Here is a 56,343-nt window from a genome sequence, read left to right on the forward strand (position 1 = left end):
AGCGACACACCGTCGAGAGCGGTCACGGCGTTCTCGGCCGCCCCGTAGACCTTGGTGACGTCAGCCAGGCACAGAGCCTCCGCGCTCCTCGCCGGCCCGGTCCTGCTCTTACGACGAAACATGGTCGTTCCTCCCCCTGGGACACTTTCTGTGCCGCGTGTATGAAGTTACGCACGATCCGGAGGCTGCGCATTGGGCGTACGACCCTGGTCTGGGGTGTCGCTGGGTACACCCCTACCGTGAATACCAACGGCCGTCCGGGGTCGGGGGTCAGGCGACCGGCGGCCTTCGCGCCCCGTCATGATCTGTAGGCAAGTTGACCGGCGGCCGTGAGCGGTGCCGCGAGGGAGTGTGAGTGCTGTGTCCGGCTGGTTGTTCCCCCTTGGGTTCGCCGTCGTCGGCGCCGTGGTCTTCGGCATCGGGTTCGTCGGTCTCTGGCGGTCCCTCGCCCTGTGGCGCGACGGAGTCCGGGCGTCGGGCCAGGTCCTCCGGCTGGAGACGACGTACAACGGGCAGGGCCACCGGATCCACCGCCCGGTGGTCGGCTGGGTCACCGGCGAGGGCCGGCACATGGAGGTGGAGTCGACGTACGGACGGTCCTGGGTGGGCAGGTTCCGGCCCGGATCGCCGGTGCGGATCCGCTACGACCCGCGGCGCCCCGAGCGGATGCGGATCGAGGGCTACGGACAGGGCGTGCAGGTCGTCTTCATGCTGGTCGGCACGGCGTTCATGGCGGGCGGGATCTCCGTGGCGGTTCAGATGGCGTCGCTCTGACGCCAAGCGCCGTCCGCCGCCGCCGACTTCACGAACTCACGGAAGTCGCGGGGTGCCCGGCCGAGCGCGCGCCGTACGCCGTCGGAGACATGGCTGTCCAGCCCCCGCCGCAGCGGGGACAGCGACTCCGCGTAGTCCGCGGCGGACAGCCCCTGGGTCCTCAGCTCGGTGACGAACTCCTCGGGGGACAGCGGCACATAGCGGATCTCCCGCCCCGCCGCTCCGGAGATCTCGGTGAGCGCCTCCGCGATCGTCAGCGCGCGGGGACCCGACAACTCGTACGTCCGCCCGCCGTGGCCGTCCTCGGTGAGCGCGGCCACGGCGACGGCTGCGATGTCCTCGGCGTCGACGAAGGAGGCCGCGCCGTCGCCCGCCGCCAGCCGGAGTTCACCGGTGAGGACCGCGTCCAGGAAGAATCCCTCGCTGAAGTTCTGCGCGAACCACGCGGGCCTCACGATCGTCCACCTGACCCCGGTACCGGTCCCGCTCCCGGTGCCCAGCGCGCGTACCGCGGCCTCGCCGTCGACATGTGTCGGACCCGCCGCGCCGGCCTCCCCGGCGTACCCCGGCACATCCACGCCGCGCCCCGACAGCAGCACGATCCTCTCCACGCCTTTCGCCACGGCGCGCCCGACGAAGGGCCGCGTCAGCGACTGCCCGTCGAACGGCACGACGTACATCGCCGTCACACCGGCCAGGGCCCCGTCCCATGTCGTCCGGTCCGTCCAGTCGAAGCGCGGCTCGCCGCCGCGTGACGCCACCCGCACGGCGACGCCGCGCTCACGCAGCCGGGCCACCACCCGGCTGCCGGTCGTACCCGTGCCGCCCACCACCAGAATCAGCTCGTCTCTCATGGGCTCAGTCAACCCGCCCCGGCCGAGACGATCCATGGCTGACATGCTCAATTCGATGTCTCAGCGTCTACGCTGACGGACATGGATGTGCTGACGGACCTGCTGGACGGGGTACGGGCGCGCGGCGCCCTGTTCAGCCGTACGGTCATGACCTCGCCGTGGTCTCTGCGGTTCGCCTCCGGCGCGCCGCTCACGCTCGCCACCGTGCTGCGCGGCGAGGCGTGGCTCGTCCCCGCCGAGGGCGACGCGGTGCGCGTACGGTCCGGCGACATCGCGCTCGTCCGGGGCTCCGCGCCGTACACGGTCGCGGACGACCCCGGCACCCCGCCGCGCGCCGTGATCGGCCGGGCCGCCTACTGCGGTACGAGCGATCCGACCGCCGTCCCCGAGGCCGCGACCGTGCTGCTCAGCGGCGCGTACGAGAACGAGGGCGGCGTCAGCGAACGGCTGCTCCGCGCGCTCCCGCCCGTCCTGGTCATCCCGGACGCCGACTGCCACTCGCCGCTGCTCACGCTCGTGGCCGCCGAGACCGCCCGCGACATCCCCGGCCAACAGGCCGTCCTGGACCGGTTGTTGGACCTGCTGCTGATCTCCACACTGCGGGGCTGGTTCGACCGGCCGGAGACGCCGGCGCCGCCCTGGTACCAGGCGGCGGACGACCCGGTGGTCGGCCACGCGCTGCGGCTGCTGCACGACCGTACGGCCGACCCGTGGACGGTGGCGAAGCTGGCGGCCGAGTCGGGAGTCTCGCGCGCCGCGCTGGCCCGCCGCTTCACCGCGCGGGTCGGTGAGCCACCGATGACGTACCTCACCGGGTGGCGCATCTCCGTGGCCGCCGATCTGCTGCGCGGGACGGGCGACACGGTCGGCGCCATCGCCCGGAAGGTCGGCTACGCCAACACCTTCGCGCTGAGCGTCGCCTTCAAGCGGCTGCGGCACATGACGCCGAGCGAGTACCGCGCCGGGTCTGCTTCTGGGGCCCAGGAGGCGTCGGTGGCGCGGCAGTAGCATGGAAGATTCATCAACGCCGATCAACGCCAATCCACGCTGATCAGGGTTGATCGGCACCGACGCCGTACCAGGAAAGGCAGGTGGCCGACCGTGCGCGTGCTCTGGCTGTACGCCCATCCCGACCCACGCTCGCTGAACGGCGCGCTGCGTGACGAGGGGATCGCCGTCCTGCGTGAACACGGGCACGAGGTGGTCGAGTCGGACCTGTACGCCATGGAGTGGAACCCGGTCGTGGGCCACGGCGACTTCCACCACGACCCCGACGAGCGGCTCGACGTCCTCACCGAGTCCCAGTACGCCCTGGAGAACGGCACGCTGAGCGAGGACATCCGCACGGAGCAGGAGAAGCTTCTGTGGGCCGACACCCTCGTGGTGCAGTTCCCGCTCTGGTGGTTCGGACCACCGGCGATCCTCAAGGGCTGGTTCGACCGGTTGTTCATCCAGGGCTTCGCCCAGGGCGTGCTCGACCCCGAGACCGGCCGGGCACAGCGTTACGGCAGCGGCGGACTGGTCGGCCGGCGTGCACTGGTGCTGACGACGGTCGGCGCCAACGCGGCGACAACCGGGCCACGCGGCATCCACGGCGACATCAACGAGGTACTTTTCCCACTGCTGCACGGCACGTTGTGGTATCCGGGCATGACCGTGGTGCCGCCGCTCGTCGTCAACGGAGCGGTCAAGCTGTCCGAGGCGGAGTACAAGGCGGCGGTGGGCCTGCTGCGGCAGCGGCTGCTGACGATTCCGCAGACCCAGCCGATCCCGTACCGGAGCCAGAACGGCGGCGACTACGACGCCCATCTGGTGCTACGTCCCGACCGGGCGCCGGGCGAGGAAGGCATCCACATCCACTACGTCGCGGGTGGCATCGACGAGCGGTGCGAGCGCACCGGCGGCGACGACGAGGCCGACAGATAGCGGCGTGGGCGGCAGCGGCGTGGGTGGCACCGCCGCCACGGCGGTGCCACCCCGTACCGGCGTCCCAAGAGCCGCGTCAGCAGCTGAGGTTGCCGCCCGTCTCCACACCGAGGATTCCGGCGAATTGGGTGTACTTGTCGATACGGCTCTGCACCTGGGCGGGGTTTCCGCCGTTGCACTCGATACTGCCGTTGATGCTGCGGATCGTCTCACCGAATCCGGCGCCGTTCACCATCGCGTTGTGCGGCGTCATGGTGCCGGGACCGCTCTGGGTGTTCCAGTACCAGAGGCCGGTCTTCCACGCGACGGCGGAATCGTTCTGCACAAGATCGGGGTTGTTGAGCAGGTCGATACCCAACGCGTCCCCCGCCGCCTTGTAGTTGAAGTTCCAGCTCAGCTGGATCGGCCCGCGCCCGTAGTACTTGTCGGTGCCCGCCGGGCAGCCGTAAGGCTGCGAAGCGTCGCAGTAGTGCGGGTAGTTGGCGGTGTTCTGCTCGACCACATGGACAAGTCCACCGGTCTCGTGACTGACGTTGGCCAGGAATGCCGCGGCCTCCTGCTTACGTACGGTGTCACTGCCCGTCCCGGTGAATCCCGGATACGCGCTCAGGGCGGCGTTCAGCCCACCGTAGGTGTAGAAGGGATTCTTGTTCGGGAACATCTGGTTGAACTGCGACTCGCTGACGATGAAGTCGGCGGCGTCCTTCCCGGCGGCGGACGAGAAGGGGGCGAGCGAGGTCAGGGAGAGGGCGGCGGCCGACGCTGTCGCGGCGAGCAGACCGATAAGGCGCTTACGCAAGGGATTCACTCCTTGGAAGGGCCTCGGAGCATGCCGCGGCCCAGGGATGTGGGGGGTGTGGGGGGTGGGGTCGAGCGGCGCCAGTGAGCCCCTTCTCGCAGATCAGGGGCTCACCGGCGCGCGGATCGGGCACCGTCCGGCGCAGGGAGGGGCACCGGTAAAACGTGGTCGGGCGGTCAGTGCTTCTTCGGCGGAGGGATCGTGGTTACCGGCCCCGCGGGAGAATTCGTCAGCCGCCGATGTTCACGTCGATGCACGCGTAGAACGCGTTCGTGGTGTCCGCGATGTTCCAGACCGCGAGAATCTTCTGCTTGCCGGACAGACCGCCGAAGTTGACGTCGTGGCTGACCGTGGCTCCGGGCTGCGCTCCGCCGTCGTTGAATTCCGCGACCTTCTGACCGCCGACGAAGTACTGCCAGGTGCTGGTGGCGTGCCGCGCGGTGATCTTCCAGTTGAAGGTCTGGCTGGAGCCGATCGGGGTCACCGCCCAGCCCTTGTTGTCGTCGTCCAGTTCACCGAAGCGGGAATTCCCACCGCTGCAACTGGTCAGTCCCTTGGGGCCTTCGACGCTCTGGGGCTCGTACTTGATGTCACCGCAGCTGACGGTTCCGGCGGCGCACTGGGCCTGCCTGCTCGGCGGGTCGGAGATATAACCGTGGGCGCTCGCGGAACCCGCGGGAAGGCTGATCGCGACGATCGGCGCGATCACCGCACCGAGGGCGACGGCCATCTTCCTTTTCGACTGCATGTGTTACTCCTTCACATCAGGTCTTCCCGGTCCGTAACGGTCCGTGGGGGGACGTGAATACGGCTCGGGCGGGCCTCTCAGGTGTGGGGCCAAGAGGCGCGAAGGGCGGTGGCGGACGGCCTTGGACGAAGGCTCATTTGGGGGGCTTTCGGCAAAGGTCTTGACCACTTGGACTAGACCATACAGGCCGTCGCGTTCACGTCAAGAGTCCTGTGTGAACGATCAGTTGGACGGGTGGCGCGCGACCCGGCCCCGCCCGACGGGCAGTTGAAGGGGTGCCGCGACACGACCGTCCCCCGCTCGTGGTCGGTGACGGACCGCGAACGGGGGACGGGGTGTGAGGCGCGGATTCTCAGCTGTCGTTGGCGGCGTCCACCGTCGGCGCGGGCCGCCGCGGTGACCGCTGAATCGCCTTCTCCGCGGCCCTCCGCATCGCATTCTGACGGGTCATCAGGGTGAGTCCGGCCAGCGACAGGGCGACCGCGGCGCACCCCATCGCGACGAGACTCGCCCAGTCGAAGTGCGCGCCCAGACCGCTCTGGAGCAGATCGAGGGCGCCGAGGCCCGACAGGGTGTGAGCCGCGATGATCCCGACGGCCGTGGCCGCGCTCACGGCCCAGATCCGAGCCGTGTCGGCCATCGCGAGCCACGCGCCGACCACCAGGCAGAGCACGGTGACGACGAGGGAGGCGACGTCCGCGTACCCGCCGGAGCGCAGGTCGGCGAAGTCCATCGGCAGATGGATCACACCGCAGGCGAGCAGCGCTACGGCGGCGGGTCGGCGCAGCGGCGACCGGAGGGGGGAACGCAGGGCGAACGAGGGCGTACGGTCCCCCGACCTGGCACCGGTCCGGACGCCGGCGGGCGGAGCGAGGCTCGGCACCACGGGCGGCGGACCCGCCGGGGCGCTCGTCCACGGCGCGACATGCGGGTCCGGCTCCCGCGCGTGCTGCTCGCGCACGTCCCGCTCTCGCCGGTCCTGCTCGTCCGGCGAGTCGAACAGTGTCGGCGTCTGCGGCGCCCGCGCCGGCTCAGGGCGCTTCCCGTCGTTGCGGTGGGCGGTCGTGAAGGGAGGCTCGTTCTCATGGGTGCCGAGATACGACAACAACTGCGCCACTTCCTCGATCGGCCGGCCGACAGCTGCGGCGCGCAGCGTCGTATCCGCCTCGTCGATCTCGTGCGGCGGCTCGTTCAGCATGGCGACGAGTTGCATGACCTCGTCCATGGGACGGGCCACCGCGGCGACCCGCAGGGCCTCGTCGCCGGGGTTGGGCACTTCACCGGTCCGCTTGAGCAGCATGACCAGCGCGGCCACTTCCTCCAGCGGTCGGTACGTGGCGGCCGTCCGGAGCAGCGTGCGTATGGGCTCCTCGCCGGACTCCGTGACCGGGTCCCATGTCCCCGCGCGCCACTCGGCGTCCGGGTGCCGCTCTTCGTACGGGTGGTCGTGGTTGGTGGAGGTGATGGGGTCGAGCGGCATGGCGCGGCTCCCTTGGGGTCGAACTTCACGGTGTGTGATCAGCACGCACGCGTTGCTACAACAAACCCACACCTGCCTGAGTTGCGCCATCCGGGACCTGGATAGCTGCGGCATAAGGGGGGCGCCGGGCCGCACGCACGGCACCCTCAACCCCGCACGGTGACGTTCTCTGTCGCCGGGCGTCCGATCTCGTCCCGACCCTTGACATCGCCGGAGCCAAACCGCTTCAGTACTGCCATTGCGTTCGAGCTAAACCGGTTTAGACAATCGATGTCGACGTGGCCTCCGATGCGGCTGACGACGTCGTTACCGACGTGAGGGAGACTCCATGGGCCGGCGTCCGACCATCGCCGACGTCGCCAAGCGGGCCGGGGTGTCCCGCAGTTCCGTCTCTTTCGCCCTGAACGACCGGCCCGGACTCGCCGGGGAGACGAGGCGCCGCATCCTGGCGGCCGCGGAGGAACTGGGGTGGCGGCCCAGCCGGCAGGCCCAGGCGCTGTCCCGCGGCGTGGCCGGGGCGCTCGGGCTCGTACTGGCCAGGGACACCGACGCGATCGGCGCCGACCCGTTCTTCCCCGCCTTCATCGCGGGCATCGAATCCGTGCTCGCCCGGCGCGGAGACGCCCTCGTCCTGCATGTCACCGAGCCCGCCGACGAGGACGCCACCTACCGCCGCCTCGTCGCCGACCGCCGGGTCGACGGTGTCCTTCTCACCGACCTGCGGGTCGACGACCCCCGCCCGGCGCTGACCGGCGAACTCGGCCTGCCCGCCGTCGTGGTGGGCGACCCCGGCGGGGCGGGGGGACTGTGCGCCGTCGGTCTCGACGACCGGCCCGCCTTCGCCGCCGCCGTACGGGAACTGGCCGCCCTCGGCCACCGGCGTATCGCGCACGTCGCCGGACCGCAGGAATTTCGCCATGCCCGCCGCCGCCGCGAGTCGTGGGAGCTGGCCATGCGGGAGGCGGGTCTGCCCGAAGGACCGGTCCTGCCCGGCGGTTTCACCGCCGCGGGCGGCGCCAGGGCCACCCGCGAACTGCTCGCGCTCGCCCCGGACCGCCGCCCCACCGCCGTGGTCTACGCGAACGACCTGTCGGCGACCGCCGGACTCGCTGTCGCGCAGCAGTTCGGTCTCACCGTCCCCGGTGATCTGTCGGTTGTCGGCTACGACGACACACCGCTCGCCGAGTACACCCATCCCCCGCTCGCCTCCGCACGCGCCGACGCCCTCGGCTGGGGCGCCGCCGCGGTCCGCGCGCTGGACGAGGTCATCGCCAACGGGCGCGCCGACAATGTCGCGCTGCCCCCGGCGGAGCTGGTACGTCGCGGCTCCATGGGCCCCGCGCCGAGCGCCGACGCCCGGAGCGCCGACGCCCCGGACGTCCCGAGAGCGACCACCGAGACCACCGAGACCACCGTACGGAGCGAGTAGCCATGCCGAGCACGCCGAGCACGCCAGGCACGCGCCGAACATCCCGTACGAAGACGGCGGCCGTCCTCCTCGCGTTCGCCCTCACCGGCACCGCAGCCGCCTGCTCCCGCTCCGGTCCCGACAGCGCCGCCGCCGCCGACGCGCGCGGGCCCATCACCGTGTGGCTGTCCAACAACGCCCAGGAGGTCGCCTGGGGCGAGAAGATGATCGCGAGCTGGAACAAGACCCACCCCGACCAGCACGTCAGCTCCCAGCAGATACCGGCGGGCAAGACCTCCGAAGAAGCCCTGAGCGCGTCGATCATCGCGGGCAACAGCGCCTGTCTGGTCTTCAACACCTCGCCCGCGTCCGTACCGCAGTTCCAGAAGCAGGCCGGGCTCGTCCCGCTGGACGGCTTCCCCGACGGCGCGCGGTACATCGAGTCCCGCACCGGCGACCGCGCCCAGCAGTACCGCTTCGAGGACGGCTCCTACTACCAGCTGCCCTGGAAGAGCAATCCGGTGATGATCCTCTACAACAAGGACATCTTCCGGAAGGCCGGACTCGACCCCGAGAACCCGAAGCTCGCGACGTACGACGAGTTCCTGTACAGCTCACGGAAGATCGTCAGCAGCGGCGCCGCCGACGCGGCGATCTGGCCCGCGCCGACCTCCGAGTTCTTCCAGTCCTGGTTCGACTTCTATCCGGCGTTCATCGCGGAGAGCGGCGGCACGGCGCTCGTCGAGGACGGCGAGCCGCAGTTCGACAGCCCTGCGGGCCGGCGGGTGTTCGACTTCTGGCGGACCGTCTACCGGGAGAAACTCGCCCCGAACGAGACCTTCCCCGGCGACGCGCTCGGCGGCGGCAAGAGCGCCATGTCGACCGTCGGACCGTGGGCCGTCGCGGCGTACAAGGACAGCATCGACTGGGGTGTCGTCCCCGTACCCACCTCCGACGGCCGCCCCGCCTCGAAGATCTCCACCTTCAGCGACCAGAAGTCGATCGCGATGTTCAGCGCCTGCGAGAACCGCGCCACCGCCTGGGACCTGATGAAGTTCGCGACGTCGCGCGAGCAGGACGGTGCCTTCCTCGCCGACACCGGCCAGATGCCGATGCGCCCCGACCTCCTGCGTACGTACGCCGACTGGTTCGCCGAGAACCCCGACTACCGGGAGTTCGCCGACCAGGCCGACCGGACCGTCGAGGTACCCGCCGTCGCCGGCTCCATCGACGTCTGGCAGACACTGCGCGACGGCTGGACCCGCTCGGTCGTCTTCGGCCGCGAACCCACCGGCGAGGAGCTGCCCAGGCTCTCGCGGGACATCACATCCCTCCTCGACGAGTACTGAGGACTGAGGCCCGTATGAGCACCACCGGCACTCCCGCCCCGAAGAGGTTGGCCCTCCCACCCCGACGGCGCCTTCGCCCGCCCCGTGTCGGCGCACTCTTCGCCACGCCGTACGTCCTGTTCGTCACCGCGGTCTTCGCCGTGCCTCTCGGCTACACGGTCTGGATCTCCTTCCACCGCTTCTACTTCACGGCGCCCGGCACCGACATCGACACCCCCTGGGTCGGACTGCGCAACTACCAGGACGTGTTCAGCGATCCGGTCGTCCAGCGCTCCTTCCTCAACATCGCGATCTTCCTTGTGATCAACGTGCCGCTGACGGTGGTGCTCGCGCTGGTCCTGGCGAGCGCGCTCAACGCGAAGCTGCCCTTCCGGTCGTTCTTCCGGGCCGCGTACTACCTGCCCTACGTCACGGCGAGCGTGGCGCTCGTCGCCGTATGGCAGTACCTGTTCGGCACCGACGGACTCCTCAACACCGTCCTCGGCGACCTCGCCCCCGACCCGTCCTGGCTGGTCAACTCCAGCCTCGCGATGCCGGTGATCGCCGTCTTCGTCACCTGGAAACAGCTCGGCTTCTTCGTGATGCTGTATCTCGCCGCGCTCCAGAGCGTCCCCAGGGAGCTGTACGAGTCGGCGTCCATCGACGGCGCGGGCCGCGTCCGGTCCTTCATGGCCGTGACCGTGCCGGGCGTACGCCATGCCACCACCCTCGTCACGGTGTTCGCCGTCATCACCGGCGCCAACCTCTTCAGCGAGCCCTATCTGCTCACCGGTGGCGGCGGCCCCGACCACGCCTCGTCGTCGCCCGTGCTCGTCATGTACCAGAAGGGCATCGAGCAGGCCCACCCCGACTTCGCGGCGGCGCTGGGCGTGGTGCTCGTCGTCTTCGTGGTCGTACTCGCCCTGGTCGCCCGCAAGTTCACCGAGAAGGGAGCCGAGTGATGAGCGCCGACACGGCCACCCCCGCCACCGCATCCGTCCCCGCCGGGCTTTCAGGGGACCCGCGCCCCCGACGGGGCGTCGTACGCCGCGTCATGGCCGACGGTGGCCGTCCGCTGCGGCTCGCCGTGCTCACCCTCGGCGCGATCGCCTTCCTCTTCCCCTTCTACTACATGGTCGTCGGTTCGCTGGGAAAGGTCACCAGCGGCGAACTCGACGGCGCGCTCCCACGCCCCGGCCACACCACCACCGGTAATTACGAGAGCATCAACGGCGCGATCTCGCTCGGCCGTTCACTCGTCAACTCCGGCGTCTTCACCATGGGCGTCCTGCTGTGCACGATGGTCTTCGGCGTACTCACCGGCTACGCACTCGCCAGGCTCCAATTCCGCGGCCGGGGCACACTCTTCGCCGTACTCCTCCTCATCCAGACCGTTCCCTTCCAACTGCTGATGCTGCCTCTGTACGTCCTGGTCGTACGCGACTACGGACTCGGCGACAGCTACCTCGGCATGATCCTGCCGTTCGCGATCAACTCCACGGCCGTCTTCCTCTTCCGCCAGTTCTTCCTCCAGGTTCCCGCCACGTTCTTCGAGGCGGCCCGTATCGACGGAGCGAGCGAGCTGCGCATCCTGTGGCAGATCGCCGTCCCGATGGTCAGACCCGCGCTGCTCAGCGGCGCCCTGCTGACCTTCATCGGACCGTGGAACGAATTCCTCTGGCCGTTCCTGGTCACGAAGGACGCGGACATGCAGCCGCTCGCCGTGTCCCTCGCCGGATTCATGAGCAACCTCCAGGGCACGGTCGCCAACCCGACCGGCGCCCTCATGGCGGGCGCCTGTGTCCTCGCCGTACCCGCCGTGGTCCTCTTCCTGCTCTTCCAGCGCCACTTCACCCAGACCGACATCGACTCCGGAACAAAGGGCTGACCCACCGTGCACCACAGCGCCACTTCCCCCCGCACCCCCAGCGCCACGATCCCCTTCCGCCTCGTGCGACAGGGTGTGGTGATGTCACCCCTCCCCGGCGAGCCGAACGAGGCGGAGGGCGTGCTCAACCCCGCCTCCGGCCGGACCCCCGACGGCACACTGCATCTGCTGCCCCGCCTGGTGTCCGCGGGCAACGTCTCGCGCGTCGGCCTCGCCGAGGTCGTCCTCAGCGACGGCGTCCCGACCGGCGTCGAACGGCGTGGCGTCGTCCTCGCCCCGGACGCCGGCTGGGAACGCGGCAAGAACAACGCGGGCGTCGAGGACCCGCGCGTCACCTGGATACCGGCCCTCGGCCTGCACGTCATGTCGTACGTGGCCTACGGCCCGCTCGGCCCGAAGCCCGCGCTCGCCGTCTCCGACGACCTCACCACCTGGCGGCGGCTCGGCCCCGTCCAGTTCGGCTACCAGCCCGACCTCGACACCGACCTGAACCTCTTCCCCAACAAGGACGTCGTGCACTTCCCGGAGCCCGTCCCCGGGCCGGACGGCGAACCGGCGTACGCGATGCTGCACCGCCCGATGTGGGACCTCGGCTGGTTCCGCCCCGGCGAGGGTGTCCATCTGCCGTCCGGAATCACCGACGAGCGGCCCGGCATCTGGATCAGTTACGTGCCCGCCACGGAGGTGGCACGCGACATCACCGCCCTGACCCGGCCGCGTGACCACCGGCTGGTCGCTCTGTCCGCACACCCCTGGGAGAGCCTGAAGATCGGCGCCGGTCCCGCGCCGATCCGCGTCGACGAGGGGTGGCTCCTCATCCATCACGGAGTCTCCGGTGCCATCGAGGACCCCTTCGTGCAGAACCAGAAGGTCAGTTACGCGGCCGGTGCGATGATCCTCGACCCCGCCGATCCGGCCGTGGTCCTCGCCCGCTCGGCAGAACCACTGATGGCGCCCGAGACGGAGGAGGAGCGCTCGGGCACCGTACCGAACGTCGTCTTCCCCACCGCGATCGAGGAGATCGACGGCGTACGCCACGTCTTCTACGGGATGGCCGACGCGCACATCGGGGTGGCCCGGCTGGAGCGCGTCGGATGACCGAAGGGGGTGCGGGTGGACCCTGGTGGCGTGACGCGGTCTGTTACGAGATCCACCCGCGCTCCTTCGCGGACTCCGACGGCGACGGTACCGGCGATCTGCCGGGAGCCACCGCGCGGCTGCCGTACCTGCGCGACCTCGGCGTGGACGCCGTATGGCTCACGCCCTTCTACCCCTCCCCGCTCGCCGACGCGGGCTACGACATCGCCGACCACACCGCCGTCGCACCCGACCTCGGCACCCTCGGCGACTTCGACGCTTTCGCCGCGCGGGCACACGAGTGCGGGCTGAAGGTGCTCGTCGACCTGGTCCCCAACCACACCTCCGACGCGCACCCCTGGTTCCGCGAGGCGCTTGGCGCGCCGGCGGGAAGCGCGGCCAGGGACCGGTATCTGTTCCGTCCAGGCCGTGGCGTACGGGGCGAGGAACCGCCCAACGACTGGCGCTCCGCGTTCGGCGGCCCGGCATGGAAGCGCACGGACGACGGCGAGTGGTATCTGCATCTCCACGCGCCCGAGCAGCCCGATCTGAACTGGTACCACCCGGGCGTGGCGGCCGACTTCGAGAGGATCCTGCGGTTCTGGCTGGACCACGGCGTGGACGGCTTCCGCGTGGACGTCGCCCACGCCCTGTTCAAGGACCCGGCCCTGCCGGACGCGGGCCCCGGCCAGCACGAGGATCCGACGCGCAACCATCTGATGCCGTACTACGACCGCGAGGAACTGCACCCCCTCTACCGCAGCTGGCACCGGCTGCTCGCCGCCCATCCCGCCGGACCGCCCGGTGCCGCGCCGCCCGAGGAGCGGCTGCTCGTCGCCGAGGCGGCGGTCTTCGACCCCGCCCGGCTCGCGCGCTACGTACGCCCCGGCGAGATGGGGCAGAGCTTCAACTTCGCCTTCCTGGAGTGCCCGTGGGAACCGGCGGCGATGCGGGCCGTCGTCGAGGAGTCCGTCGCAGCCATGACGGCGGTGGGCGCTCCGGTGACCTGGGTGCTCTCCAGCCATGACGCGGTCCGCCCCGTCACGCGGTACGGCGGCGGGCCGGCCGGCGTTCGGCGGGCGCGGGCCGCCGCGCTGCTCATGCTGGCCCTGCCCGGTACGGCGTACGTCTACCAGGGGGAGGAACTGGGCCTGCCCCAGGTGGAGTTGGCCGACGACCGGCTGCGCGACCCGGTGTGGGGCAGGTCGGGAGGGACCGAGCGGGGGAGAGACGGCTGCCGGGTCCCGCTGCCCTGGACCGGCGGGCATCCGCCGTACGGGTTCTCCTCGGCCGCCCCGGCCGACTGCTGGTTCCCACAGCCCCACGGGTGGGCCGGGCTCACGGCGGATGCCGAACGCGACGATCCCGGCTCGATGCTGGAGCTCTACCGGGCGGCCCTGCGGCTGCGGCGGTCCGGCTCCACGCGGGCGGTGGCGGACGGCGGCGCGCTGCGGCTGCTGTCGCCGCCGGGTGCGTCGCATCTGGCGTTCGACCGGGGGGACGGGCTGCTGTGTGCTGTCAACTTCGGCCCGGACCCGGTACCGCTTCCCGAGGCCAGGACACAAGTGGTCCTGGCGAGCGGGCCGTTGACGGACGAGGGGCGGCTGCCGGCGGACACCGCCGTATGGCTGCGGCGGTAGGTGGCCTTGGGCCTCGGTGGGCTCAGTGGGCTCAGTACGCGGAGACCGAGGCGAACAGGGCTTCCGCCTCCGCGACCGAACCCGCCAGTTCCCCGGGGTCGGTGCTCAGCTCCGCCGTGATCATGTCGACATCCCGCAGGCCCGCCCGCCGCAGCAGCGTCTTCTCGTTGGTCACCCACTCGCCGCGCGCCGCCAGCACAGCGTGCGCGGTCTGCGTCGCGGCGATGGCGAGATTCCCGACGACCTCGGTGAGACGGCCGTACGGGACATGGTTGGCCTTCGTGTATCCGAGTGTCATACGCGCGTTGTCGAGCCAGCGCCCGGGCGCCGTCTCGCGCAGCGCCGCCGGATAGCCGGGCTGCGGGAGTTCGCCCCGCAGCACCCGGTTGATGCCCAGCTCGGCGACGACCAGATAGCTGGGGATGCCGGCGAGATGGAACATCAGCGGCTCCAGGTGGAAGCGGCCCTGCTCCGCCTCGGCCAGTTCGTGCTCGACCACCGCGAGATCGCGGTAGTGCACGTCGACGCTGCGACCCTCGACCGTCAGCCACGCACCGCCGTTGAAGACACCACCTCCCCAGCCGCCGATCTCGGAGACCTCGCCGGGCCAGCCGACGGCCCGCAGATCCGCCGGGTCGAAGTCCCCTTCGTCGCCGCCCTCGTAGTAGACGGCGAGGTCCCAGTCGCTGTCGGGGCGTTCGGTGCCCTGGGCGCGCGAGCCGCCGAGCGTCACGGCCATGACGGCGGGCAGCGCGGCGAGCACGTCGGCGGTGCGGTCGAGGAATTCACGGTTGCCGGCGCCTGAGGTGTCACTGACTGCGTTCATGGGGCGAGGAACCTCTCCGAGGTGCGTGAGGAAGGAGTGATCGGTCCGGACACCCCACCGTTCCACACGCAGCCCATGGGCGTGGCCACCAGCTCCCGGCGGCCGTCGCGAACAGGCCCAGGGGTTGGAGAGCCAGGCCCGCCCGCGTCCGTAAGTGTGTTTCCGCGCGTGCTGGACAGCGTGGAACAGAGCACGGGGGAGCGATCCGTCGATGATCGAGGTCCGGCCCCCGGCTCTCGGCGGAGGCCCGACCCGGGGAAGGACGGCCATGAGCGACTCGACCGGCGCCGCGCAGGGGCCGCAGGGGGCAGAGGGGAACGCCGCCTACGGCAGGAAACCCTTCAAGCGTTCCAGGAGCCACTTCGCCGACCGTGTCACCGCCGACGGCCGGGACGGCTGGCCGGTCGAGGCGGGCCGCTACCGCCTCGTGGTGAGCCGCGCCTGCCCGTGGGCGAGCCGCGCCGTCGTGTCCCGGCGGCTGCTCGGTCTGGAGGACGCGCTCTCACTCGCGATCGCCGACCCGATCCAGGACGACCGCAGCTGGCGCTTCACCCTCGACCCCGGCGGCCGGGATCCCGTCCTGGGCATCCGCTTCCTCGGCGAGGCGTACGACGCACGCGAGACGGGCTACCCCGGTGGCGTCAGCGTGCCGGCGATCGTGGACGTGCCGAGCGGGAAGCTCGTCACCAACGACTTCCAGCGGATCACGCTCGACCTCGCGACCGAGTGGACGGCGCTGCATCGCCCCGGAGCGCCCGACCTGTACCCGGAACCGCTGCGCGCGGAGATCGACGAGGTGATGGAGGGCATCTACCGGGACGTCAACAACGGTGTGTACCGGGCCGGTTTCGCGACGGAACAGAACGAGTACGAGCGCGCGTACCGCGATGTGTTCCGCCGGCTCGATCTGGTGGCGGAGCGGCTGGCCGGTCAGCGGTATCTGGTCGGGGACACCATCACCGAGGCCGACATCCGGCTGTTCACCACGCTGGTGCGCTTCGACGCCGTGTACCACGGGCACTTCAAGTGCAACCGCGCGAAGCTGACGGAGGACCCGGTCCTCCGGGCGTACGCGATGGACCTCTTCCAGACGCCCGGATTCGGTGACACGGTCGACTTCGACCACATCAAGCGGCACTACTACCAGGTGCACACCGGCGTGAACCCCACGGGCATCGTCCCCCTGGGGCCCGATCTCGCCGACTGGCTGGCACCTCACCACCGCGAACGGCTGGGCGGCCGTCCCTTCGGGGACGGCACCCCGCCGGGCCCGGTCCCGGCGGCCGAGGAGGTCCCGTCGGCGGGCCGCCCCTGACTCGCACGCCGCCGGCCCGGCGCGCCTCCCCTCGCAGGCGCGCCGGGCCGGGACGTGCCGCAGCCCCGGTCAGGCGGGCGGCTGCTCGTCCTCCTGAGCCGCGACGAAGGCGGCCAGTGCCTCGGCGACGTACGCCTCGGCCGCCGGCTTGCCGATACCGAGCCCGCTGAGCACCCCCTTGCCGTCCTCCAGCTCCAGCAGGGCGAGCAGGATGTGCTCGGTCCCGACGTAGTTGTGTCCCAGGCGCAGGGCCTCGCGGAAGGTGAGTTCCAGGGCCTTCTTCGCGCCGGCGTCGTACGGGATCAGTTCGGGCACGCCCGGCACGGCCGGCGGCAGGATCGCCTCGGCCGCCTCGCGCAGTGCCTCCGCGGTCACGCCCTGCGCGAAGACGGCCCGCGCGCCGATGCCCTTGGGCTCGCTCAGCAGCCCGAGAGTGAGATGTTCCGGCCGCGTCTGGTCGTTGCCTGCGGCACGGGCCTCCTCCTGGGCTGCCATCACCACCAGCCTGGCCCGGTCGGTGAAGCGGCTGAAGCCCTGACTGGCGTCGAGATCCGCCCCCTCACCCTTGGTGACGAACCGCTTCTGCGCGGCCTGCCGGGTGACCCCCATGCTGCGGCCGATATCGGTCCAGGAGGCGCCGGAGCGGCGTGCCTGATCCACGAAGTGACCGATCAAGTGATCGGCCACATCGCCAAGATGATCCGCGGCGATGACCGCGTCGGAAAGCTGGTCGAGAGCGTCGGTGTGAACCTTCTTGATGGCGTCGATCAGATCGTCGAGCCGGATGGGATGAGTCATGTGTCAACCTTAGGTTGACATGCTGTGGGTGTCAACTGACGGTTGACACCCACTGTCGAGGCGTGGTGGGTCGCCGGTCAGGCGCCTCCGCCGTCCGGATCGCCGGCGAGTGCGCGTGCGGCGGCCACCTCGTTCGCGTCCCAGCCCCAGTGCCCGGCGCCCGGCTCCCGAGCCTGTTCGTCGATCCAGCGGTTGTGCGCCTCCCAGGCCGCCTGTTTGCTGGTGCCCAGGGCCGCGCCGATCTGTGACCACGAGGCGCCGGACCGGCGGGCGGAGCGTACGGAGAGCTGTCGCCCGTATCCCGCCTTGCGGGCGATCACCTCGCCGAGTGCGAGCAGTTCCAGCGACTCGCCGCGCGTGAGCGCGTCCGCGTCCGGGAGTTCGGGGTCGTCCTCGTCGGCGGGGGACGCCAGGGCGTCGCGGGTGCGCAGCGCGTCGTAGCGCGCGACGGCGCCGGGCAGCGTGTACCGGTGTTCCAGCTCGTCAGGTGTGGACATGACTCCATCCTGTTCGTCAGGTGGGCTTGACGTCAAGCCCACCTGACGAACCTATCGCTCAGCCCTCGTCGAGGACCGTCAGATCGAGCCGGGCCAGCCGCTCCGGGTCGTTGAGGACGGCGATGGCGGAGATCCTGCCCTTCGTGACCGTGAACGCCATGACCGAGATCGGCCGGCCCTCCGCCGTCGCGACAGCCCCCGCCGCACCGTTGACGAGTGCGGGCCGCGCCACCTCCGCGAACTGGGCCGCGTAGATCGCCCCGCCCGCGACGGCCGCCGCACCACGCACCAGCCCGCCCGGACGCAGCGTGCCGCCGTCCGCACGCAGCACGATGTCCGGGTCGAGGAGCGCGACGAGCGCGTCGAAGTCGCCGCCCCGAGCCGCCGCCAGGAACGCGTCCACCACCTCGCGCTGCTTGGCGACATCCGGGTCCGGGGCCGGAGCCGCCCCCTGCACCCGCCGCCGGGCCCGGCTGGCGAGCTGGCGTGCGGCGGCCGGAGTGCGACCGACGACGGGGGCGATCTCCTCGAAGGGCACGGCGAACAGATCGTGCAGGACGAACGCCAGGCGCTCGGGGGGAGTCAGCGATTCGAGTACCACGAGCAGCGCGAGGCCGACCGAGTCCGCGAGCAGCGCCTCGTGCTCCGGATCCACGCCGTCCGCACTGCTGATGATCGGGTCGGGCAGCCGTACGCGCTCCTCCAGCGGTTCCTCACGCCGTGAGGTGCGCGAGCGCAGCATGTCCAGGCAGACCCGGCCCACGACCGTCGTCAGCCAGCCGCCCAGATTCTCGACCTCGCTCGTGTCGGAGCGGTGGAGCTTGAACCATGCCTCCTGCACCGCGTCGTCCGCCTCGCTCAGCGAACCGAGCATCCGGTAGGCCACCGCCCGCAGATGGGTGCGGTGCGCCTCGAACCGCCGCGCCAGGAACTCGTTGTCGTCCATCGCCGTACCTTTCGACCCGTGCCGTCAGTGCGTGCCTTCACTGGGATGACGGACGGGAGCCCGCCGATGTGACCGAAGCCGAGTGAGCCACGGATGCGGGCCATACGTCAGGGAGGCCGCCCCGGCGAGCCAGTCGCGCCGGTCGGCGGCCAGGGGCGGCAGCAGATCAGTCCTTCGGGTCCGGCGGCAGCCCCATCGCATCGGCGAGCGCGTCGATCTCCGACGTGAGCAGGGTGCTTCCACGGTGGCCCATGCCCGCGAACTGGCCCTGGACCTCCAGGCTGACCACCCCGTGCATGCGCGACCAGACCGTGACCGCACCGGCGAGAGCCGGGCCGGGATCGGCATCGGGGGCGTACTCCCGCACCCACTCGGCCACCGCCGGTGTGGTCTCGGCCCAGGCCGCCAGCTCGGACTCCAGAGCCACGGCCGCCGACCGGGGCGACCCCTGCGCGAGCACCCCCAGGAATGGGCCGAGGACGGCCCGCGCGCTGTCGACCGTCTCGCTGGGGGCCTGATAACCGGGCGACGGCGCGCCCGCCAGTAGCTGATACAGATGCGGGAACTCGACCGCCCACTTCCGGTACGTGGCGGCCAGCGCGTGCAGCCGTTCACGCGCGGGCCGGTCGGGGGGGGGGGGGGGCCCCCCCCCCCCCCCGCCCGCGCCATACCCCGAGCCATCGACGGACACGTAGGTGAGGCGGGCGGCCCCGCTGCCCCACGAAATGTAGATCGCCCGACCGGGGGCCCCCCCCCCCCCCCCTTTTTCCGCCCCGGCCGGCGCCCCCCCCCCCCCCCCGGGGGGGGGGGGGGGGGGGGGGGGGGCCCGGCGCGGGGGGGGGGGGGGGGGGGGGGGGGGGGCCCCCCCCCCCCCCCCCGCGCCGGCGACTTCCCCGTAGCCTTCGACGATCAGTTCGGTGAGCAGGGCGTCCCGGCTGCCGAAGTACTTGTAGAGCGCCGGACCGGTGACCCCCAGCTCCCTGGCGATCGCGTTGAGACTGAGCGAAGCGGGGCCCCCGGCGGCGATCTGCCGCAGCGCGGCCTGCTTGATCTCCGCGCGCACATGGTCGCGGTAGCGCTGCCGAGGAGTGTCCTTGCCGACCGGCACGGGCGCAGCCTTCCGTTGCTTATAGGCTCTAGCTTTTCATTGCAACTGTAGCTTTTGTGAATCAGTTCGGGCAATTGCGGTGACAAGGCGGGTGACACCGGCCATCGCCAGGGCGACAGCCATGAGCACCGCGCTCACCCACACCGGTGACCGGAAGCCGAAGCCCGCGTCGATGGTGAGCCCGCCGAGCCACGGACCGGCCGCGGCGCCGATGTTGAAGGCGGCCGTCGCGAAGGAACCCGCCAAGGTCGGTGCGCCGGGAGCCAGTTGGAACACCTGGGAGATCATCGCCGAACCGGTGCCGAACGCGAGCATCCCCTGCACGAAGACCAGTGCGACCACGGCCACCGGACTCACCGCGCTCAGGGCCAGTGCGGTCCAGCCGAGGATCAGGGACGCCATGCCGGCCACGACGAACGTGCCGCGCCGCGCGTCGGAGACGCGGCCGGAGAGGGTGACGCCGACGAGCGACCCCACGCCGAACAGGGCCAGCAGTGCGGGCACCCATCCGGCGCCGAGTCCGGTGACGCGGGTGGCCAGCGGTTCGAGGTAGGAGAAGGCGCAGAACGTCGCGCCCTGGACGAGCGCCATCGTCAGCAGGGTGAGCAGCACGCGCTGGGTGGTGAGGGAGCGCAACTCGTCGCGCACGGTGGGCGCGAGAGTGCCGGTCGAAGGGCTGGGGCTGGGGCTGGTAGGCGTCGCGGGCGTAGTGGGTCGCTCGTCCGGGACCGACGTCACGATCGCGACGAGCGCCGGCAGTGATACGAGAGCCACCGCCCAGAACGCGGCCCGCCACCCCAGGTGCTCACCCAGCAGCGCGCCGGCCGGCACGCCCACCACACAGGCGACGGTGACACCGCCGACCACGACCGACGTGGCGCGCGCCCGAGCCGCCGGCTCGACCATCGCGAGAGCGGCGACCAGGGCGACCGCCCAGAAGCCCGCGTTGGCCAGCGCGCCGACGATCCGGGTCGCGAGCAGTACCTCGTAGCCGGGTGTGAGGGCGCCCACGATGTGCGCGGCGACGAAGACGGACAGGAAGATCAACAGCGCCCGGCGACGCGGCCACTTACGGCTGAACAGCGCCATCAACGGCGCGCCGATCACCATCCCCACGGCGAACGCCGAGGTCAGCAGACCCGCGTCGGGGATGGACACGTGCAGGTCCTCGGCGATGCCCGAGACGAGCCCGGACAGCATGAACTCGGAGGTGCCCTGGGCGAAGACGGCGAGCCCGAGCACGTAGACAGCGAATGGCATGAAGGAACCCCAGGAGGAGCTAAGGAAGTTGACGGTCAGTGGGATTGGCGTGCGTGAGGGGGAGTGGGCCGCGCCCGTACGCACGGCCTGACAGCCCGTCAGGGAAGTACGGCGACTGCGGCGGAGATCCGCCAACCGTGAGGCGTGTCCGGTGAGTTCACGGACAGACGGATGGACGGATCAGAAGGCCCTGAAAGCGAGGGCGGCCCACAACACGGTGGACCGGCGGCAACAGCCGTACCGAGCGCTCACCCCACGACCCACAGGCCGTACGGCGTCAACTCGACAGCGGATCAGCCACCGGGGACCGGTGGCTGGAGTCTGTCGGACTCGGGGCTGCTCATGATCGGCAAACTATCAGTCGCGCCCCGCGCTCTCCACCCGTTTAACCATGTGCGGGCGACGGCGACGGGCCACTACCTTCACCGGCATGGAAGATCGACCCGTCGGCATCGAGGACCCCGCCGTGCGACACGCCCTGACCGCGTGGGGGATCGATCCCGTCAGCTGGGAGTACGCACCCGTCGGCTTCGGCGACTACCACTGGACCGCCACCGACACGCACGAGCGCCGGTGGTTCGTGACCGTGGCCGATCTGGCGCACAAGAGCTGGTACGGGGACGGGCCGGATGCCGCCCTTCGCGGTCTGCGGGACGCCATGGACACCGCCGTCGCCCTGCGTGACGCGCAGCCGCACGGCCTGGACTTCGTCGTGGCGCCGCTGCGGACCGCCGACGGCGAGACGGTACGCGCGCTGGGCACCGGCCACGCGGTCAGCGTCTTCCCGCTCGTGCAGGGCACGCCGGGCCACTTCGGCGAGACCTGCACCGCGCACGAGCGTGGCCTGGTCCTGGACCTGCTCGCCAGGCTCCACCGGACACCTCCGCCGGTCTCGGCCCGCGTACTGCCACCCGAGTTCGCCACCCGCCCCCAACTCGAAGCGGCGCTACGGGAGACGGGCAGCCCCTGGGACGGCATCGGACCGTATGCCGACCCCGCGAGGCAGTTGGTCGCGGACCACGTGGTCGCCCTGCGTGGCCGACTCGACGAATTCGACCTCCGTGCAGCGGAGTTGAGGGACAGCGACGCGCACCTCGTCGTCACACACGGCGAGCCGCACCCCGGCAATCTGCTGCGGGCGGGGGAGCGGCGGCTGCTGCTCGACTGGGACACCGTGGGCCTCGCGGTCCCCGAGCGGGATCTCTGGCTGGTCGCGGGGGGCCCGGACGACCTCGCACGGTACGAGGGGGCCACCGGGCGGCAGCCGGATCCGTCGGCCCTGGCGCTCTACCGGCTGCGCTGGGCCCTGAACGACGTCGCCGAATTCCTCGGCCTGTTCCGAGCTCCGCACGTCCGCACCCCGGACACCGACCAGGCGTGGAAGGCGCTGACCGGCACGGTGGAAGGCCTGGCGGCCGAGGCCTAGCGCCTGCCCCGAACGGCTCGAACGCTCTCCGCCCGCCCATCCGGCGCGTATGGGCCGATCCGGTGAGTGCACCGGTGTGGACGCGGCCGACCCCGTCCTGAGCGGCTATAACCGGCTCATGCTCTATCACTTCGCGGTACTGGACAACTGGCTGGCCGATCCGGATCGGCCCTACGCGCCGCCCTCCTTGGCGAGCGACGGCTCCGTCCACTGCTCACCGACCGAGGCCGCGGTCCTGAAGGCCGTTGCCCGCTTCCACCAGGAGACGGCCGGCCTCGTCCTGGTCATCGACGAGGCCAGGGTCGACGTCCCGGTCGACTGGGTGCCCCCGCCCGCCCACTCACCCATGGCCGACCAGCCCGGATTCCGGATGGCCCGGCTCCGGGGGCCCCTCAACCGTGACGCCGTGGTCCAACTGATGGACGCCGTCCGCACGGACGACGACCAGGGCTGGGAACTGGTCGCGCGGGACGGCTCAGCGACGCGGTGACGGGGGCGGGGCGCGGGCCCCGCCCCCACACCGTCGGCGGTCGAAGCTCGCTGGTCGGGCCCGAGGCGCCCTAGTATCGACCGCGATGACGCCGGTGGACCAAGAAGTCGACAACGCGCTCCGGCGTGCCGATGTCCGGCGGCTGTCCGGACTGCTGGACCCCACGGTCTGCCCGCCCGACGTCTTCGCGCGGCTCCTCCGGCACGGGGAGCCGCGCGTACGGTCGTTGGGGCTGGACCTCCTCGGCGAGCGGGCGGCTCTCGGCGAACCGGCCGAACTCGGCGGCCTGTTGCCCGCGGCGCTGTGGGCCGCAGGGGCGGAAACCGGGGACTGGTCGGCGGAGGACGCGCTCGTCCTGGCCGAGTTGTACGCGCGGCTCGGACCGCATGTGCCGAAGCCGTACGCCGTCGCCGGGCACGTTCCGGCCTGGCGTACGGCCGGACTCCCGGTACGCGTACGGATCGCCTGGCTGCGCGCGGAGATCGCCAACGACCCGACGACCGTCCGCCGGGAAACCATGGGCGAACCGCTCTACCAGGCCGTACGGGAGACGGGCATCGCGGCCGCGTCCCGACCCGGCCAACTGGTGGCGGAGCTGGCGGACAGCGGTGATCAGGTGCTGCTGGGCGAGTCGTTGAGGCTGGCCCGAGAAGGGCTGCACGCCGGAGTCCTGGCGGTCGCGTTCGTCCGCGCCCATCTGTTGCTGCTGCTCGATCTCGACGCCGGGGGCAACGCCGGAGCGGAGACCGTCGCCGCCGCGCTGGGCGAACTCGCCGAGCCCTGGGCGACGTTGGAACCCCTGCCGCCGGGCCGCCCCGCCGCCCTGCTGACCGCCGCCGAAGCGGCCCGGCGACCCGAGGTGGCCGACGCCGCGCTCACCGTTCTCGCCCGCCATGGCCACGGCGGCGCACTGCGGCAGGCCGTCGATGATCCGGACCTGCCGCCCCGGCTGCGCCGCCGCACCCTGGAAGTGCTCGGCTCGCTCGCCACACGCGACGACATCGGCGAGCTGACGGCCGTCGCCGCGCGCGACCCGCTGCTCTTCGGGGAGCCGGCCGTGGCCTGCCTGCGCGGGCTCCACCGGCGCGGACACTTCGTGACCGGTCCCGACGTGCTCGCCGTCGTGGCGCTCGCACTGGCCGACCATGCCATCGCGCCGCGCTCCGTCGCGACGATCCTGTTCACCTGTCGGAAGGACATGTTCCGGCTGCTCATCGATGCCCCGGCCGACGATCCGGCTTGGCCGCGCAGGCTGGCCCTGTTGGTAGCGCTGGCCGGACAGGGCACGGGCGACGCGGGTGAACTCCCCATCGGCGACGCCATCACCCGTGCGCTGGAGGCGACTTCGTCCCCCCGGCCGTTCCTCGACGCGCTACGGGCGCTGCGGCACACGGCCGCCGAAGAGGCCGTACTGGCACGGCTGACGACGGAGCCCGCCGCCGCTCTCGACACCTTGGAGGCCATCGGGGGGCCGCGGACCGTATCGGCGTTGCGGGACGGGCTCGGCCTCGCGGCGGCGGACGGCGAAGGCGTCATCGCGCCGTACCTGCGCGCCGTACGACACCGGGCACTTGAGCTGCTCTGGCAGCTCACCGACGACGCGGGGGAGCGACGCGCCCTCCTCGTCCGCCTCGACCCCGCCGACCTGCCCGCGCGGATCGCCGCCGATCTCGGCGGCCCGGACGAGGCCGAACTGGCCCTGCTCGGCGCCCGCGTGGACCGGAGTGAACCGGCGGCGGCGCTGTGTTCACTGGCCGCCCACGGCGGCGTCGGCACGCTCCCGGTCATCGCCGATCTGCTGTGGGACTTGGTCGCCGAACTGGCCTCGGCGGAGCGGATGTTGACCGAACGGCCCGCGAGGCCCGCGTTCGCGTGGTCGGACGGACCAGCGGTCCCCGGCGAGCCCGTCGTGCCCGGCGACGTCCTCGAAGCCGTACGGGACCTGGGCCGTCGGCTCCACGCGCGCCGCAGGATACGGCCGTCCTGCCTGCTCGACGCCGCCGATACCGACGCCGACGCGGCCGGCAACGCACTCGCCGCGACCATGGTGCTCGACCTGCTGGACCGCCCCGAGCCGACCGACGGCGAGCGAGTGATCCTCCTCGAACTCCTGACCCGGATCCCGTATCCGCACACCCGCCCGCGCGTGCACCGGCTGCTCCGCCACCGCGACCCCCACGTGCGCAAACATGTGATCGCGCTGCTCGCCCGGGACTCCGACGGCGACGACGCGCAGGCGCTGTCGGCGAGCCTCATCACGCTCCTGACGTCGAGCGACATCCAGACCGTGCGGCAGGCGCTGCTCGCCCTCGGCCACGCACGGGCGAGCTGGGCGGCGGGCGCGATCGCCGTCTGTCTCGACCACCCGAACATGAACATCAAGAAGACCGCGGCCGGAGTACTGGCCCACGCGGGCACCGCTGCCGCCGTACCCCAGCTCCTCAACTGGCTCGGCCGACAGGACAATCCAGGGCTCAGGGCCGCACTCGTCGAGGCGCTGCGCACCATCCTCGGTACCGCGTACGAGGCGACGGTGCGCGCGGCCCTCGACCGCACGGAGGAGCCACGCGCTCGCGAGCTGCTGGGCGCGTGCCTCGCGCGGCGACCGCAGGCCAGGGAGGCGGCGCTCGCCGACATCGACGCGCTGAAGACCGGCGGCTGGCAGCAGGCGATCGCGCTGCGGATCGCCGGACGCCGCGAACTGCCCCCGCGCCACTCGCTGTCCGGGCTCCGGAAGACGCTCGCGGACTGGCTCGCGCTTGCCGACTCCATGCCGGACACGATGTCCGACACCGCGGCGGGGCTGGTGCGGGTGGCGGTCGGAATCCGCTCGACCCGACTGTCCGACGACGAGAAGAGAACCTACTCGCGGCACATCCGGGTTCTGCTCATGTTCCTTACGGGCAAGGGGACTTCGGGTGACGGCGTGCGAGACGTCGTCGCTGTGCTCGTACAGCTGGCACCCACGCTGCCGACGATGGACAGGCGGGCCGTCGCCGCCGCCGTACGCGCGCTGCCCGGCACCGCACCCGCTCCGACGCTGGGACTGCTGCGGGGCTGCGGTGCCGTGCTGGTGCGTGCCGATCTGGAGCAGGCGCTCGCGGCGGCGGCCACGGTGGGCTCCGAGGGGGCTGTACTGCGCGAGGCGTTCGGACTCCAGGACGCCGCTCCCTCCACCCCCAACTCCCGTGCGGAGCTTGCCGCGTTGGCCGACGCGTACCTGGCCGGCGGCCCCGTGACCCGGTCCGCTCTCCTCGACCGGATGACGGCACTCCAGCCGCTGGACGCACCGCCCTGGACGCTCGCCGACGCGGGAGCCGCGCGGACACCGAACCGGACGGTACGCGCGGACGACCTGGACCAGCCACGTTCGGCGGCCCTGCGCACGCGTCTGCTGGCCATGCTCGACGCACCCGACCCGGACCGGCGTCGCACCGCCGCCCTCGCGCTGCTCAAGTGGCCCGATCCCGACGTCCGTTCGGCGGTCCTGCGCGCCTACCTGCGCGGCCGGGTCGATGTGCGCTTCCCGGCCGGTGCGCTCACCGCGCCGGACGAGAACGACCTGCGCGACGGTGAGATCCGGTACGACCGGCTCGCCCGGGTGGCCGTACGGCTCGACCCGGGGGCCCTGGAACCGCTCGTACCGCTGCTCCTGGAGCGGTGGCAGCAGGCTCCGGACGCCGTACGGCCCGTCCTGGACGCTGTCCCGGCCGACACGCTCGCCGCGATCCTCGGGGACCGCGTGGCGGCGGGCGCGTGGGGATTCCTCGACCTGCTCGCCGGCCGTACGCTGCTCCGCACCCCCGCGCTCACGGAGATCTGCCGCCGGCTGCGTGCCGAGGGCCGTGACCGCGTCCCCGGCAGCCTTCTCCTGGTCGACGGCCCGCTGCGTGACCCGGCCGCCGAACGTCAACACACGACCGCGCGGTCGCGGTTGACGGAGCGAGCTGGGGAGCCTGCCGGCCCGTCCCGCCAGGAGCTTCTGGACCTGGCCCGCACCGGCGGCCCCGACCGGATCCGCCGGGCACTCACCCGTCTCACCGAAGAACGGTCCGGCGCGAAGGGGCCCGTCGCCGACCCCGAACTTCGTTCGCTGATAGGTGAGTTGCTGCACCATCCCCGACCCCGTGTCCGGCTCCACGCCCACCGGACCTCCCGAGCGCTGTTCGACCGGGCGACCTACCTGCACCACACGTCCACCCTGCTGAGCGATCCGCAGCCGGACGTGGTCCGTTCGGCGGTCCGCACCCTCAGCCACGCGGGCTGGGAGCCGGCCGTCCCCGCGATCGTCGCCCTGCTCGACCACTCCCACCAGGCGGTACGCGGCGCGGCGGCGGACGGCCTGCTGCATATGGGCCGGGCGGCGGTCCCCGCGCTCCGCCACGCGGCCGACCACGCGCGGCCCGACAGACGGTCCGTCTACACGTCCGTGTTCGAGCGGATCACGGCAACCGAAGAGGAGACAGCAACATGATCGTCTGGGTGAACGGCTCCTTCGGTGCGGGCAAGACGACACTGGTCGCCGAACTGCACAGCCGCCGGCCGGACGCGCTGGTCTACGACCCCGAGCAGGTCGGCCTCGTCCTGCGCGACATCGTGGACGTCCCGACCGGCGACTTCCAGGATCTGCGCCTGTGGCGACGCCAGTTGGTCTCGCTGGCGCTGGGGCTGCTGGAGGAGTACGAGCGTCCGATCCTGGTGCCGATGACGCTGGTCGACCCCCTCTATGTGAGCGAGGTCTTCGGCGCGCTCGCGGCGGCCGAGGTCCCTGTACACCACTTCTTCCTCAAGGTCCCGGCGCCCGAACTGGAGCGCCGCGTCGAATCCCGAGGTGCCGCGCCGGGCCATCCGGACCACAACCCGGCCGCCCTCCGGTGGGTCAAGGAGAGGATCGCGCGCTGCGTGACGGCGGCGGACACCATGCCCGACGGAACGGTCCTCCTGGACGGCGAGCGGCCGACGGCGGAGTTGGCGGACGATGTGCTGAAGCAGGTCGGCGTCGCTATGTGACGCTGCCTCAGATGTGTAGTTCGGCCGGGAAGCCCGTCCAGTGCAACTGGGCGGGCAGATACCGCATGTCCCGTGAACCGCGCGGGCGCCCCGTGCCAACTCCGGGCCCGGCCTCGCCTCTCCCGCCCCGCCTCTCCCGACTCCGCTTGACATCGATGCGCAATGGGATAACACTCAAGTTATAGCTTCTAACTCAAGCAAGAGGAACATCGAAGGGCTGAGTGTCATGAACGATCCGCGACAGGCCAGTGACCGCGCGCTGATGACCGAGGTCGTCCTGCCCGGCATCGTCGAACCCGCCGGGCTTCAGGTGCGACAGCGGCCCGTGCCCGTGCCGGGGCCCGAGCAGGTCCTCCTGGTGATGGAGGCGTCCGGTGTCTCCTTCGCCGAGCAGCAGATGCGGCGCGGGAAGTACTACGACCAGCCGCCGTACCCCTTCACCCCCGGATACGACGTCGTCGGCACCGTCGCGGCGGTCGGAGCCGGTGGGGACACGGCGCTCGTCGGGCGCCGGTTCGCCGTGCTGACCAAGACCGGCGGCTGGGCCAGTCACCTGCTCGTACCGGCGGCCGAACTGGTCGAGGTGCCCGCCGGGGTCGACGCGGGCCAGGCCGAGACCCTGGTGGTGAACGGCATCACCGCGATGCGGATGCTGCACCGGATCGCCCGGGTGAAGTCGGGCCAGACCGTGCTCGTACTCGGCGCGAACGGCGGCGTCGGATCCACCCTCGTCCAGCTGGCCCGCCGCGCCGGCGCCCGTGTCATCGGGACGGCCTCGCTCCGGCACCAGGAGACAGTCCGGGAGCTGGGCGCCATCCCGATCGACTACCGCACTCCCGACCTCACCGCCGAGGTCCGGAAGATCGCCCCGGACGGCGTGGACGCGGTCTTCGACCACATCGGCGGCGAGGGGATCGTCGCGTCGTTCGGGCTCCTCGCGCCCGGCGGCACACTCGTCTCGTACGGCACGGCCTCGACCCGCGACGCCCAGGGTTCGTCCAAGCTGCCCGTACTGAAGCTCATCGCCCGGCTTCAGCTCTGGAACGCGCTGCCCAACGGCAAGAGCGCGCACTTCTTCAACATCTGGGCGGGCAAGCGGCGCGCCGACGCCTTCCAGGCGCGGCTGGACGCCGACCTCACCGAGGTGCTGACCCTGCTCGCCGACGGTGCGGTAAAACCGCAGGTCGCGGCGCGCCTGCCGCTGTCACAGGCCGCCGAGGCGATGACCCTGGCCGAGTCCGGCACGGTGACGGGAAAGGTCGTGCTGGTCCCGGACACCGCACAGGACGGGCACGCCGCGCCGAGCGGCAACCAGGAGTGACCCGCCCCGCAGCCGGTCAGGCCAGGAACGCCGTCATGGCCGCCACGAAACGTTCGGAGTCGTCGCGCCACGGGAAGTGCCCGGCGCCCGGCTGTACGACGACCTCCGCATCCGGGAACAGCCCCGCGAACTCGGCCACGACGACCGGCGGGGCTCCCGGATCGACCTCGCCCGCCAGCAGCAGCACCGGCCGCTCGAACCGGCCGAGCGCCGTGCGCGTCGCCTCCGGGTCGAAGGCACCTTCCCCGGCGAAGACGCCCGCGGCGTCGTCGTTGCGCTGCGCCTCCCCGGCGGCCTCGTACGCCTGGGCCTTTTCGTCCCAACGGCCGTAGGAGAACGGCGTGATGGCCTGCCAGGCATCCGCGTCGGCCCGGCCCTCGGTGATCGCCTCCAGCGCCGCGTACGCCGCCGGGAACCACGGCTCGTCGTGTCGCGGACGTACCGTCTCGCGCCGTACCTCGCCGGGGATCGGGATACCGACCGCCCAGACGCTCGGCGTGATGAGCGCGAGCCTGCCGACGCGTTCCGGGTGCCGGGCCACGTACAGCGCCGCCAGATTCACACCGCTGGAGTGACCGAGCAGGTCCATCCGTTCCAGGCCCAGGTGCACCCGCAGCGCGTCGACGTCGTCGACGAGCCGGTCGCACCGGTACGAGGCCGGGTCCTCCGGCACGGCGGACCCGCCGGTGCCACGGGGATCCAGCATGATCAGGCGCCGGTGCGCCGAGAGTCCGCCCAACTCGCCGAGGTAGTCGGCGGACTGCATGGGGCCGCCGGGCAGGCAGACCAGCGGAGGGCCGTCGCCGAATACGTGATAGGCGAGCTGTGTGTTGTCGGGCGCGGAGTAGGCAGGCATCGCCGAGACCTTGTCAGCGGCGCGGACGAGCGGCAACCGGGTTTTCCGGGCGGCCCGGCGCCCCGGATCTTTTACGGCTCCGACTACCGCCGGCTCCCGCCCGCCGGGGCGCGGTCACGGCGACCGTACCGCCCGGCGGTTCACCACCGCCCCGGATCCCGGTGCCGACGGCCGTCACGCCGAATCCCGCACGACCAGCGTCGTCGGCAGCACCAGCTGCCGGTGAGCCGTGGCGGGCTCGGCGATCTCCTCCAGGAGCAGCCTCGTGATCGAGCGCCCGATCGCCTCGATGGGCTGTCGCACGCTGGTCAGCGCCGGTGTCGTATGCCGGGCGATGGCCGAGTCGTCGAAGCCGATCAACGCCACGTCGTCCGGCACCCGCCGCCCCCGCTCGCGCAGTTCGGCCAGCGCCCCCGCCGCCATGACGTCCGACGCGGCGAAGACGGCGTCGATGCCGGGGGAGCGGTCGAGCAGGTCGCACATCGCCGTACGCCCGCCCTCCTCGGTGAAGTCCGCGACAGCGACGAGGCGTTCGTCCGCCGCCGCGCCCCGATCGCTCAGGGCCTCGCGCCAGCCCCGGAGCCTGCTGTTGCCGACATCCATGTCGAGTGGCCCGGTGATCGTGGCGATCGTGGTGCGACCGGCGTCGATCAGGTGCCGTACGGCCGTCGCCGCACCCCCGACGTTGTCGGAGTGCACATGGCTCAGCGACTCGTCGGGTGAGCGCCGGCCCGCCAGGACGGTCGGCATCCGCATCTCTTCGAGCAGGCCCGGCAGCGGGTCGTCGTCGTGGATCGACACCAGCAGCACACCGTCCACCCGGCGCGCCGCGGCGAAGCGGGTCAGCCGGTCCAGTTCGCGCCGGTCGCGCACCAGGATGAGCAGCAACTGCATCTCGGTGTCGGCCAGTTCCGTACTCACGCCACGGATCACGGCGGAGAAGTACGGTTCCGAGGCCAGCCGGCTCTCCGACTCGGGGATCACCAGCGCGACGCAGTCCGTCCGGCTCGTGACGAGGCTGCGCGCCGCCGGGTTGGGTATGTAGTTCAGCTGCGTAATGGCCGTCTCGACGGCGGCGCGAGCCTTCGCGCTGACGCCGGGCGCCCCGTTGACGACCCGCGAGACCGTACCGCGTCCAACCCCCGCCAGCTCGGCGACGGCTTCAAGAGTTGGCCGCTGACCTCGGTGTTTGGGGCTGCTCATCGCTTCTCCTGACTTCTGCCCCGGAAGGCGGCCCTTTTCCTGCCTGCGCAGGGCACTTGACCCGCGAGGCGCCGCTCGGCCCCTCGCGGTGCCGGACATCTCCGGGCAACGGAAACGTCTTCAACTCTTGACACGGTGCGACGTTCTCCGCAGAGTCTTCCACAACTGATTGGGAGCGCTCCCACTCCCGTCGAGCGCCCCGCAAGGAGGAAGCACATGGGCACCGCCCGTCATCGCCTCGAAGCCACGTTCTCCGCTCGCCCGTCCCGCTTTCGGAACCCCCTCCCGACGTTCGCCGCCGTCGTGGCGGCCGGTCTCTCGCTCGTCCTGGTCGCCGGCTGCGGAGGCGGCGGTGACACGGGCAAGGCGAAGACGAAGGACGGCAAGACCGTTGTCACCATGGGGATGTTCGGCGTCATGGGGTTCAAGGAGTCGGGGCTCCTCGACCGGTACATGGAGGAGAATCCCGACATCCTCATCGAGGCCGACGTGGCCGGCGACGAACAGACCTACTACACGGCGCTCCAGACGCACCTGGCGGCGGGCAGCGGCCTCAAGGACATCCAGGGCATAGAGATAGGCCGGGCCAAGGAGCTGGTCGACACCCAGTCGGGCAAGTTCGCCGACCTGTCGAAGACACCCGGCCTCGACCACTATCTGCCGTGGAAGTCGAGCCAGGTCACCACGGACGACGGCAAGCTGCTGGGACTCGGCACGGACATCGGCCCGATGGCGGTCTGCTACCGCAAAGACCTCTTCGAACAGGCAGGTCTGCCGACCGAGCGCGCCGAGGTCGAGAAGCTGTGGGCGGGCGACTGGGCCAAGTACGTCGACGTCGGGCGGGACTTCAAGAAGGGGACCAAGGACAAGAAGCTCGCCTTCATGGACAGTTCGAGCGGTCTGTTCAACGCGATGATCTACGGCGACGAGCAGCAGTTCTACGACAAGAGCGGCAAGCTCATCTACCAGGACAACCCCGTGGTCAAGGACGCCTGGACGCTGGCCGCCGACGCCGCGGAATCCGGACTGACCGCCAAGCTGCGGCAGTTCCAGCCGGGCTGGGACCCCGGACTGGCCAACGGCACGTTCGCCACGACGGTCTGTCCCGCGTGGATGCTCGCGCACATCAGCGAGAAGGCGGGGCCGGCGAACAAGGGCAAGTGGGACGTCGCCAAGGCGCCCAAGGGCGCCAACTGGGGCGGCACGTTCCTCGGGGTGATGGAGAACAGCCCCGTCAAGAAGGAGGCGTCCGACCTCGTCGCCTGGCTGACCGCGCCCGAACAGCAGGCGTACATCTTCGAGAAGCTCGGCAACTTCCCCTCCTCGAAGACCGCGCTGGACATGCCGGCCGTGGCCAACGGCAAGTCCGCGTACTTCAGCGACGCGCCGATCGGCCAGATCTTCGGCGACGCGGCGAAGGAGATCCCGGACGAGCAGGTCCTCGGGCGCAAGGACGGCACGATCAAGGACGCGTTCTCGGCCGGTCTCCAGCTGATCGAGGCGCAGGGCAAAAGCCCCGACGAGGCGTGGAAGACGACGGACGAGCGCATCGAGAAGGCCACGCGCTGACCGGCGGAGCGGTCCCGGCGGCCGGTCTCACCTGACCGGTCCGGCCGCCGGGACGCACGCGCACCGGGACGCGTCGCTCGAAGACCTGTCCCGCGAAGACCGCCCCACCAAGACCCGCCCCACGAAACCGCCCCCACCCCCATCAAGGAAGGACGCCCGCGTGGCCACCTCCACCCCGGCAGCCCGCACCGACGGGCAGTCGCGGCGCAACATCCTGCACCGGCTGGACGTGCGAGCGGTGCCGTACGCCTTCATCGCCCCGTTCTTCCTCATCTTCGGGGCCTTCGGCCTCTACCCGCTCATCTACACCTTCTGGATCGCGCTGCACCGCGTCGAGCTGTCCACCATGGACATGATGGAGTGGCGCGGGCTCGCCAACTTCACCGAACTCGTCGACGACGAGCGGTTCTGGAACGCGCTGACCAACACCTTCACCATCGGCGTCATCTCCACCGTCCCACAGCTCCTGATGGCGCTGGGCCTCGCCCATCTCCTCAACTACCGGCTTCGTGGCTCGACGTTCTTCCGGGTCGCCGTACTCACCCCGTACGCCACCTCCATCGCCGCCGCCGCGCTCGTCTTCACCATGCTCTTCGAGCGTGACTTCGGCATGATCAACTGGGGGCTGGGCTTCTTCGGGATCGAGAACGTCGACTGGGAGAACCAGAAATGGCCCGCCCAGCTCGCCATCTCCGCCATCGTCATCTGGCGCTGGACCGGCTACAACGCGCTGCTCTACCTGGCGGCGATGCAGGCGATACCCAGGGACCTGTACGAGGCCGCGGCCATCGACGGCGCCTCACGCTGGCAGCAGTTCCGCCAGGTCACCGTCCCCGGCATCAGCGCCACGATCGTCTTCACCATCGTGCTGTCCACGATCGGCGCGACCCAACTCTTCGGTGAGCCACTGATCTTCGGGCAGGGGCCGAACGGCATCAGCGGGGGCGCCGACAACCAGTACCAGACGCTGGGACTGCTCCTCTACGAAGAGGGCTGGAAGAACTACCAGATGGGCCGGGCCGCGACGGTCGCCTGGGCGATGTTCCTGATCCTGGTCCTCGTCTTCGTCCTCCAGCGTGTCGTCAAGGGCGTCACGCGGCGCCGTCCGCCACGTCCTGACCAGGGAGCAGCAGCCGCATGACCCTCGACACCGCACCCGTCCGGGCGGACGCACGCGACCGCGCGGCCCGCGCGCACGCACCCGCCGGCCGCCGCCTCGGCATCCGCCGCGCGCTGCGCCCCGGCGCCGGCCGTACGCACCACGCCGGACCGCTCGCGTACCTCCTGCTCGGCATCGCCGCGCTCGTCTCGCTCTTTCCGCTGTACTGGACGGTGGTGGCCGCCTCCACCGACAACACCCGTGTCTCACAGACCCCACCGCCCTTCCTGCCGGGCCCGAACCTGCTCAAGAACCTCGGGATCGCCTGGCAGGACGCCGCGTTGGGCAAGGCGATGCTCAACAGCCTGATCGTGGCCGGTGCCATCGCGCTGTCGACGGTCTTCTTCGCCACTCTGGCCGGCTTCGCCTTCGCCAAGCTGCGCTTCCGCGGGCGCAACCTCCTTCTGCTGCTGGTCATCGGGACGATGATGGTGCCGCCGCAGCTCGGAGTCGTACCGCTGTTCATGATGATGGCCGAGCTGGGCTGGGGGCAGACGCTTCCTTCGGTCATCTTTCCGACGCTGGTCAGCGCCGTCGGGGTGTTCTTCATGCGGCAGTACCTCAGGGAGGCGCTGCCCGACGAACTGATCGAGGCGGGGCGCCTGGACGGGGCGCACTCGCTCCGTATCTTCTGGAGCATCGTGCTGCCGATCGCCCGCCCGCCGATGGCCGTCCTCTTCATGATCACGTTCGTGCACGCGTGGAACGACTTCTTCTGGCCGTTCATCGCGCTCGACATGACCAACCCCACGGTTCCCGTCGCCCTCACCCAGCTCAGCGCGGGCTATGTGCGCGACCAGTCCGTGATCATGGCGGGCGCGCTGCTCGGCACCCTGCCGCTGCTGGCGATGTTCATCGTCTTCGGCCGCCAGATAGTCGGCGGGATCATGCAGGGCGCGGTCAAGGGCTGAACCGCACGGCCCCCTGCGCGCACGTCCGAAACGCAACTCACCCCACACGGAACCCAGTTCAACTCCTGAAAGGGACCCTCGTGGCCACCTCCCCCTCCGTACGAGTCTTTCCGCCCAACTTCCTCTGGGGCACCGCGACAGCCGCCTACCAGATCGAGGGCGCCGCACGGGAAGCCGGCCGCACCCCCTCCATCTGGGACGTCTACTCCCGCACCCCCGGCAAGGTCCGCAACGGCGACACCGGCGACATCGCCGCCGACCACTATCACCGCTGGCGCGAGGACACCGCGCTCATGGCCGACCTCGGTGTCGGCGCCTACCGCTTCTCGGTCTCCTGGCCGCGCGTACGGCCCACCGGCAGCGGCCCCGCCTCCCAGGAAGGCCTCGACTTCTACCGCCGTCTCACCGACGACCTGCTCGCCAAGGGCATCGAACCGGTCGTCACCCTCTACCACTGGGACCTCCCGCAGCATCTGGAGGAGACGGGTGGCTGGCCCGAGCGCCGTACGGCGGAGCACTTCGCCGACTACGCGGCCCTCGTCGCCGACGCGCTCGGCGACCGCGTCAAGACGTGGACCACGCTCAACGAACCCTGGTGCAGCGCGTTCCTGGGCTACGGCTCCGGGGTCCACGCACCCGGCCGTACCGACCCCGTCGACGCCCTGCGCGCCGCCCACCACCTCAACCTCGGCCACGGGCTCGCGGTCCGGGCGCTGCGCGACCGGCTTCCGGCGGACGCGCGGCTCTCCGTCACGCTCAACCTCCACCATGTACGGCCCCTGACCGACAGCGCGGCGGACACGGACGCGGCCCGCAGGATCGACGGGCTCGCCAACCGCGTCTTCACGGGGCCGATGCTGGACGGCGCGTACCCCGAGGACGTCGTGGCCGACACGTCGTCCCTCACCGACTGGTCCTTCGTCCGGGACGGCGACACGGCGCTCATCAACCAGCCGCTGGACTTCCTCGGCGTCAACTACTACTCGCCCACGCTCGTCTCCCACCACGAGGGACCGCCCGCCCACGGGTCGGACGGCCACGGCGTGAGCGACCACAGCCCCTGGCCCGCCGCCGACGAGGTCGCTTTCCACCAGACGCCCGGCCCGCGGACCGCCATGGGGTGGACGATCGACCCGAAGGGCCTGTACGAGCTGTTGATGCGGGTGCGGGAGGACCACCCGGAGCTGCCGGTGATGATCACCGAGAACGGCGCGGCGTTCGACGACTACGCCGACCCCGACGGCGAGGTCCACGACCCGGAGCGGATCGACTATCTGCGGGACCATCTCACCGCCGTACACAGGGCCATCGAGTCGGGAGCCGACGTGCGGGGCTACTTCCTGTGGTCGCTGCTCGACAACTACGAGTGGGGCCACGGCTACGGCAGGCGCTTCGGCGCGGTGTACGTCGACTACCCGACCCAGCGGCGCATCCCCAAGGCCAGCGCGCACTGGTACGCCAAACTCACGCGCAGCGGCAGCCTGGCCGCCGTGACCTCGGGGGACACGGTGAGCGGCGGCCGGTAGCGCCTTCCACGGCCGGGCCTCACGCCTGCGCAGCGGCGGATTCAGTGCTGCTCGGCTGCGGTTCTGTGGCGGGCGGCGCGGGGGCCGGGGTGCGGTAGGCGCGGAGGGGGGCGTTCATGGCGGCCACGACGGCGATCGCCAGCGTGGCGGACAGGCCGCCCGCCACCAGGGCGAAGGGAGCGGAGGTGGCTGACGCGACCAGACCGCCGCGGAAGTTGCCGAGTTCCGGGCCCGCGACGCCGATGACGTGTTCCACCGAGGAGACCCGCCCCCGGTACGCGTCCGGGGTCTCCAACTGCACCAGCGCGCTACGGGTGACCACGGACACCGTGTCGGCGGCCCCGGCCATGGCCAGACAGCCGAGCGCCAGCCACAACGGCCCGGCCAGGCCGAAGCCGGCCAGTGCCAGGCCCCAGACGCCGGCCGCGATCAGTTGGACGCGGCCGGCGCCGCGGCGGCGCGTCACCGTGCCGGACAGCAGGCCGGCCGTGATCCCGCCGACCGCGACGGCCGAGAGGAACAGCCCCAGAGTCCGTGGATCGCCGCCGAAGCGGGCCTCGTTGACCAGGGGGAAGAGCGCGATCGGCATGGCGAGCAGCGTCGCGGACAGGTCGGTGGCCATCACCCCCCAGAGCGTCGGGCGGCGCAGGACGATCGCCCAGCCACCGCGCTGCGGCTTGCGCCTGCCGCGCGCCGTGGCGGGGCCCTCGGGGCGCATGGGCGGCAGGCGGATCAGGGCGAGCGCCGAGATCGCGACGGCCACGGCCTGCGCGGCGTAGGCGGCGGGGAGGTCCCAGCCGGCGATGATCAGCCCGGCCAGCGCGGGCCCGGTCAGCATCGCGGCCTGGAAGGAGATGTTGGCCAGCGCCAGCCCGGCCGCGACCTGGTCGGCGGGCAGCAGCCGCACCGGGAACGTACGCCGGGCGGGCGCGCCGAGCGCGCCGCAGGCGGTGCCCGCGGCGACCAGCGCGAGCAGAAGCAGGACGTTCCGGTTGTCCGCGAGGGCCTGGGCGAACAGCCCTGCGGCGGCCAGCAGTTGGCCGCCGGTTGCGGCCCGTACGACCGTACGGCGGTCGAGCGTGTCCGCCAACGTGCCGCCGAGCAGCCCGAACAGCAGCGTCGCCAGCCCGGAGACGAGCCCGATGGCACCGGTGCCCACCGGGCTGCCGGTCAGCTCCCAGACCTGGGCCAGCACTGCCACCGTGGCTATCTGGCTGCCGAGTTGGGAGGCGGCGGAGCCGATCCACAGGTCCCGGAACGGCCGACTGCCGCGCAGCGGGCGGGTGTCGACGAACCGGCCGCGCCCCTTCACTTCGGCTCGACGAGATGGTCGAGGATCCGCTGCCGCATCGACCGGCGGTCGAGGGCCCGGCGTAGCTCCGCGACCACGGTGGTCAGCGCGTGGGGGATCTCGGCGTCCAACTCGGCGACCGTCGCATGGGTGGCACGCCACTCGGCCTCCAGGAACGGCACGAGCGACCGGCCGCGCTCGGTCAGATCGATCCGCCGGGTACGGGCGTCGGGCCCCGGCTCGGAGGTGACCAGGCCCTCCTTGCGCATGGCGGTCAGGGTCTGGCTGATGGCGGAGTGCGAGCGGTCCAGGGACTCCGCGAGTTCCCGGATGGTGAGCGGCCCGCTGTGCGCGAGCCGGATCAGGGGATAGGCGAACCTCGGCCGTACGCCTTCGATGCCACGGGCCACGTAGACCTGCTCGATCTCGGCGTCCACGGCGGCGAGCAGGGTGTGCAGCGGCTGCCAGGGGTCGGGCAGCGCGGTGGGGTCGGCGGAAGATGTCACAGCGCTAATATAACAGCGCAGTGATAATTCGGGACGGCGAGCGCCGGATCGAGCGGCGTCGATCCGCTGGATCGACACGGCGGTCCTGTGACCGGCGATCCCACCGCGGGATCCCCAACTCCAGCCCTGGCGGACTCAGTCGGCGAGCGCCGTGTCCCGAGCGACCGCCTCCCACGCCGCGATCTCCGCGCTCATGCTCTTGCCACCGAACAGCCCCGTACGGAACGCGCCCGGCTCCACGACAAGCACCTTGATACCGAGCGGCGCGACCTCGTCGGCAAGTGCCTCGGACATGCCCTCCAGTGCGAACTTGGTCGCGCTGTAGGCCGCGAACCCCGCGAAGGACATCTGGCCGCCCATGCTGCTGAGTTGCACGATCGCGCCCGAGTGACGGGCCCGCATATGGGGGAGTACGGCGCGGGTCAGCGCCGCCGGCCCGAAGACGTGCACTTCGAAGAGCGACCGCAACTCCGCGTCCGTCGTCTCCTCCAGGGCGCCGACACGCGTCCGGCCCGCGTTGTTGACGAGGACGTCGATCCGGCCGTGCCGGGCGGCGACGTCCGCCACCACCGTGTCGATCCGTGCCGTGTCGGTCACGTCCAGCCGGACGGCCTCGACCTGGTCGGGGTACCGGGCGACGAGTTCGTCCAGCGTCCCGATGCGACGCGCCGTCGCGACTACGGTGTCGCCGGCCGCCACCGCCGCTTCGGTGATCGCGCGGCCGAAGCGGCGGTGATCAGCCATACCCTGCTCATGTCGCTCTCCTCCTCGATGGGGCCCGTGACCACAACCCTGCTGCCGGGCTCCCTCGCACGTCCAAGACCCTCCGTGATAGCCATTGGGCATGGACGTGCACCGCTGGGATCTCTGCTACTTCGTCGCCGTGGCGGAGGAACGTCACATCACGCCCGCCGCCGAGCGCCTCTCCGTGTCGCAGCCCGCGCTCAGCAAACAGGTCCGGATGCTGGAGCGGACGCTCGGCGCGCCGCTGTTCGACCGGGACGCTTCGACGCGCGCGACGGCCGGCCGCCGGTGATCGGCGTGGAGATCGCGGGCCCCGACGAGACGTACGAGGCGCTTGTCGACGGGCTCGGCGACTGCCGGCTCGCCGGTGGGAACGCGCCGCTGGTGGCCCGTGCGGGCGTCGTCACCCGCCCGGTCGCCGGCCTGTCTCCCGCCCAACTCGCCCTGGCCTGGCGGGCGGACGACAACCGCGCCCTTGTCCGCGCGTACGTGGAGGCGGCACGCGCGACGCACCGGCGTACCCCATGACGACGAATCCGCCCGGCACCCGGTCCCGGCCGCCCCAGCCCTTCGACGCCGTGCTGTGCGACCTCGACGGCGTCATCCGCTTCTACGACATGTCCGAGGTGACGCGCCTTGAGCGGGCGGCGGGCCTTCCGGAGGGCACCACGGAGTCCGTCGGATTCGCGCCGGAGAACGATCTGCCGTTGCTGCTCGGGCGGATCACCCGCGAGGAGTGGGCGGACTCGATCGTTACGGGCCTGCTGCCGCGCGTGTCGCCGTACGAGGCCGAGGCCCTGGCACGCGCGTTCACCACGGCCGGCTTCCGCGCGGACGAGGCGGTCGTGGATCTGCTCCGGAGCGTGCGGGAGCACTGCCCGCTGGTGCTCGTCACCAACGCGCCGCGATGGCTCGACGAGGACCTGGCGGGCCTCGGGCTCTCCGACCTCGCGCACCGTGTCGTCAACAGCTCCCGCGTGGGCGTGGCGAAGCCTGACCGCCGTATCTACGAGATCGCCGTCGAGTACGCCGCCGTGCCCCCGGACCGCTGTCTGTTCGTGGACGACCGACAGGAGAACGTGGACACCGCCGTCGCGCTTGGCATGACCGGAGTGGTCCACCGCGACGCCGCCGGTCTGCGGAAGGCGCTGGGCGGGCCGAACCGCCCGCCCAGCGCCTGAGGGTGCGACGCCGCCCGTCACACGGCGCGGCGGCGGATCTTCACGGCGTTGTCCGTGCGGGTGTCCGGCTGTCCATCGGGGCGGATCTGGATCCGCTCGTGCTCCTCGCTGAGCAGCACCTCCCATTCCCCGTCGGGCAGTTCGAGCGATTCGACGACCTCGCCCGGCGTCGGGAGGTGTACCTCCGGGTGCGGCTGGGACTCCCAGTGCGGGAGTCCGGCGTGCCCGACGATCAGGAGCACCCCACCCGGCGCGACGACCGCCGCGGCGGTCCGCAGGATCTCCTCGCGCGGCATGTCGCCGGGTGAGTGCAGGAAGTGCGCCGAGACCAGGTCGAAGGTCCCGGTGGGGAAGGAGACCCCCAGGTCGTGCCGCTGCCAGTCGATACGGTCGGTGACGCCCGCGTCCGCCGCGTGGCGCCGCGCCTTGGCCAGCGCGACACCGGAGATGTCGCTGGCGGTGACCTGCCATCCCCGGCCGGCCAGCCAGATCGCGTCGGCCCCTTCGCCGCACCCCAGATCCAGCGCCCGGCCGGGCTTCAGGCCGGTGACCTCCCGGACGAGGACCGTGTTCGGGTTCCCGCTCCAGACACGGTCGCTCTCGCCGTAACGGGAGTCCCAGAACTCCTCGCTCGTACCCTCCCCGATGCCGTTGCCGGTTGAGGTCTGGCCCTGAGTCATCTCTGTTTGCCCTTCGCCGAGTTGGTCGCGCTCACCGTCATAACTTCCACCGCTTTCACTCGTATCGATCACGACCCGCCGTCCCGCCGCGCCTCGACCGCCCGCCGCGTGTCCTCGGCGATCAGATCCCCGTTGATCGCGCCGCCCGCCCGCAGCCCCGCCGCCGCCGAACCGATCACGACCTCCGTCGGCTCGGCGACGTTGCCCGCCGCCCACACACCGGGCACGGATGTGGCGCCGACCGGGTCGGTCGGGATGTGGCTGCCGATCACCTGGCCGGCCATCTCCCGGTCGACGGTGGTCAGCCCCAGATCGGCGAGGACGCCCCCGCGCGCGGTGAACCGCGGCGCGACCACCACCGCGCGGACCGGAATCACCCGGCCGCCTGCCAGCGTGACGCCGGTGAGCCGGTCATCCGTCACCTCCAGGCCGGCGACCTCCCCGTCCACCACCGCGATGCCACGCGCGGCGAGCTGTTCGTACTGCTCGTCGTCGAAGTCGGGTGCGGTGTGCCGGAACAGGGTCACGTCATCGCTCCACTGCCGCCACATCTGGGCCTGGTGCACCGCGAGCGGCCCGGTCGCCAGGATGCCGATGGGCGCGTCGCGCACCTCCCATCCGTGGCAGTACGGGCAGTGCAGCACTTCGCGCCCCCAGCGCTCGGCGACGCCCGGAACCGGCGGCAGTTCGTCGACCAGCCCGGCGGTCACGAGCAGCCTGCGCGCCGTCACCTCGGCCACGGCCGAGCCCTCTTCGAGTACGACGCGGAATCCGTCGGCGGCCGACCCCTTGACCGTCGAGACTCGGCCGGCCAGGAACTCGCCTCCGTAGCCCGCCACTTCCTCGCGCCCCACCGCCACCAGCTCGCCGGGGGCGACTCCCTCACGCCCCAGGTAGCCGTGGACGCCGGACGCCGGGGCGTTGCGCGGCTCGCCGGAGTCGATCACGAGTACCGAGCGGCGTGCGCGCGCCAGGGTCAGCGCCCCGCTCAGTCCGGCGGGTCCGCCGCCGATCACCACGACATCGAAATCTACTTTTTGTGCGTTCATGCGAAGCACCTCCATCTGCTGGAGATGGTCCGTCCACGCCCCACCGTTTGACAAAAAACCTTGCCGAGGTGGCAAATGGAACCATGGCTGACGACGACTTCTCGACCGTCCTGAACGGCGTGGGACCCCGTCTGCGGGCCCTGCGCCGCGATCGCGGCACAACACTGGCCCTGCTCAGCGAGTCGACCGGGATCTCGGTCAGCACGCTGTCCCGCCTGGAATCCGGCGGACGCAAACCGACCCTGGAACTGCTCCTGCCGCTCGCCAAGGCGTACGGCGTGCAACTCGACGAACTGGTGGACGCGCCCCCGACCGGTGACCCCCGCGTCCATCTGCGGTCCTTCACGCGCTACGGCATGACCTTTGTGCCGCTGACCCGACACCTCGGCGGGCTCCAGGCGTACAAGCAGATCATGCCGGCGGGCCCGCAGCAGACCGGTGAACTGGAGCAGCGGACGCACGAGGGCTACGAATGGCTCTACATCCTGGCCGGCCGGCTCCGGCTGCGCCTCGGCGAGCACGACCTGGTGCTGGGCGCGGGTGAGGCCGCCGAGTTCGACACCCGCACCCCGCACGGGTGGGGCAGAGCGGGCACGGAAGCGGTGGAGTTCCTCACGATCTTCGGTCGGCAGGGGGAGAAGATGCACGTACGCGCCCGCCCCACCGAGAAGTGATCAGCGCCCCGACCAGCGGCCAAGCGACTGTACGCACTGACGGGTACGGGTACGGGTACGGGCACCAGGGCGCCCGTCGACTTCGCGGCGGGCGGCCGGTCTGATCCCGGCCAAGCAGCGGGCGGTGCAACCCTCCTGACGCCGGATCAGTCCTTCGCCGGCGCGATCGACGCCAGCAGCGCGGAGACCACACGCTCCGTCGACGCCGCCATGTCCACCGACTCCGGCGACAGCAGCCACTGCACCTGGAGCCCGTCCATCACCGCGATGATCGCGTTCGCCACGTTCTCGACGTCCAAGTCCTCGCGTGCCTCGCCCAGTTCGGCCGCCTCGCGCAGTGCGTCGACCACGAACGCCCGCAGCCCGATGTAGCGGTTGCGGAAGTACTCCTGCGCGGGGTGACTGTCGGTGACGCTCTCGGCCGAGAGCACCGCGTAGAGCCGTACGATGCCCTCCCGCCCGGAGTTGCGGCGCGAGGTGTCGATCAGATGGCGCAGGAAGGCGAGACCGCGTGGGCGGTCGGGGCCCAGCTGTTCTATGTCGGTCTGGTCGCGCAGTTCGAGGACGCTGGTGAGCAGCAGTTCCTTGGAGCGGAAGTAGTGCAGGACGCCCGCCTGGGTGAGCCCCGCGCGGTCCGCGATCTCCGCCAGTGAGGCGTTGTTGTAGCCGCGCGCGGCGAACGTCTCCATGGCGATCCGCAGGATCTCCTCGCGCCGCTGCCGCGCCCCCGGACTGCGCGGCGTACGCCGCTGGGCGGGCCCGGCCGCCGCGCCGCCCTGTTCCCCCGCTCGTCTGTTGCTCACCGGGCGTAGTGTACGGCGCTCCCGATCACGTTTCCGATCAGCTTCCGATCATGCTCAGGTCGCCGCAGGCCTCGGGCGCCTGCGGCCCAACTCCCCTCTGGAACAAGTCTGGTCCAATGACTTACTAAGTACTTAGTAAGCGTGCTTTCATGTCGCCGATGCGCCCCCCGGCCACGGCGCGGGCCGCTCCGGGGCCGCGGGCGATTCGTTCGACACACGAACCGGCAGGAGCCCCCACGTATGCGAAGAACCCTGCACAGAAACGTCGTTCGCAAAGCCGTCGTCGCGCTCAGCGTGCTCACGCTGGGCGGCAGCCTCGGACTGACCTCGTCCGGTGTCGCGCAGGCCGCCGACCCCACCGCCCAGGTGTGGATCTCCACGGCCGACGGGAGCCGCAAGCTGGCCTCGGACGGTCAGATCACCTTCAACTCCACACCCCAGGCCATCGACATCAACGTCAACCCCGCCCAGCGCGAACAGCAGTTCACCGGTGCGGGCGCCTCCGTCACCGGTGCGGCCGGGCATCTGATCAACCAGCTTCCACAGGCCCAGAAGAACGCCCTGATGACCTCACTCTTCTCCGCCCAGGGCGACGGCATCGGCATCAACTACCTGCGCCAGCCGCTGGGCGGCACCGACTTCAACCAGGGCGCCGCCTACACCTACGAGGACAACCAGGGGGACTTCAACCTCGGCCGTGACCACGAGGCGATCATCCCCGTCCTCAAGCAGGCCGTGTCGATCAACCCCGCCATCCGCTTCATGGGCAGCCCCTGGACACCGCCCGCGTGGATGAAGACGAACAACAGCCTCAACGGCGGCAGTCTGCGCACCGACCGCTACCAGAACTACGCCGACTATCTGGTCAAGGCGATCCAGGGCTACCAGCAGCAGGGCCTCAAACTCACCGACCTCACTGTGCAGAACGAGCCCGAGTTCGCGACGAGTTATCCGTCGATGAGCATGACCGCCTCGGAGCAGGCGGCGTTCTTCAAGGTCCTCGACCGTACGCTCACGGCCGCGAACCTGCCGACCAACCTCCTCGCGTACGACCACAACTGGGACCACCCGAACTACCCGCTCCAGGTCTTCTCCGAGACTCCGGGCATGAACCGGGTGATCGGCGCCGCCTTCCACTGCTACGGCGGCCAGCCCACCAGCCAGTCGCAGATCCGACAGGCCGGCAAGCGCGTCTTCTTCACCGAGTGCTCGGGCACCGACAGCGACAACCCGGCCAACACCTTCGCCGATACGCTGAAATGGCACGCCGAGAACCTCGTCGTGGCCAACATGCGCAACGGCGGCGAGACCACGATCATGTGGAACCTCGCCCTGAACCAGAACGGTGGTCCCCACCAGGGCCACTGCACCACCCGCTGCAACGGTGTGGTCGAGATCAACGGCAGTACGGTCACACGCAACGCCGAGTACTACGTCCTCGGCCATCTCACCAAGTTCGTCAAGCCCGGCGCCACCCGCATCGGCTCCACCAGCCAGGGCGCGGGCGGCGTGCAGAACGTCGTCTGGCAGAACCCGGACGGCAGCAAGGCGGCGTACGTCGTGAACGGCGCGGGCGCCGCCCGGACGTTCTCCGTCACGGACGCCGGACGCTCCGCCACCTACACGATCCCGGCGGGCGCCGTCGCCACCCTCGTGTGGACCGGCACCGACACCGGCAATCCGGGCGACGGCGCCATCGACCCGGCCACCTGGTACCAGGTGGTCAACAGCGGCACCAACGCCTGCCTCGATGCGACCGGTTGGGGCACGGCGGACGGCACCGGACTCCAGCAGTGGTCCTGCTCCGCCCCCGTCGCCAACAACCAGACCTGGCAGTTCAGACCCACCAGCAACGGCTACTACCAGGTGGTCAACCGGCACGCGGGCAAGGTGTGGGACATCGACGGCGGCGCCGGTGCCACCGCCGACGGGGCCCGCGCGCATCTGTGGAGCTACACCGGCGGCACCAACCAGCAGTGGCAGCCGCAGCGGATCGGGACCACCGACCGCTACCGGTTCGCCGCCAGACACAGTGGCAAGTGCCTGACGGTCGGCGCCGGTACGGTGAACGGCGCCACGCTCACGCAGCAACTCTGCACGGAAGCGGCGAACCAGACCTTCCGATTGGCGGCGCAGCCGTAGCCGCAGGCCGACGGCACCCGATGAGAGCCGGTGAGCCCTTCTCCAGGGCTCACCGGCTCTCGTTCACAGGTCGAGCACCGCGCGCAGAGCCTGGCTGATGCGCTCCATCACCGCCGTGTCGACAGGGCCGAGCAGCTTCGCGCCGTCGAAGCGCGTGACCCTCAACTGCTGGAGGTTGACCGCGACAGCGGTGGAGGGCAGCGGGTCGTCGATCACCACGGACATCGCGGTGTCGGGGTAGCGCCCGGCGTCGTGCAGGACGACGGTGAGCACCGCGCCGTACGCCTCCTCCAGCCCGTCCAGCGAGACGATCAGGACGTTGCGCCCGTCGCCGAGCGTCCAGATCTCACCACGTTTCACAGGGCGTCGCCCTCGCCGCCCAGGTCTTCGCCGAGGCCCAGCGACGCGAGCCTGCGGGCGGAGTCGAGCACGGCCTGCCGCTGGGCGGCGCGCACGATATAGGCGTTGAGGGACAGACCGGCCGCTGCCGCCCCCGCCTTGATCGATGCGTTGATCTCGTCCGGGATACGGAGCGTCATGGCGGTCATGCGACCGACCATAGCAACCGGACAGTGGTTGCACCATGTGGTGTCACACCCCGGAGGCATCGGGCCCGGACCTACCGCGCGGGCGGCAGCGCCGCGCACAGGGCGTCCGGAGCACCGTTGAACGCGTGATCGGGCGGGGCGCCGAACCCGATCACCAGACCCTCACGGGCCGGCACCGCGCTGTCGGGACCGTTCGGCGAGGACCGCGACGAGCCGGTCGTGCCGCCGCCGGTACGTGCGCCGCATCAGACGTACATGGCTGTCGTACGCGCCGCAGACGATGAAGTCGGCGAACGTGAGCTGGTCGACGACCTACGCGGGGTCTGTCCGACGACGGCCGACTTGCCGACCCGGCAACTTCCCTTGGTACGGGCTCGGCCGTCGCCGAATGATGGGGAGCGGAAACGATCACCCCGAGGAGGACCCATGCCTGACCCCACCACGCCGTCCGTGGCAACCAGCGTCACCCCGCCGGGCGCCCGGCACCGCCTGGTGGACGTCCCCGGCGGCCGAATCCACCTGGTGGAACAGGGGACGGGCCCGCTCGTGCTCCTGGTCCACGGCTTCCCCGAGTCCTGGTACTCCTGGCGCCACCAGCTCCCGGCGCTCGCCGCCGCCGGGTATCGCGCGGTGGCCGTCGACGTACGCGGCTACGGACGCTCCTCGAAGCCGCGGGCCGTCGATGACTACCGGATGCTCGCGCACGTCGCCGACAACGTCGCCGTCGTTCAGGCCCTCGGAGCCAGGACGGCGACGATCGTCGGCCACGACTGGGGGTCGAACATCGCGGCCGACTCCGCGCTGCTGCGCCCCGACATGTTCACCGCCGCGGCGCTCCTCGGCGTCCCGTTCGCGCCGCGCGGAGGACCCCGCCCGACCGAGGTTTTCGCGCGGATCGGCGGCGACGAGGAGTTCTACGTCAGCTACTTCCAGACGCCCGGCCGCGCCGAGGCCGAGATCGAGCCCGATGTCCGCGGCTGGCTGGCCGGGTTCTACACCGGTATCTCGGGCGACACCCTGCCGCCCGAGGGCGAGGGCAGCCTCTACTTCGTACCGCCGGGCGGCAGACTCCGCGACCGGTTCCCCACCGGCCCGCTGCCCGCCTGGCTCTCGGAGGCCGATCTCGACCACTACGCGGGCGAGTTCGAGCGGACAGGACTGACCGGAGCACTCAACCGCTACCGCAACGTCGACCGGGACTGGGCGGACCTGACCCCCTGGCACGGCGCCCCGCTCACCCAGCCCTCCCTTTTCATCGGCGGTGGACTCGACGCCTCCCTCGTGTGGATGGCGGACGCCGTCAAGAACTACCCCACCACCCTTCCCGGCCTGGTCTCCTCGCACATCCTCGAAGGCTGCGGGCACTGGGTGCAGCAGGAGCGCGCCGACGAGGTCAACGGCCTGCTGACCGAGTGGCTGGACGGACTGCCGGGGCGCTGACCCCGGCGGCGGGCCGTCACACCTCCGGGTGATCCGGCCGGCACGGCCCGGATCACCCGAACGGCGGTATACCCGCGCCGCTCCGGGACCGAAGGGGGCGGGCGGCACGGGGTGCCGGAACCGGACCGCGCCGACGGGCCGTCGCGGGGCGCGCCACGACGTTACCCACGGTCCGGCAGCGGTCACCGAGGGCCTGCCCACGAACGGGGACAGGCCGGGCAAAGCGGCGAGAATGATCGGACCGAGCACGCTGATCAGTTCGATCAGGTCAAGGAGTGAAGTCAGTGGAGAACGCCGACGTCCGGCCGACCGGCCCCGCTCTGCCGACGGGCCGTGGCGACCTCAGCTACGGGGTCGTACGTGCCCTGCGTGGCCGCCCCGGTTCCGGGGCCCCCTTTCCGCCGAACGGTACGGCCGACGAGGCCACCCCCTACGGCGAGGACCTGCACCTCGCGCTCTACCTCTGCTACGAACTGCACTACCGCGGATTCTGCGGCGTCGACCCCGCCTGGGAGTGGGACCCCGCCCTCCTCGCCTTCCGCGCCGGCCTCGAACGCCGCTTCCTCGACGCCCTTCGCGCGGACACCAAGCGCCGCACCGACATCGACGAGGCGCTCGCCGACCTGCTGGTCGAATCGCCGGACGGCGCGAGCGTGTCCCACTACCTCCGGGACGAGGGCGAGCTGTGGCATCTGCGTGAGTACGCCGCCCAGCGCTCCGTGTACCACCTGAAGGAGGCCGACCCGCACGCCTGGGTCATCCCCCGGCTGCGGGGGAGGGCCAAGGCGGCCATGGCGGCGGTCGAGTTCGACGAGTTCGGCGCGGGCGACGCGGACCGGATGCACGCGCGCCTCTTCGCCGGCCTCATGACGGACCTCGGCCTGGACACCACGTACGGCAGGTACGTCGACGTGGCGTCGGGGGAGATGCTGGCGAGCGTCAATCTGATGTCGATGTTCGGCCTGCACCGTGCGCTCCGCGGCGCGCTGGTGGGGCACTTCGCCGCCGTCGAGGTGACCTCGTCACCCGTGTCCCGGCGGCTGGCGGAGGCGATGGGACGGGTGGAGGCGGGTGAGGCGGCCGTACGGTTCTACGCCGAGCACGTCGCGGACGACGCCGCCCATGAACAGCTCGTGCGCCGCGAGGTCGTCGGCGGGCTGCTGGAGGAGGAGCCCTGGCTGGAGACGGACGTGGCCTTCGGCGCCGACGCCACGGGTGTGCTGGACGCGCGGCTCGCCGAGAAGCTGCTCTCCGCCTGGGGCGACGGGCTCTCCGGCCTGCGTACGCCGTTGTGAGGCGTCCCCCCCCGGTGAAGCAAGCCTGTCCCCGGCACTCTCATCGATCGTGAGAGTGCCGGGGACAGGTTGTTCACGCGTCGTCGAGAGACCGCGCCCGCACCGGTGTGCTGAGCGCCTGCTGGCCTCCGCTGGCCAGCATCCGCACCTCGCCCCGGTCGCTGATCTCCGCGCGAACGATGCCCGTCTCGTCCTCGTAGACGGGAAATCCGCCCGCCCCGGCCCTGGCGGTACGCCGGACCGTCACCGCGTCCCGTTCGACGCCCGCCCGTGGGGCGGGGCCGGTCGGGTCCGCCAGGGGGGTCGGTTCCTCGAACACCAGCTCGTAGCGTTCCGGATAAGCCATGGGGGCCTCCTCCCGCGATGGGCACCACCCCCCATGGTCACCCAGTCACGGAAGGCGGGCGACCCCGGCGTAGACGGCGTTCTCCTCGCGCTCCGGCGCGTCCGTGTCCTTGTACCATTCCGGTCCGGTGACGAGTCCGGGCTCGACGAGGTCGAGACCGTCGAAGAACCGCGCCACCTCGTCCCGTGTGCGGAACCGCAGCTCGATACCCCCCTTGCCGTAGGTCCCGGTGATCTGGGCCTCCAGCTCCTTGTGGAAGTCGAAGGTGCCGTGCGAGAGCATCAGATAGCTGCCGGGCGCGAGCGCGTCGAGGAGGGTGCGGGTGATCTCGTACGGTCCGTCACTGTCCGGGATGAAGTGCATCAGCGCGATGAGCGAGACGGCGACGGGCCGGTCGAAGTCCAGATGCCCGCGCGCGTGCTCCAGGATCGCCTCGGGTTCGCGCACGTCCGCCTGGATGTAGTCGGTCGCGCCCTCGACCGTGCTGACCAGCAGCGCTTCGGCGTGTCGGAGCACGATGGGGTCGTTGTCCGTGTAGACGACCCGCGCCTTCGGGTTGATCTCCTGGACCACCTGGTGGAGGTTCGGCGCGGTCGGGATACCCGTGCCTATGTCGAGGAACTGGTCGACACCCTGGCCGGCGAGCCACGCGGACGCGCGGTGCATGAAGGCGCGGTTCTGCCGGGCGCTGCGCTTGCCCAGCTCCGGCAGTTGCTCCCCGACCGCCCGGTCGACCGGGTAGTTGTCCTTGCCGCCCAGCAGCCAGTCGTACACCCGTGCCGGGTGGGGCTTGCTCGTGTCGACCTGCGTCTTGGGTGAACCTGCGTTCATGGGGTGCTCCGTTGGCTCTCTGATCCGAAGAGGGGGGTGGCAGGAACGAGGAGTACGGGACCGGTGACGGCCCGGCCCGGTACCGGGTTACGGCGTCACAGCGTGTCGCGGAAGTCGGACAGTAACTGCCGCGTACGGCCCGCGGACTCCGCGTGGGCCACCATCCGGTCCATGGCCTCCATGTGCTCGGAGACCTCGCCGTCCTCGTCGAGATAGAGCGCGCCGGTCAGATACTCGATGTAGACCATGTCCCGTACCTCGGGGATGCCGAAGCGGAACAGGACGAACGGGCTGTACGTGCCGGGGTGATGGCCGGCGGTGAACTCGGCGATCTGGAGCGTCACGTTCGGCATCTCGCTCGCTTCGAGCAGCCGGTCGATCTGCGCGCGCATCACGTCCGGCGACCCGACACGCCGGCGCAGCACCGTCTCGTCCAGCACGGCCCAGAAGACGGGCGCGTCGCTGCGGGTCAGCAGCGCCTGGCGCTCCAGCCGCAGCGCGACCAGGCGCTCGACGCGGGCCGCGTCGTTCAGCTTCTCACCCAGGGCGCCGCGGGTCAGGATGTGCCGGGCGTACTCCTCGGTCTGGAGCAGCCCCGGCACGAAGTGCGGCTCGTAGCAGCGCATGGTCGTCGCGGCCTCTTCGAGGCTGACGTAGCCGCTGAACCAGTCGGGGAGCACATCGTGGAACCGCTGCCACCAGCCGGGCCTGTTGGCCTCGTCGGCCAGCCGGAGGAAGACGTCTATCTCCTCGTCCGGGACGTTGTAGGCGGGAAGAAGGATCTGCAGATACGGGACTTTGAGCCCGACCTCCGCCATCTCCATCCGGCGGACGGTGGCCGCCGTGACCCGGAGCAGCTGACCGGCCTGCTCCCGGCTGAGACCCGCCTTCTCACGCAGCGCCAACAGCTGTCTGCTGAGCACGATCTGACCGATCGTCGGAGCCGACCGTGGCTCGCTCATTCCGCACCCCCGAGCAACACCGCAGCCATGGCAGGCAGTCTGCCACAGCAACTCGCCTGCGGGACAGTCCTGTTGATCTTTTGCGCGGCAGTGGCTGTGACCCTGGCGGTCAGGCGGGCTTCAGCCCCGGATTCCCGGCTTCCGTGACGAACGACGCCGCCCTGGTGAGCGCGGAGCCCGGCTTCGTCACCGCCTTCAGCGTGTTGAACGTGACCGTCGCCCGGTCCTGGGTGAGCGTGAACGTGGTATATCCCCGGCGCCCGTTGTAGTACTTCATGTGTGGATTGGCGGAGGTGAGGTTCGACCAGTTGGACGGCTTCTCCGCACCGTCCATGCCGCTGCTCACCGAGGTCGTGGCGATTTCCGTCCCCACGACGCGGGACTTCGGGTCGTTGAAGTCGGCCTTGAGGTCGAAGCCGTAGCCGACGTGCACGTCGCCGGTCAGCACCATCAGGTTGGCGAGTCCGGCCGCGTTCGCGCCGTCCAGGACGCGCTGCCGGGAGGCCGTGTAGCCGTCCCAGGCGTCCATCGACAGTTTGAAGTCCGCTCTCGGTACGTCGCGGCGCTGGGCGAACGTCACCTGCTGGGCGAGCAGGTGCCAGGTGGCCTTCGAGCCCTTCCAGCCGTCGAGCAGCCACCGTTCCTGTGTCTGGCCGGTCATGGTGCGCTTGGGGTCCTTCGACTCCGCGCCCGGCACCTGCCAGTTGGCGCCCTGCACCTGGTTGGAGCGGTACTGGCGGGTGTCGAGGATGTCGAACTGCGCCAGCTGTCCGAAGTGCAGCCGGCGGTAGAGCTGCATGTCCGGGCCTTCGGGCTGCTGCGGGGTGCGCAGCGGCTGGTTCTCCCAGTACGCGCGGTAGGCGGCGGCGCGGCGCAGCAGGAACTCCTCCGGCGGGACGTCGTTCTCGGGCGTCTCGTCCGCGTAGTTGTTCTCGGTCTCGTGGTCGTCCCACGTGACGACGAAGGGGTGCGCGGCGTGCGCGGCCATCAGGTCCGGGTCGGACTTGTAGAGGCCGTAGCGCAGCCGGTAGTCCTCCAGCGTGATCGTCTCGGAGTTGTAGTGCGCGGGGAGCTTGCGGTCGGTGTAGTTGCGCGCGCCGCCGACCGCTGTCACGGCGTACTCGTACAGGTAGTCGCCGAGATGGACGACGACGTCGAGGTCTTCGGCGGCCAGGTGCTTGTACGCGGTGAAATAGCCGTGGTAGTAGGCCTGGCAGGACAGCGTGGCGAACTTGAGCTGGGTGACCCTGGCGCCGGCGGCGGGTGCCGTACGGGTGCGGCCGGCCGGGCTGATCCATGTACCGACCCGGAACCGGTAGTGGTAGAAGCGGTCGGCCGACAGGCCGGGGACCTCGACGCGCACGCTGTGGTGGAACTCGGGGTGGGCGGTCGCGGTGCCGCGCGCGACGATCAGGGTGAAGCGCTCGTCCTGGGCGACCTCCCACTCCACCTCGACCCGCTCGGTGGGCAGCCCGCTGTTCGCCGTGTACGGCTCCGGTGCCAGCCGGGTCCAGAGCAGGGCCGTGTCGGGCAGCGGGTCGCCCGAGGCGACGCCCAGCGTGAACGGGTTCTTGCTGATGTCCCTGGGGTTGAGCCGGCGGGCGCTCGCCGCGCCGGCGGTCGGCATGTTCGCCGCGAAGGCGAGCACGGCCGCGGCGCTCGCGCGGGTGACGAACTGACGGCGGTCGATACGGCGGGCGGCAGCGCGGAATTCCGGCAGATGATTTCCCATGGTGAGAAGTCATATGCCCTGTTATGTACTTTACTGACGCCGCATCAGAGTGATCTCCTGCTCCGCCCGGCGGAGTGAAGTCCGACCGTGAGAGAAACCGGTGCCGGGGAAGGTGAAGGGCGACCCGGCACGACCCGAAGGGATGGACACCGTGGCACGACCGAGGATTCTCGTAGTGGGCGCAGGCTTCGCAGGGGTTGCGTGCGTACGCCGTCTGGAGCGGAAGCTGGGGCCCGAAGAGGCGGAGATCTCCCTGATCACGCCGTTCTCGTACCAGCTCTATCTGCCGCTGCTGCCACAGGTGGCCTCGGGAGTGCTGACCCCGCAGTCGGTCGCGGTCTCACTGCGCCGCAGCAGGAAGCACCGCACCCGGATCATCCCTGGCGGAGCCATCGGAGTGGATCCGAAGGCCAAGGTCTGTGTGATCCGGAAGATCACCGGCGAGATCGTCAACCAGCCGTACGACTACATCGTGCTGGCTCCCGGCAGCATCACCCGTACCTTCGACATCCCCGGCCTCGTCGACAACGCGCGCGGCATGAAGACGCTCGCCGAAGCCGCCTACGTACGCGACCACGTCATCGCGCAGCTCGACATCGCGGACGCGAGCCTGGACGAGCGGGAGCGCGCGGGGCGCCTGCGGTTCGTGGTGGTCGGCGGCGGTTACGCGGGCACGGAGACGGCCGCCTGTCTGCAACGCGTCACGAACAACGCCCTGCGGCGCTATCCACGGCTGGACCCCAAGCAGATCAAGTGGCACCTCATCGACATCGCCCCCAAGCTCATGCCGGAGCTCGGCGACAAGCTCGGAGCCACCGCCCTCGGCATCCTCCGCAAGCGCGGGATCGAGGTGTCGCTCGGGGTCTCGATCGCCAAGGCCGGTCCCGACGAGGTGACCTTCACCGACGGACGGGTGCTGCCGTGCCGCACACTCATCTGGACGGCCGGCGTTGTCGCGAGTCCGCTGGTCGGCACGTTCGAGGCCGAGACGCTGCACGGCCGGCTCGTCGTCCCGCCCGAGCTGCGGGTGGCCGGTCTCGACGGCGTCTTCGCCCTCGGTGACGCGGCAGCCGTGCCCGACCTGACCAAGGGCGGCGACGCGATCTGTCCGCCGACCGCCCAGCACGCCATGCGGCAGGGCCGTACGGCGGCGGACAACGTCGTCGCCACGGTGCGCCATCAGCCCCTCCGCCGGTACGAGCACAAGGATTTGGGGCTTGTGGTCGACCTCGGCGGCAGGGACGCCGTCTCCAAGCCGATGGGTGTCGAACTGCGCGGGATGCCGGCCCAGGCCGTCGCCCGCGGTTACCACTGGTCGGCGCTGCGGACCAATGTCGCCAAAGCGCGGGTGCTGACCAACTGGATGCTCAACGCCGTCGCCGGGGACGATTTCGTACGGACCGGGTTCCAGGCGCAGAAGGCGGCCTCGCTGCACGACTTCGAGTACACCAACACGTATCTGACGCCTGATCAGGTGCGTGAGCACACACGCACGCCGACCGCGCGCGGATGACGCGCCGCCGCGCCACCGGGCGCCCGCCGGGTGGCCAGGTACGGGAAGCCACTCCCGTACCCGGCCCGATCACCCGCCAACTGCCGTGGCGCCGCCCGCGATCAGGTGGTGAACCGGTGGTGGCCCGACGCCACCGCGTACACCGCGCAACCCTCCTCCATCCGCAGGAACTTCGCGCCCTGGTGCCTGACGTCGCCCGCCCTGCGCGCCGGCACCCACACCTCGGCCGTGGTGTTCGGCGGTATCGAACACTCCAGCTCGAAGCCCCCACTTCGCGACTCCCAGCGCGTGGTGATCGGCCCGTGGACCGACGCGTACCGGCCCCCGGCCCGCTTCACCTCACCACCGGGCCGCGGCCTGATGACGATCTCCTTGAACCCGGGCCGGCCGGCCGCGATCCCGGCGACGTTCGCGTACATCCACTCGCCGACCGACCCGTAGGCGTAGTGGTTGAACGAGTTCATCCCGGCGTCCTGGAAACCGCCGTCCGGCCTGATCGAGTCCCAGCGCTCCCACATCGTGGTCGCCCCGTTCTCGATCTGGTACCCCCAGCCGGGGAAGGTCTTCCGGTGCAGCAGGCGGTACGCGACATCCGTGTGGCCGGTGGCGGTGAGCACCGGCAGCAGCCGGGGCGTGCCGAGGAAGCCCGTCGACAGATGCCAGTCCTTCGCCTCGATCAGCTCCACCAGCCGGTCGGCGGCGGGCTCACGGGCCGCCTCGGGCAGCAACTCCATGGAAAGGGCGAGCACATAAGCCGTCTGCGTATCACCCTTCACCCTGCCGTCGGGGCTCACATACGCCGTCCGGAAGGCATCACGGACCTGGCCGAACAGCGTCTCGTACGGCACGGGATCCTTGCCCAGCACCCGCGCGATGCGCGCGGTGAGATCGGCGACGTGCGCGAAGTAGGCGGTGCCGATGACGTCCTTCGGAGTCTCGTCCGCGATGTTGAGCCAGTCGCCGAAACCCTCCGCCGGCCGCAGGAACCTGTCGCTGTGCGCGCGCAGATAGTCCAGCCATTTGAGCACCGAGTCCCACGACACGTCGAGTATCCGCTCGTCGCCGTACGCCTGGTAGAGCGCCCATGGCACGGTGACCCCGGCGTCGCCCCAACCGGCCGAGCCGTCGCCCACGTTCGCGATGTCCGGGGCGACATGCGTGAACGACCCGGCGTCGGTCTGCGCGTCACGCAGGTCCTGGAGCCACTTGGTCAGGAAGCGGGCGGACTCCATGACGTACGAGGCGGTGGGGGCGAACACGTTGATGTCACCGGTCCAGCCGAGCCGTTCGTCCCGCGCGGGCGTATCGGTCGGAATGGAGAGGAAGTTGCCGCGCTGGCCCCAACTGATGTTGCTGTGCAGCTGGTTGAGCATGGGGACGTCGGAGTCGAACTCGAAGGTGAACGGCGCCGACGTATGCATGACCCGGCCGGTGATCGCGCTCGCGCGCGGCGTGCCAGGGAAGCCGGCGACCTCGACGTAGCGGAAACCGTGGAAGGTGAAGCGCGGTTCGAAGGTCTCCTCGCCCCCGCCCCTCAGCGTGTAGGTGTCGGTGGCGCGCGCCGTACGGAGGTTGGCGGTGTAGATCGAGCCGTCGGGGTTCAGCACCTCGGCGTGCCGCAGCCGTACGGTCGTGCCCTCCTTGCCCGACACCCGCAGCCGCACCGAACCGACCATGTTCTGGCCGAGGTCGAAGACGAACACCCCCGGAGCGACGCGCGTGACCTTCTTGGCGGGCAACTCCTTCGCGACGCGCACCGGGCCGTCCAGCTCCGCCACGATCTCCGTCTCGACGCCGTCGACCTCCTCGGCCGCGAGCCAGCCCGCGTCGTCGAACCCCGGTGACGTCCAGCCCTTGGTCTCCAGCCGGGCGTCGTACTCCTCGCCCGCCTGCATGTCGCTCGACACGATGGGCCCCGAGGCGGCCCGCCAGCCGTCGCCCGACACGACCCGCTCACTCGTCCCGTCCTGGTACGTGACCTCCAACTGGGCCAGCAGTGCGGGCCGGTCGCCGTAGTGGTGCGGGCCGAACATGCCGAGATTGCCGCCGTACCAGCCGAGTGCGAGATGGGCGCCGAGCGCGTTGGCGCCGCGCCGCACCAGCGTGGTGACGTCGTACGTCTGGTACTGGACCCGTTGGCGGTAGTCGGTCCAGCCGGGCGCGAACTGGTCCTTGCCGACCCGCTGTCCGTTGATGTGCGCCTCGTAATGACCGAGCGCCGTGGTGAGCAGTCGTGCGCGTGCGACGGGTTTGTCGGCCAGCCGGAAGGCGTGCCGGAGCTGGGTGGCGGGGAAGTACGCGGGCGCCACCGCGCCCCACGGCCCGGAGCCCCACGCGGGCCCCACCTTCGCGGCGGGCCAGGCGCTGTCGTCGTAACCGGCCTGCCGCCACGCGCCGTCGGAGCCGGACGGCTCCGTGTCCGTCGTTCGCCACGCGGCGTCGGTGACGACGGTGCCGGTGCCG

General features: G+C 71.0%; 51 protein-coding genes and 1 pseudogene (1 of these 52 only partly in view). 27 read left to right on the forward strand and 25 right to left on the reverse strand.

The annotated features are described in order from the left end of the window. Positions 1–351: 351 nt before the first annotated feature. The gene (locus tag ACIBLA_RS16295) at positions 352–774 is read left to right on the forward strand and encodes a DUF3592 domain-containing protein (RefSeq protein WP_399198966.1); all 423 of its coding nucleotides are present in this window, start codon (positions 352–354) and stop codon (positions 772–774) included. Here the strand turns inward: ACIBLA_RS16295 and ACIBLA_RS16300 are convergent. Then, on the reverse strand, positions 756–1,628 hold the full coding sequence (locus tag ACIBLA_RS16300) for an NAD(P)H-binding protein (protein WP_399198967.1): 873 nt from the start codon (positions 1,626–1,628) through the stop codon (positions 756–758). The two genes, ACIBLA_RS16295 and ACIBLA_RS16300, sit on opposite strands and share 19 nt — an antisense overlap. Before the next feature lie 81 nt (positions 1,629–1,709). Here ACIBLA_RS16300 and ACIBLA_RS16305 point away from each other — a divergent pair, with 81 nt between their 5' ends. Then, on the forward strand, positions 1,710–2,636 hold the full coding sequence (locus tag ACIBLA_RS16305) for an AraC family transcriptional regulator (protein ID WP_363246711.1): 927 nt from the start codon (positions 1,710–1,712) through the stop codon (positions 2,634–2,636). A gap of 93 nt (positions 2,637–2,729) precedes the next feature. Next, positions 2,730–3,554 carry an NAD(P)H-dependent oxidoreductase gene (locus tag ACIBLA_RS16310; protein ID WP_363246710.1) on the forward strand — a complete coding sequence of 275 codons (825 nt, stop codon included), beginning with the start codon at positions 2,730–2,732 and terminating at the stop codon, positions 3,552–3,554. A 76-nt stretch (positions 3,555–3,630) separates the two neighbouring features. Here the strand turns inward: ACIBLA_RS16310 and ACIBLA_RS16315 are convergent, their stop codons facing one another. The 3 genes from ACIBLA_RS16315 to ACIBLA_RS16325 all read right to left on the reverse strand — a co-directional run bounded on the left by ACIBLA_RS16315 (position 3,631) and on the right by ACIBLA_RS16325 (position 6,581). Beyond that, on the reverse strand, positions 3,631–4,353 hold the full coding sequence (locus ACIBLA_RS16315) for a chitinase (RefSeq protein WP_363246709.1): 723 nt from the start codon (positions 4,351–4,353) through the stop codon (positions 3,631–3,633). A gap of 229 nt (positions 4,354–4,582) precedes the next feature. Beyond that, a complete protein-coding gene (locus tag ACIBLA_RS16320; protein WP_399198968.1) occupies positions 4,583–5,101 on the reverse strand; it encodes a lytic polysaccharide monooxygenase auxiliary activity family 9 protein in 519 nt (172 codons plus the stop codon). Between the two features lie 352 nt (positions 5,102–5,453). Continuing rightward, entirely contained in the window at positions 5,454–6,581 is a 1,128-nt protein-coding gene (locus ACIBLA_RS16325) for a hypothetical protein (RefSeq protein WP_399198969.1), read from the reverse strand. 328 nt (positions 6,582–6,909) lie between these two features. On the opposite strand from ACIBLA_RS16325, the gene ACIBLA_RS16330 reads away from it, so the two are divergent. The 6 genes from ACIBLA_RS16330 (at position 6,910) to ACIBLA_RS16355 (ending at position 13,922) form a co-directional block, all read left to right on the forward strand. Then, a complete protein-coding gene (locus ACIBLA_RS16330; protein WP_399198970.1) occupies positions 6,910–8,010 on the forward strand; it encodes a LacI family DNA-binding transcriptional regulator in 1,101 nt (366 codons plus the stop codon). 2 nt (positions 8,011–8,012) lie between these two features. After that, positions 8,013–9,338: an extracellular solute-binding protein gene (locus ACIBLA_RS16335; protein ID WP_399198971.1), complete on the forward strand. Its 1,326-nt coding sequence runs from the start codon at positions 8,013–8,015 to the stop codon at positions 9,336–9,338. Between the two features lie 14 nt (positions 9,339–9,352). Further along, positions 9,353–10,279, forward strand: coding sequence for a sugar ABC transporter permease (locus ACIBLA_RS16340; protein ID WP_363246704.1), 927 nt, complete (start codon positions 9,353–9,355; stop codon positions 10,277–10,279). 92 nt (positions 10,280–10,371) lie between these two features. Next, entirely contained in the window at positions 10,372–11,205 is an 834-nt protein-coding gene (locus ACIBLA_RS16345) for a carbohydrate ABC transporter permease (RefSeq protein ID WP_363246714.1), read from the forward strand. 81 nt (positions 11,206–11,286) lie between these two features. Next, positions 11,287–12,303 (forward strand): glycosidase, encoded by a 1,017-nt coding sequence (locus ACIBLA_RS16350; protein ID WP_399198972.1) that lies wholly within the window; start codon positions 11,287–11,289, stop codon positions 12,301–12,303. Then, a complete protein-coding gene (locus tag ACIBLA_RS16355; RefSeq protein ID WP_399198973.1) occupies positions 12,300–13,922 on the forward strand; it encodes a glycoside hydrolase family 13 protein in 1,623 nt (540 codons plus the stop codon). Before ACIBLA_RS16350 ends, ACIBLA_RS16355 begins: the two co-directional genes overlap by 4 nt. A gap of 31 nt (positions 13,923–13,953) precedes the next feature. Here the strand turns inward: ACIBLA_RS16355 and ACIBLA_RS16360 are convergent, their stop codons facing one another. After that, positions 13,954–14,748: a nucleotidyltransferase domain-containing protein gene (locus tag ACIBLA_RS16360; RefSeq protein WP_363246701.1), complete on the reverse strand. Its 795-nt coding sequence runs from the start codon at positions 14,746–14,748 to the stop codon at positions 13,954–13,956. 268 nt (positions 14,749–15,016) lie between these two features. Here ACIBLA_RS16360 and ACIBLA_RS16365 point away from each other — a divergent pair, with 268 nt between their 5' ends. Next, positions 15,017–16,063, forward strand: coding sequence for a glutathione S-transferase C-terminal domain-containing protein (locus tag ACIBLA_RS16365; RefSeq protein WP_363246700.1), 1,047 nt, complete (start codon positions 15,017–15,019; stop codon positions 16,061–16,063). A gap of 69 nt (positions 16,064–16,132) precedes the next feature. Here ACIBLA_RS16365 and ACIBLA_RS16370 read toward each other — a convergent pair whose 3' ends face one another. From ACIBLA_RS16370 to ACIBLA_RS16390, 5 genes are all read right to left on the reverse strand, one after another. Continuing rightward, positions 16,133–16,861, reverse strand: coding sequence for a Clp protease N-terminal domain-containing protein (locus ACIBLA_RS16370; protein WP_363246699.1), 729 nt, complete (start codon positions 16,859–16,861; stop codon positions 16,133–16,135). Positions 16,862–16,938: 77 nt separating this feature from the next. Beyond that, on the reverse strand, positions 16,939–17,358 hold the full coding sequence (locus ACIBLA_RS16375; protein ID WP_363246698.1) for a hypothetical protein: 420 nt from the start codon (positions 17,356–17,358) through the stop codon (positions 16,939–16,941). A 58-nt stretch (positions 17,359–17,416) separates the two neighbouring features. After that, on the reverse strand, positions 17,417–18,304 hold the full coding sequence (locus ACIBLA_RS16380; protein WP_399198975.1) for a sigma-70 family RNA polymerase sigma factor: 888 nt from the start codon (positions 18,302–18,304) through the stop codon (positions 17,417–17,419). A gap of 166 nt (positions 18,305–18,470) precedes the next feature. Beyond that, positions 18,471–19,412: a TetR/AcrR family transcriptional regulator gene (locus ACIBLA_RS16385; protein WP_399198976.1), complete on the reverse strand. Its 942-nt coding sequence runs from the start codon at positions 19,410–19,412 to the stop codon at positions 18,471–18,473. A gap of 36 nt (positions 19,413–19,448) precedes the next feature. Then, on the reverse strand, positions 19,449–20,672 hold the full coding sequence (locus tag ACIBLA_RS16390; RefSeq protein WP_363246251.1) for a Cmx/CmrA family chloramphenicol efflux MFS transporter: 1,224 nt from the start codon (positions 20,670–20,672) through the stop codon (positions 19,449–19,451). 430 nt (positions 20,673–21,102) lie between these two features. On the opposite strand from ACIBLA_RS16390, the gene ACIBLA_RS16395 reads away from it, so the two are divergent. The 5 genes from ACIBLA_RS16395 to ACIBLA_RS16415 all read left to right on the forward strand — a co-directional run bounded on the left by ACIBLA_RS16395 (position 21,103) and on the right by ACIBLA_RS16415 (position 28,919). Next, on the forward strand, positions 21,103–22,098 hold the full coding sequence (locus ACIBLA_RS16395) for a phosphotransferase (protein WP_363246252.1): 996 nt from the start codon (positions 21,103–21,105) through the stop codon (positions 22,096–22,098). Between the two features lie 49 nt (positions 22,099–22,147). Next, positions 22,148–22,588, forward strand: a complete 441-nt coding sequence (locus ACIBLA_RS16400) for a DUF952 domain-containing protein (RefSeq protein WP_363246253.1) — start codon at positions 22,148–22,150, stop codon at positions 22,586–22,588. 85 nt (positions 22,589–22,673) lie between these two features. Continuing rightward, positions 22,674–27,062 (forward strand): HEAT repeat domain-containing protein, encoded by a 4,389-nt coding sequence (locus ACIBLA_RS16405; RefSeq protein ID WP_399198977.1) that lies wholly within the window; start codon positions 22,674–22,676, stop codon positions 27,060–27,062. After that, complete coding sequence (locus ACIBLA_RS16410; protein WP_363246255.1) at positions 27,059–27,598, forward strand: AAA family ATPase; 540 nt, start codon at positions 27,059–27,061, stop codon at positions 27,596–27,598. Before ACIBLA_RS16405 ends, ACIBLA_RS16410 begins: the two co-directional genes overlap by 4 nt. Positions 27,599–27,824: 226 nt before the next feature. Next, positions 27,825–28,919, forward strand: a complete 1,095-nt coding sequence (locus tag ACIBLA_RS16415) for a medium chain dehydrogenase/reductase family protein (protein ID WP_399198978.1) — start codon at positions 27,825–27,827, stop codon at positions 28,917–28,919. Between the two features lie 16 nt (positions 28,920–28,935). Here the strand turns inward: ACIBLA_RS16415 and ACIBLA_RS16420 are convergent, their stop codons facing one another. Together ACIBLA_RS16420 and ACIBLA_RS16425 are read right to left on the reverse strand one after the other, a co-directional pair. Then, positions 28,936–29,775, reverse strand: coding sequence for an alpha/beta fold hydrolase (locus ACIBLA_RS16420; RefSeq protein WP_399198979.1), 840 nt, complete (start codon positions 29,773–29,775; stop codon positions 28,936–28,938). Positions 29,776–29,949: 174 nt separating this feature from the next. Next, positions 29,950–30,978, reverse strand: coding sequence for a LacI family DNA-binding transcriptional regulator (locus ACIBLA_RS16425; protein ID WP_363246258.1), 1,029 nt, complete (start codon positions 30,976–30,978; stop codon positions 29,950–29,952). Between the two features lie 216 nt (positions 30,979–31,194). On the opposite strand from ACIBLA_RS16425, the gene ACIBLA_RS16430 reads away from it, so the two are divergent. From ACIBLA_RS16430 to ACIBLA_RS16445, 4 genes are all read left to right on the forward strand, one after another. Beyond that, complete coding sequence (locus ACIBLA_RS16430) at positions 31,195–32,547, forward strand: extracellular solute-binding protein (protein ID WP_399198980.1); 1,353 nt, start codon at positions 31,195–31,197, stop codon at positions 32,545–32,547. Positions 32,548–32,707: 160 nt separating this feature from the next. After that, positions 32,708–33,688: a sugar ABC transporter permease gene (locus tag ACIBLA_RS16435; protein ID WP_363246260.1), complete on the forward strand. Its 981-nt coding sequence runs from the start codon at positions 32,708–32,710 to the stop codon at positions 33,686–33,688. Continuing rightward, positions 33,685–34,617: a carbohydrate ABC transporter permease gene (locus ACIBLA_RS16440; protein ID WP_363246261.1), complete on the forward strand. Its 933-nt coding sequence runs from the start codon at positions 33,685–33,687 to the stop codon at positions 34,615–34,617. The genes ACIBLA_RS16435 and ACIBLA_RS16440 overlap by 4 nt, the downstream gene beginning before the upstream one ends. A gap of 80 nt (positions 34,618–34,697) precedes the next feature. After that, positions 34,698–36,143, forward strand: a complete 1,446-nt coding sequence (locus ACIBLA_RS16445; RefSeq protein WP_399198981.1) for a GH1 family beta-glucosidase — start codon at positions 34,698–34,700, stop codon at positions 36,141–36,143. 19 nt (positions 36,144–36,162) lie between these two features. On the opposite strand, the gene ACIBLA_RS16450 is transcribed toward ACIBLA_RS16445, so the two are convergent. The 3 genes and pseudogenes from ACIBLA_RS16450 to ACIBLA_RS16460 form a co-directional block, all read right to left on the reverse strand. Further along, positions 36,163–37,455 carry an MFS transporter gene (locus ACIBLA_RS16450; RefSeq protein ID WP_399198982.1) on the reverse strand — a complete coding sequence of 431 codons (1,293 nt, stop codon included), beginning with the start codon at positions 37,453–37,455 and terminating at the stop codon, positions 36,163–36,165. Next, positions 37,452–37,940: a MarR family transcriptional regulator gene (locus ACIBLA_RS16455; protein WP_363246264.1), complete on the reverse strand. Its 489-nt coding sequence runs from the start codon at positions 37,938–37,940 to the stop codon at positions 37,452–37,454. Before ACIBLA_RS16455 ends, ACIBLA_RS16450 begins: the two co-directional genes overlap by 4 nt. Before the next feature lie 207 nt (positions 37,941–38,147). Then, positions 38,148–38,695, reverse strand: a pseudogene (locus ACIBLA_RS16460) (SDR family NAD(P)-dependent oxidoreductase); the annotation flags it as partial. Positions 38,696–38,784: 89 nt separating this feature from the next. On the opposite strand from ACIBLA_RS16460, the gene ACIBLA_RS16465 reads away from it, so the two are divergent. Genes ACIBLA_RS16465 through ACIBLA_RS16475 form a run of 3 tightly spaced genes read left to right on the forward strand, consistent with a single transcriptional unit; the run spans position 38,785 to position 39,865 of the window. After that, positions 38,785–38,976: a LysR family transcriptional regulator gene (locus ACIBLA_RS16465; protein ID WP_399198983.1), complete on the forward strand. Its 192-nt coding sequence runs from the start codon at positions 38,785–38,787 to the stop codon at positions 38,974–38,976. 5 nt (positions 38,977–38,981) lie between these two features. Further along, entirely contained in the window at positions 38,982–39,212 is a 231-nt protein-coding gene (locus ACIBLA_RS16470; RefSeq protein ID WP_399198984.1) for a hypothetical protein, read from the forward strand. Then, positions 39,209–39,865, forward strand: a complete 657-nt coding sequence (locus ACIBLA_RS16475; RefSeq protein ID WP_363246265.1) for an HAD-IA family hydrolase — start codon at positions 39,209–39,211, stop codon at positions 39,863–39,865. The genes ACIBLA_RS16470 and ACIBLA_RS16475 overlap by 4 nt, the downstream gene beginning before the upstream one ends. A gap of 17 nt (positions 39,866–39,882) precedes the next feature. On the opposite strand, the gene ACIBLA_RS16480 is transcribed toward ACIBLA_RS16475, so the two are convergent. After that, entirely contained in the window at positions 39,883–40,545 is a 663-nt protein-coding gene (locus ACIBLA_RS16480; protein WP_363246266.1) for a class I SAM-dependent methyltransferase, read from the reverse strand. A 68-nt stretch (positions 40,546–40,613) separates the two neighbouring features. Next, a complete protein-coding gene (locus ACIBLA_RS16485) occupies positions 40,614–41,594 on the reverse strand; it encodes an NAD(P)/FAD-dependent oxidoreductase (protein WP_363246267.1) in 981 nt (326 codons plus the stop codon). Between the two features lie 83 nt (positions 41,595–41,677). Here ACIBLA_RS16485 and ACIBLA_RS16490 point away from each other — a divergent pair, with 83 nt between their 5' ends. Continuing rightward, the gene (locus tag ACIBLA_RS16490) at positions 41,678–42,268 is read left to right on the forward strand and encodes an XRE family transcriptional regulator (RefSeq protein WP_363246268.1); all 591 of its coding nucleotides are present in this window, start codon (positions 41,678–41,680) and stop codon (positions 42,266–42,268) included. Positions 42,269–42,414: 146 nt separating this feature from the next. Here ACIBLA_RS16490 and ACIBLA_RS16495 read toward each other — a convergent pair whose 3' ends face one another. Further along, a complete protein-coding gene (locus tag ACIBLA_RS16495) occupies positions 42,415–43,071 on the reverse strand; it encodes a TetR family transcriptional regulator C-terminal domain-containing protein (protein ID WP_399198986.1) in 657 nt (218 codons plus the stop codon). A gap of 240 nt (positions 43,072–43,311) precedes the next feature. Here ACIBLA_RS16495 and ACIBLA_RS16500 point away from each other — a divergent pair, with 240 nt between their 5' ends. Beyond that, the gene (locus tag ACIBLA_RS16500; RefSeq protein ID WP_363246269.1) at positions 43,312–45,213 is read left to right on the forward strand and encodes an RICIN domain-containing protein; all 1,902 of its coding nucleotides are present in this window, start codon (positions 43,312–43,314) and stop codon (positions 45,211–45,213) included. Between the two features lie 63 nt (positions 45,214–45,276). Here the strand turns inward: ACIBLA_RS16500 and ACIBLA_RS16505 are convergent, their stop codons facing one another. Further along, a complete protein-coding gene (locus ACIBLA_RS16505; protein WP_329377423.1) occupies positions 45,277–45,573 on the reverse strand; it encodes a hypothetical protein in 297 nt (98 codons plus the stop codon). After that, entirely contained in the window at positions 45,570–45,761 is a 192-nt protein-coding gene (locus ACIBLA_RS16510) for a toxin-antitoxin system HicB family antitoxin (RefSeq protein ID WP_229701224.1), read from the reverse strand. Before ACIBLA_RS16510 ends, ACIBLA_RS16505 begins: the two co-directional genes overlap by 4 nt. A gap of 426 nt (positions 45,762–46,187) precedes the next feature. Between ACIBLA_RS16510 and ACIBLA_RS16515 the strand changes: the two genes are divergently transcribed. Beyond that, a complete protein-coding gene (locus tag ACIBLA_RS16515) occupies positions 46,188–47,201 on the forward strand; it encodes an alpha/beta hydrolase (RefSeq protein WP_363246270.1) in 1,014 nt (337 codons plus the stop codon). A gap of 284 nt (positions 47,202–47,485) precedes the next feature. Further along, positions 47,486–48,496, forward strand: coding sequence for an iron-containing redox enzyme family protein (locus ACIBLA_RS16520; protein ID WP_363246271.1), 1,011 nt, complete (start codon positions 47,486–47,488; stop codon positions 48,494–48,496). Positions 48,497–48,569: 73 nt separating this feature from the next. Here the strand turns inward: ACIBLA_RS16520 and ACIBLA_RS16525 are convergent, their stop codons facing one another. From ACIBLA_RS16525 to ACIBLA_RS16540, 4 genes are all read right to left on the reverse strand, one after another. Further along, positions 48,570–48,842, reverse strand: coding sequence for a DUF6296 family protein (locus ACIBLA_RS16525; RefSeq protein WP_363246272.1), 273 nt, complete (start codon positions 48,840–48,842; stop codon positions 48,570–48,572). 45 nt (positions 48,843–48,887) lie between these two features. Further along, a complete protein-coding gene (locus ACIBLA_RS16530) occupies positions 48,888–49,673 on the reverse strand; it encodes an SAM-dependent methyltransferase (RefSeq protein ID WP_363246273.1) in 786 nt (261 codons plus the stop codon). 95 nt (positions 49,674–49,768) lie between these two features. Then, entirely contained in the window at positions 49,769–50,635 is an 867-nt protein-coding gene (locus ACIBLA_RS16535) for a helix-turn-helix transcriptional regulator (RefSeq protein ID WP_363246274.1), read from the reverse strand. A gap of 109 nt (positions 50,636–50,744) precedes the next feature. Next, entirely contained in the window at positions 50,745–52,367 is a 1,623-nt protein-coding gene (locus tag ACIBLA_RS16540; RefSeq protein WP_399198987.1) for an alkaline phosphatase D family protein, read from the reverse strand. Between the two features lie 151 nt (positions 52,368–52,518). On the opposite strand from ACIBLA_RS16540, the gene ACIBLA_RS16545 reads away from it, so the two are divergent. Continuing rightward, on the forward strand, positions 52,519–53,880 hold the full coding sequence (locus tag ACIBLA_RS16545) for an NAD(P)/FAD-dependent oxidoreductase (RefSeq protein WP_363239867.1): 1,362 nt from the start codon (positions 52,519–52,521) through the stop codon (positions 53,878–53,880). 101 nt (positions 53,881–53,981) lie between these two features. Here the strand turns inward: ACIBLA_RS16545 and ACIBLA_RS16550 are convergent, their stop codons facing one another. Then, positions 53,982–56,343 carry the 3' portion of an alpha-L-rhamnosidase gene (locus ACIBLA_RS16550; protein WP_363239866.1) on the reverse strand. 869 nt of this gene lie beyond the right edge of the window, so 2,362 of the gene's 3,231 nt are visible here — the last part of the coding sequence; its start codon lies off the right edge, out of view; it ends in the stop codon at positions 53,982–53,984.

Source organism: Streptomyces sp. NPDC050433, from assembly GCF_044458565.1.
Classification (GTDB): domain Bacteria; phylum Actinomycetota; class Actinomycetes; order Streptomycetales; family Streptomycetaceae; genus Streptomyces.

Bases quoted from the DNA above. Each gene is read 5' to 3' on its own strand.
- ACIBLA_RS16300 (WP_399198967.1), bottom strand. From the start codon at position 1,628: ATGAGAGACGAGCTGATTCTGGTGGTGGGCGGCACGGGTACGACCGGC.
- ACIBLA_RS16305 (WP_363246711.1), top strand. From the start codon at position 1,710: ATGGATGTGCTGACGGACCTGCTGGACGGGGTACGGGCGCGCGGCGCC.
- ACIBLA_RS16320 (WP_399198968.1), bottom strand. From the start codon at position 5,101: ATGCAGTCGAAAAGGAAGATGGCCGTCGCCCTCGGTGCGGTGATCGCG.
- ACIBLA_RS16325 (WP_399198969.1), bottom strand. From the start codon at position 6,581: ATGCCGCTCGACCCCATCACCTCCACCAACCACGACCACCCGTACGAA.
- ACIBLA_RS16330 (WP_399198970.1), top strand. From the start codon at position 6,910: ATGGGCCGGCGTCCGACCATCGCCGACGTCGCCAAGCGGGCCGGGGTG.
- ACIBLA_RS16335 (WP_399198971.1), top strand. From the start codon at position 8,013: ATGCCGAGCACGCCGAGCACGCCAGGCACGCGCCGAACATCCCGTACG.
- ACIBLA_RS16340 (WP_363246704.1), top strand. From the start codon at position 9,353: ATGAGCACCACCGGCACTCCCGCCCCGAAGAGGTTGGCCCTCCCACCC.
- ACIBLA_RS16345 (WP_363246714.1), top strand. From the start codon at position 10,372: ATGGCCGACGGTGGCCGTCCGCTGCGGCTCGCCGTGCTCACCCTCGGC.
- ACIBLA_RS16350 (WP_399198972.1), top strand. From the start codon at position 11,287: ATGTCACCCCTCCCCGGCGAGCCGAACGAGGCGGAGGGCGTGCTCAAC.
- ACIBLA_RS16355 (WP_399198973.1), top strand. From the start codon at position 12,300: ATGACCGAAGGGGGTGCGGGTGGACCCTGGTGGCGTGACGCGGTCTGT.
- ACIBLA_RS16360 (WP_363246701.1), bottom strand. From the start codon at position 14,748: ATGAACGCAGTCAGTGACACCTCAGGCGCCGGCAACCGTGAATTCCTC.
- ACIBLA_RS16365 (WP_363246700.1), top strand. From the start codon at position 15,017: ATGAGCGACTCGACCGGCGCCGCGCAGGGGCCGCAGGGGGCAGAGGGG.
- ACIBLA_RS16370 (WP_363246699.1), bottom strand. From the start codon at position 16,861: ATGACTCATCCCATCCGGCTCGACGATCTGATCGACGCCATCAAGAAG.
- ACIBLA_RS16375 (WP_363246698.1), bottom strand. From the start codon at position 17,358: ATGTCCACACCTGACGAGCTGGAACACCGGTACACGCTGCCCGGCGCC.
- ACIBLA_RS16380 (WP_399198975.1), bottom strand. From the start codon at position 18,304: ATGGACGACAACGAGTTCCTGGCGCGGCGGTTCGAGGCGCACCGCACC.
- ACIBLA_RS16390 (WP_363246251.1), bottom strand. From the start codon at position 20,672: ATGCCATTCGCTGTCTACGTGCTCGGGCTCGCCGTCTTCGCCCAGGGC.
- ACIBLA_RS16395 (WP_363246252.1), top strand. From the start codon at position 21,103: ATGGAAGATCGACCCGTCGGCATCGAGGACCCCGCCGTGCGACACGCC.
- ACIBLA_RS16400 (WP_363246253.1), top strand. From the start codon at position 22,148: ATGGGCCGATCCGGTGAGTGCACCGGTGTGGACGCGGCCGACCCCGTC.
- ACIBLA_RS16405 (WP_399198977.1), top strand. From the start codon at position 22,674: ATGACGCCGGTGGACCAAGAAGTCGACAACGCGCTCCGGCGTGCCGAT.
- ACIBLA_RS16410 (WP_363246255.1), top strand. From the start codon at position 27,059: ATGATCGTCTGGGTGAACGGCTCCTTCGGTGCGGGCAAGACGACACTG.
- ACIBLA_RS16415 (WP_399198978.1), top strand. From the start codon at position 27,825: ATGAACGATCCGCGACAGGCCAGTGACCGCGCGCTGATGACCGAGGTC.
- ACIBLA_RS16420 (WP_399198979.1), bottom strand. From the start codon at position 29,775: ATGCCTGCCTACTCCGCGCCCGACAACACACAGCTCGCCTATCACGTA.
- ACIBLA_RS16425 (WP_363246258.1), bottom strand. From the start codon at position 30,978: ATGAGCAGCCCCAAACACCGAGGTCAGCGGCCAACTCTTGAAGCCGTC.
- ACIBLA_RS16430 (WP_399198980.1), top strand. From the start codon at position 31,195: ATGGGCACCGCCCGTCATCGCCTCGAAGCCACGTTCTCCGCTCGCCCG.
- ACIBLA_RS16440 (WP_363246261.1), top strand. From the start codon at position 33,685: ATGACCCTCGACACCGCACCCGTCCGGGCGGACGCACGCGACCGCGCG.
- ACIBLA_RS16465 (WP_399198983.1), top strand. From the start codon at position 38,785: ATGGACGTGCACCGCTGGGATCTCTGCTACTTCGTCGCCGTGGCGGAG.
- ACIBLA_RS16475 (WP_363246265.1), top strand. From the start codon at position 39,209: ATGACGACGAATCCGCCCGGCACCCGGTCCCGGCCGCCCCAGCCCTTC.
- ACIBLA_RS16480 (WP_363246266.1), bottom strand. From the start codon at position 40,545: ATGACTCAGGGCCAGACCTCAACCGGCAACGGCATCGGGGAGGGTACG.
- ACIBLA_RS16485 (WP_363246267.1), bottom strand. From the start codon at position 41,594: ATGAACGCACAAAAAGTAGATTTCGATGTCGTGGTGATCGGCGGCGGA.
- ACIBLA_RS16490 (WP_363246268.1), top strand. From the start codon at position 41,678: ATGGCTGACGACGACTTCTCGACCGTCCTGAACGGCGTGGGACCCCGT.
- ACIBLA_RS16500 (WP_363246269.1), top strand. From the start codon at position 43,312: ATGCGAAGAACCCTGCACAGAAACGTCGTTCGCAAAGCCGTCGTCGCG.
- ACIBLA_RS16510 (WP_229701224.1), bottom strand. From the start codon at position 45,761: ATGACCGCCATGACGCTCCGTATCCCGGACGAGATCAACGCATCGATC.
- ACIBLA_RS16515 (WP_363246270.1), top strand. From the start codon at position 46,188: ATGCCTGACCCCACCACGCCGTCCGTGGCAACCAGCGTCACCCCGCCG.
- ACIBLA_RS16525 (WP_363246272.1), bottom strand. From the start codon at position 48,842: ATGGCTTATCCGGAACGCTACGAGCTGGTGTTCGAGGAACCGACCCCC.
- ACIBLA_RS16530 (WP_363246273.1), bottom strand. From the start codon at position 49,673: ATGAACGCAGGTTCACCCAAGACGCAGGTCGACACGAGCAAGCCCCAC.
- ACIBLA_RS16535 (WP_363246274.1), bottom strand. From the start codon at position 50,635: ATGAGCGAGCCACGGTCGGCTCCGACGATCGGTCAGATCGTGCTCAGC.
- ACIBLA_RS16540 (WP_399198987.1), bottom strand. From the start codon at position 52,367: ATGGGAAATCATCTGCCGGAATTCCGCGCTGCCGCCCGCCGTATCGAC.